This is a genomic window from Paenibacillus lemnae (assembly GCF_012933385.1).
GTDB lineage: Bacteria > Bacillota > Bacilli > Paenibacillales > Paenibacillaceae > Paenibacillus_AQ > Paenibacillus_AQ lemnae.
This window is the reverse complement of record NZ_JABBPN010000003.1, coordinates 288,357-346,027: the sequence shown is the minus strand read 5'-3', so window position 1 is coordinate 346,027 and position 57,671 is coordinate 288,357. Positions and strand designations below refer to the sequence as shown.

Annotated in this window: 49 protein-coding genes and 1 riboswitch (2 of these 50 cut by a window edge); of the genes, 15 read left to right on the top strand and 34 right to left on the bottom strand. The window is 49.2% G+C overall.

Annotated features, from left to right (window positions below; all coding sequences use genetic code 11):
* From HII30_RS05165 to HII30_RS05140, 6 genes are all read right to left on the bottom strand, one after another.
* Window positions 1-445, bottom strand: partial view of a cysteine hydrolase family protein gene (locus HII30_RS05165; protein WP_169503928.1) — the 5' portion only. The gene continues 215 nt to the left of window position 1, outside the view; the window shows 445 of its 660 coding nt (coding positions 1-445); it begins with the start codon at window positions 443-445; its stop codon lies off the left edge, out of view.
* A 19-nt stretch (window positions 446-464) separates the two neighbouring features.
* Complete coding sequence (locus tag HII30_RS05160; RefSeq protein WP_169503927.1) at window positions 465-1,511, bottom strand: ABC transporter substrate-binding protein; 1,047 nt, start codon at window positions 1,509-1,511, stop codon at window positions 465-467.
* A gap of 43 nt (window positions 1,512-1,554) precedes the next feature.
* Window positions 1,555-2,436 (bottom strand): ABC transporter permease, encoded by an 882-nt coding sequence (locus HII30_RS05155; RefSeq protein WP_169503926.1) that lies wholly within the window; start codon window positions 2,434-2,436, stop codon window positions 1,555-1,557.
* Window positions 2,437-2,476: 40 nt separating this feature from the next.
* Window positions 2,477-3,262: an ABC transporter ATP-binding protein gene (locus HII30_RS05150; protein ID WP_169503925.1), complete on the bottom strand. Its 786-nt coding sequence runs from the start codon at window positions 3,260-3,262 to the stop codon at window positions 2,477-2,479.
* Window positions 3,263-3,393: 131 nt separating this feature from the next.
* Window positions 3,394-3,768 carry a Na-translocating system protein MpsC family protein gene (locus HII30_RS05145; protein ID WP_169504103.1) on the bottom strand — a complete coding sequence of 125 codons (375 nt, stop codon included), beginning with the start codon at window positions 3,766-3,768 and terminating at the stop codon, window positions 3,394-3,396.
* A gap of 165 nt (window positions 3,769-3,933) precedes the next feature.
* A complete protein-coding gene (locus HII30_RS05140; RefSeq protein WP_169503924.1) occupies window positions 3,934-4,926 on the bottom strand; it encodes an acetylxylan esterase in 993 nt (330 codons plus the stop codon).
* Between the two features lie 296 nt (window positions 4,927-5,222).
* Between HII30_RS05140 and HII30_RS05135 the strand changes: the two genes are divergently transcribed.
* From HII30_RS05135 to HII30_RS05125, 3 genes are all read left to right on the top strand, one after another.
* A complete protein-coding gene (locus HII30_RS05135) occupies window positions 5,223-5,819 on the top strand; it encodes an RNA polymerase sigma factor (protein ID WP_169503923.1) in 597 nt (198 codons plus the stop codon).
* The gene (locus HII30_RS05130; protein WP_169503922.1) at window positions 5,816-6,724 is read left to right on the top strand and encodes an anti-sigma factor; all 909 of its coding nucleotides are present in this window, start codon (window positions 5,816-5,818) and stop codon (window positions 6,722-6,724) included. The genes HII30_RS05135 and HII30_RS05130 overlap by 4 nt, the downstream gene beginning before the upstream one ends.
* 169 nt (window positions 6,725-6,893) lie before the next feature.
* Complete coding sequence (locus HII30_RS05125; protein ID WP_169503921.1) at window positions 6,894-8,141, top strand: sensor histidine kinase; 1,248 nt, start codon at window positions 6,894-6,896, stop codon at window positions 8,139-8,141.
* Window positions 8,142-8,204: 63 nt separating this feature from the next.
* Here HII30_RS05125 and HII30_RS05120 read toward each other — a convergent pair whose 3' ends face one another.
* On the bottom strand, window positions 8,205-10,166 hold the full coding sequence (locus tag HII30_RS05120; RefSeq protein ID WP_246246113.1) for a tetratricopeptide repeat protein: 1,962 nt from the start codon (window positions 10,164-10,166) through the stop codon (window positions 8,205-8,207).
* A 228-nt stretch (window positions 10,167-10,394) separates the two neighbouring features.
* Here HII30_RS05120 and HII30_RS05115 point away from each other — a divergent pair, with 228 nt between their 5' ends.
* Window positions 10,395-14,249: a DUF7507 domain-containing protein gene (locus HII30_RS05115; RefSeq protein WP_169503919.1), complete on the top strand. Its 3,855-nt coding sequence runs from the start codon at window positions 10,395-10,397 to the stop codon at window positions 14,247-14,249.
* 352 nt (window positions 14,250-14,601) lie between these two features.
* Here HII30_RS05115 and HII30_RS05110 read toward each other — a convergent pair whose 3' ends face one another.
* Genes HII30_RS05110 through HII30_RS05100 form a run of 3 tightly spaced genes read right to left on the bottom strand, consistent with a single transcriptional unit; the run spans window position 14,602 to window position 17,165 of the window.
* Window positions 14,602-15,579, bottom strand: a complete 978-nt coding sequence (locus HII30_RS05110; protein ID WP_169503918.1) for an ABC transporter ATP-binding protein — start codon at window positions 15,577-15,579, stop codon at window positions 14,602-14,604.
* Window positions 15,580-15,591: 12 nt separating this feature from the next.
* Entirely contained in the window at window positions 15,592-16,392 is an 801-nt protein-coding gene (locus HII30_RS05105) for an ABC transporter permease (protein WP_169503917.1), read from the bottom strand.
* Window positions 16,389-17,165: an ABC transporter permease gene (locus tag HII30_RS05100; RefSeq protein ID WP_169503916.1), complete on the bottom strand. Its 777-nt coding sequence runs from the start codon at window positions 17,163-17,165 to the stop codon at window positions 16,389-16,391. Before HII30_RS05100 ends, HII30_RS05105 begins: the two co-directional genes overlap by 4 nt.
* A 222-nt stretch (window positions 17,166-17,387) precedes the next feature.
* Here HII30_RS05100 and HII30_RS05095 point away from each other — a divergent pair, with 222 nt between their 5' ends.
* Window positions 17,388-17,747, top strand: coding sequence for a hypothetical protein (locus tag HII30_RS05095; RefSeq protein ID WP_169503915.1), 360 nt, complete (start codon window positions 17,388-17,390; stop codon window positions 17,745-17,747).
* 91 nt (window positions 17,748-17,838) lie between these two features.
* Window positions 17,839-18,366 carry a YobA family protein gene (locus tag HII30_RS05090; protein WP_169503914.1) on the top strand — a complete coding sequence of 176 codons (528 nt, stop codon included), beginning with the start codon at window positions 17,839-17,841 and terminating at the stop codon, window positions 18,364-18,366.
* Between the two features lie 400 nt (window positions 18,367-18,766).
* Here HII30_RS05090 and HII30_RS05085 read toward each other — a convergent pair whose 3' ends face one another.
* From HII30_RS05085 to HII30_RS05065, 5 genes are all read right to left on the bottom strand, one after another.
* A complete protein-coding gene (locus tag HII30_RS05085; protein ID WP_169503913.1) occupies window positions 18,767-20,338 on the bottom strand; it encodes a glycoside hydrolase family 43 protein in 1,572 nt (523 codons plus the stop codon).
* 33 nt (window positions 20,339-20,371) lie between these two features.
* The gene (locus HII30_RS05080) at window positions 20,372-21,301 is read right to left on the bottom strand and encodes a glycoside hydrolase family protein (protein ID WP_169503912.1); all 930 of its coding nucleotides are present in this window, start codon (window positions 21,299-21,301) and stop codon (window positions 20,372-20,374) included.
* Between the two features lie 379 nt (window positions 21,302-21,680).
* Entirely contained in the window at window positions 21,681-22,019 is a 339-nt protein-coding gene (locus tag HII30_RS05075) for a thioredoxin domain-containing protein (RefSeq protein WP_169503911.1), read from the bottom strand.
* A 91-nt stretch (window positions 22,020-22,110) separates the two neighbouring features.
* Window positions 22,111-23,967 (bottom strand): ABC transporter ATP-binding protein, encoded by a 1,857-nt coding sequence (locus tag HII30_RS05070; protein ID WP_169503910.1) that lies wholly within the window; start codon window positions 23,965-23,967, stop codon window positions 22,111-22,113.
* A complete protein-coding gene (locus HII30_RS05065; protein ID WP_169503909.1) occupies window positions 23,948-25,717 on the bottom strand; it encodes an ABC transporter ATP-binding protein in 1,770 nt (589 codons plus the stop codon). Before HII30_RS05065 ends, HII30_RS05070 begins: the two co-directional genes overlap by 20 nt.
* A gap of 254 nt (window positions 25,718-25,971) precedes the next feature.
* On the opposite strand from HII30_RS05065, the gene HII30_RS05060 reads away from it, so the two are divergent.
* Together HII30_RS05060 and HII30_RS05055 are read left to right on the top strand one after the other, a co-directional pair.
* Entirely contained in the window at window positions 25,972-26,514 is a 543-nt protein-coding gene (locus tag HII30_RS05060; protein WP_169503908.1) for a hypothetical protein, read from the top strand.
* Between the two features lie 156 nt (window positions 26,515-26,670).
* Window positions 26,671-26,853 (top strand): hypothetical protein, encoded by a 183-nt coding sequence (locus tag HII30_RS05055; protein WP_169503907.1) that lies wholly within the window; start codon window positions 26,671-26,673, stop codon window positions 26,851-26,853.
* A gap of 127 nt (window positions 26,854-26,980) precedes the next feature.
* Here HII30_RS05055 and HII30_RS05050 read toward each other — a convergent pair whose 3' ends face one another.
* From HII30_RS05050 to HII30_RS05015, 8 genes are all read right to left on the bottom strand, one after another.
* A complete protein-coding gene (locus tag HII30_RS05050) occupies window positions 26,981-27,442 on the bottom strand; it encodes a DUF4385 family protein (protein WP_169503906.1) in 462 nt (153 codons plus the stop codon).
* Between the two features lie 157 nt (window positions 27,443-27,599).
* The gene (locus tag HII30_RS05045) at window positions 27,600-28,772 is read right to left on the bottom strand and encodes a GGDEF domain-containing protein (RefSeq protein WP_211184439.1); all 1,173 of its coding nucleotides are present in this window, start codon (window positions 28,770-28,772) and stop codon (window positions 27,600-27,602) included.
* A 110-nt stretch (window positions 28,773-28,882) separates the two neighbouring features.
* On the bottom strand, window positions 28,883-30,301 hold the full coding sequence (locus HII30_RS05040) for an alpha-L-fucosidase (RefSeq protein ID WP_169503904.1): 1,419 nt from the start codon (window positions 30,299-30,301) through the stop codon (window positions 28,883-28,885).
* A gap of 152 nt (window positions 30,302-30,453) precedes the next feature.
* Window positions 30,454-31,440, bottom strand: a complete 987-nt coding sequence (locus tag HII30_RS05035; RefSeq protein ID WP_169503903.1) for a DMT family transporter — start codon at window positions 31,438-31,440, stop codon at window positions 30,454-30,456.
* A 138-nt stretch (window positions 31,441-31,578) separates the two neighbouring features.
* A riboswitch (FMN riboswitch) is annotated at window positions 31,579-31,742 on the bottom strand.
* A gap of 237 nt (window positions 31,743-31,979) precedes the next feature.
* A complete protein-coding gene (locus HII30_RS05030; RefSeq protein WP_169503902.1) occupies window positions 31,980-32,306 on the bottom strand; it encodes a thioredoxin family protein in 327 nt (108 codons plus the stop codon).
* 111 nt (window positions 32,307-32,417) lie between these two features.
* Window positions 32,418-32,735 (bottom strand): hypothetical protein, encoded by a 318-nt coding sequence (locus HII30_RS05025; protein WP_169503901.1) that lies wholly within the window; start codon window positions 32,733-32,735, stop codon window positions 32,418-32,420.
* Between the two features lie 41 nt (window positions 32,736-32,776).
* Window positions 32,777-33,694 (bottom strand): AraC family transcriptional regulator, encoded by a 918-nt coding sequence (locus tag HII30_RS05020; RefSeq protein WP_169503900.1) that lies wholly within the window; start codon window positions 33,692-33,694, stop codon window positions 32,777-32,779.
* On the bottom strand, window positions 33,695-34,594 hold the full coding sequence (locus tag HII30_RS05015) for a LysR family transcriptional regulator (RefSeq protein WP_246246112.1): 900 nt from the start codon (window positions 34,592-34,594) through the stop codon (window positions 33,695-33,697).
* Between the two features lie 125 nt (window positions 34,595-34,719).
* On the opposite strand from HII30_RS05015, the gene aroC reads away from it, so the two are divergent.
* Window positions 34,720-35,775, top strand: a complete 1,056-nt coding sequence (aroC, locus tag HII30_RS05010; protein WP_169503899.1) for a chorismate synthase — start codon at window positions 34,720-34,722, stop codon at window positions 35,773-35,775.
* A gap of 67 nt (window positions 35,776-35,842) precedes the next feature.
* On the opposite strand, the gene HII30_RS05005 is transcribed toward aroC, so the two are convergent.
* On the bottom strand, window positions 35,843-36,067 hold the full coding sequence (locus HII30_RS05005) for a sigma factor-like helix-turn-helix DNA-binding protein (RefSeq protein WP_246246111.1): 225 nt from the start codon (window positions 36,065-36,067) through the stop codon (window positions 35,843-35,845).
* Window positions 36,068-36,126: 59 nt separating this feature from the next.
* A complete protein-coding gene (locus HII30_RS05000; RefSeq protein WP_169503708.1) occupies window positions 36,127-36,318 on the bottom strand; it encodes a hypothetical protein in 192 nt (63 codons plus the stop codon).
* Window positions 36,319-36,476: 158 nt separating this feature from the next.
* On the opposite strand from HII30_RS05000, the gene HII30_RS04995 reads away from it, so the two are divergent.
* Window positions 36,477-37,418: an ArsR/SmtB family transcription factor gene (locus HII30_RS04995; RefSeq protein WP_246246110.1), complete on the top strand. Its 942-nt coding sequence runs from the start codon at window positions 36,477-36,479 to the stop codon at window positions 37,416-37,418.
* 92 nt (window positions 37,419-37,510) lie between these two features.
* On the opposite strand, the gene HII30_RS04990 is transcribed toward HII30_RS04995, so the two are convergent.
* Complete coding sequence (locus HII30_RS04990; RefSeq protein WP_169503898.1) at window positions 37,511-39,451, bottom strand: alpha-L-arabinofuranosidase C-terminal domain-containing protein; 1,941 nt, start codon at window positions 39,449-39,451, stop codon at window positions 37,511-37,513.
* Between the two features lie 179 nt (window positions 39,452-39,630).
* Here HII30_RS04990 and HII30_RS04985 point away from each other — a divergent pair, with 179 nt between their 5' ends.
* Complete coding sequence (locus HII30_RS04985) at window positions 39,631-40,410, top strand: helix-turn-helix transcriptional regulator (RefSeq protein ID WP_169503897.1); 780 nt, start codon at window positions 39,631-39,633, stop codon at window positions 40,408-40,410.
* A gap of 355 nt (window positions 40,411-40,765) precedes the next feature.
* On the opposite strand, the gene HII30_RS04980 is transcribed toward HII30_RS04985, so the two are convergent.
* The 3 genes from HII30_RS04980 to HII30_RS04970 all read right to left on the bottom strand — a co-directional run bounded on the left by HII30_RS04980 (window position 40,766) and on the right by HII30_RS04970 (window position 45,306).
* Window positions 40,766-43,198: an MMPL family transporter gene (locus HII30_RS04980; RefSeq protein WP_169503896.1), complete on the bottom strand. Its 2,433-nt coding sequence runs from the start codon at window positions 43,196-43,198 to the stop codon at window positions 40,766-40,768.
* A gap of 34 nt (window positions 43,199-43,232) precedes the next feature.
* A complete protein-coding gene (locus tag HII30_RS04975) occupies window positions 43,233-43,853 on the bottom strand; it encodes a TetR family transcriptional regulator (protein ID WP_169503895.1) in 621 nt (206 codons plus the stop codon).
* 196 nt (window positions 43,854-44,049) lie between these two features.
* Window positions 44,050-45,306: a mechanosensitive ion channel family protein gene (locus tag HII30_RS04970; protein WP_169503894.1), complete on the bottom strand. Its 1,257-nt coding sequence runs from the start codon at window positions 45,304-45,306 to the stop codon at window positions 44,050-44,052.
* A 191-nt stretch (window positions 45,307-45,497) separates the two neighbouring features.
* Between HII30_RS04970 and HII30_RS04965 the strand changes: the two genes are divergently transcribed.
* Window positions 45,498-46,130, top strand: a complete 633-nt coding sequence (locus tag HII30_RS04965; protein ID WP_169503893.1) for a cyclodeaminase/cyclohydrolase family protein — start codon at window positions 45,498-45,500, stop codon at window positions 46,128-46,130.
* Window positions 46,131-46,222: 92 nt separating this feature from the next.
* Here HII30_RS04965 and HII30_RS04960 read toward each other — a convergent pair whose 3' ends face one another.
* Window positions 46,223-46,540: a hypothetical protein gene (locus tag HII30_RS04960; protein WP_169503892.1), complete on the bottom strand. Its 318-nt coding sequence runs from the start codon at window positions 46,538-46,540 to the stop codon at window positions 46,223-46,225.
* Window positions 46,541-46,662: 122 nt separating this feature from the next.
* On the opposite strand from HII30_RS04960, the gene HII30_RS04955 reads away from it, so the two are divergent.
* Complete coding sequence (locus HII30_RS04955; RefSeq protein ID WP_169503891.1) at window positions 46,663-47,361, top strand: class I SAM-dependent methyltransferase; 699 nt, start codon at window positions 46,663-46,665, stop codon at window positions 47,359-47,361.
* Here the strand turns inward: HII30_RS04955 and HII30_RS04950 are convergent.
* The 3 genes from HII30_RS04950 to rlmD all read right to left on the bottom strand — a co-directional run bounded on the left by HII30_RS04950 (window position 47,315) and on the right by rlmD (window position 51,050).
* The gene (locus tag HII30_RS04950) at window positions 47,315-48,640 is read right to left on the bottom strand and encodes a voltage-gated chloride channel family protein (protein ID WP_169503890.1); all 1,326 of its coding nucleotides are present in this window, start codon (window positions 48,638-48,640) and stop codon (window positions 47,315-47,317) included. The two genes, HII30_RS04955 and HII30_RS04950, sit on opposite strands and share 47 nt — an antisense overlap.
* Before the next feature lie 24 nt (window positions 48,641-48,664).
* Window positions 48,665-49,234: an SF0329 family protein gene (locus HII30_RS04945; protein ID WP_169503889.1), complete on the bottom strand. Its 570-nt coding sequence runs from the start codon at window positions 49,232-49,234 to the stop codon at window positions 48,665-48,667.
* Window positions 49,235-49,484: 250 nt separating this feature from the next.
* Window positions 49,485-51,050: a 23S rRNA (uracil(1939)-C(5))-methyltransferase RlmD gene (gene rlmD / locus HII30_RS04940; RefSeq protein ID WP_169503888.1), complete on the bottom strand. Its 1,566-nt coding sequence runs from the start codon at window positions 51,048-51,050 to the stop codon at window positions 49,485-49,487.
* A gap of 424 nt (window positions 51,051-51,474) precedes the next feature.
* Here rlmD and HII30_RS04935 point away from each other — a divergent pair, with 424 nt between their 5' ends.
* Window positions 51,475-54,585, top strand: coding sequence for a stalk domain-containing protein (locus HII30_RS04935; protein ID WP_169503887.1), 3,111 nt, complete (start codon window positions 51,475-51,477; stop codon window positions 54,583-54,585).
* 122 nt (window positions 54,586-54,707) lie between these two features.
* Here HII30_RS04935 and ppsA read toward each other — a convergent pair whose 3' ends face one another.
* Window positions 54,708-57,323 carry a phosphoenolpyruvate synthase gene (gene ppsA, locus HII30_RS04930; RefSeq protein WP_169503886.1) on the bottom strand — a complete coding sequence of 872 codons (2,616 nt, stop codon included), beginning with the start codon at window positions 57,321-57,323 and terminating at the stop codon, window positions 54,708-54,710.
* 277 nt (window positions 57,324-57,600) lie between these two features.
* Here ppsA and HII30_RS04925 point away from each other — a divergent pair, with 277 nt between their 5' ends.
* Window positions 57,601-57,671, top strand: the 5' end (the start) of a protein-coding gene (locus tag HII30_RS04925) for a TIGR01777 family oxidoreductase (protein ID WP_169503885.1). Its footprint extends 841 nt past the window's final position; only the first 71 of its 912 coding nucleotides appear in the window; the start codon lies at window positions 57,601-57,603; its stop codon lies off the right edge, out of view.

The following is a 57,671-nucleotide window of genomic DNA, read 5'->3' as shown; positions in this document are numbered from 1 at the left end:
ATTCCACACATACATTGGTACTGACACCTGTAATAATGAGGGTTTCCGTCTTCAATGTATGGAGGACCGAATCCAGCCTGGTATTTACAAAAGCGCTGTATCTGTGTTTGTTGACGATAATGTCCTCTTTTTCCGGGCTTACCTCATAGAATTGTGCACCCCAGCTGCCTGTGCGGCATACCCCGGCAGAGCGGCCGGCGGAACGAGTCGTCCATGCCTCAGAGTCCGTCGCCCTTTCATGGAATGTCTGGATAAAAATGACCGGCACATCTTCCTCCCTCGCCTGCTTCAGCAGTCTATGAAGGTTTGGCATCATTTCCTTGACTCCGCTAATATCAGCTCCGGTAAGAGGCAGGGCTCCATCCGGATGACAATAATCATTTTGCACATCGACCACAATAACGGCAGTATTACTTTGCTGCATTAACTCATCTAATGACTTCATAGAAACCTCTCCTTTATCTCTATTCGGGTTTGGATTGCTTCACGAACTGCATATCGACCAGTTCGTCATAAGTATAGTCACCTTTGAAAATGCCAGTCTTGATCATGACATCCATATCATTCTTCAGGGCTTCTTCTGAGATCATCCCGTCCGGACTCCACAGGTTATCTTCATATGCCCGGTCCATTGAAGCCTGAAGTGCCTCATCCGACAGAGTTGGAAATTCAGCTTTCAAATTTTTGGTCGCGAGCTCCTTGTCGCTTTGAACAGCCTCAAGAGCTTCGATCATCGCATCTGTGAATTTTTGAACCGTTTCCGGATCTTTCTCTATCGTCGATTTCTTGACACTCACTACCGAATAGGCAAAATCACCGAGATCATGAAATTTGTAAAAAGGTTCATCCCACACCTTTTTTGCCATCCCGTCACTAATCTGTGGTTCGGCTCCGTTCGCAATGTCCGCCGCTCCCTGCTGAACCATGGTCACAACAGTTGAACCGTCTGCCGGTTCCAGCAGCTGCACATCCTTTTCCGGATCCAGCCCCAGCTCGATCAGCAGATAACGTGTCAACAAGTTCGGTGTGCCGCCATGACGGCCGGCATTTAATTTTTTATCCTGCAGAAAAGCTTTCAGATCTTCCGGGGAATGACTGACCGGGGCAGTTCCACTCTTCGCCATGAGATATACATTAGCCCGATTCACCACATTCACAACTGAAATAATGGGATCCGAGTTATTCTTGTTTGCCAGTGCGTTCGATTCGGTTCCTCCAATGACACCCCATGCATCACCACTGACCACAGCTGTAACATGTGCGCCGCCCGCAGCCTGAATTACCTCCACATCCAGACCTCTCTTCTCGAAATACCCTTCACGCTGCGCCACATACAGCGGCAAATAACCCGTTAAGTGCAGCGGTTCTGCAATGACAATCTTCTTCAAGCTCCCTTGTCCGGATGCTGCGACAGCAGCTTCTTTCGAGCTCCCTCCTCCACAAGCGCTCAACAGCGATGTCATCAAAAGAGCAGCCATGATCAGCGACAGTCTCTTCATCTTTTTGTTCATATGAATTCCCCTTTTTTAAATAGAGTGGGCGAGACATTTGGAATTATTGTTTGGCCAGACCTTTGGAGAGCCATTGTTCCAGCACAACCACCCCCCAGTACATGACCATCGAGAGAAGTGACAACACCACGACGCCAACCCAAACGAGATTGATATCCAGGATCGTGCCCGCATACAAAATCATGCGGCCGATTCCTTGGCTTGAAGCTATAAACTCCCCTACAATGGCTCCTGCAAGCGCAAGTGCAATGTTAATCCGCAGACTGCTGATAATCCAGGGCATGGACCAGGGAATGACAACCTTGGCAAACACCTGACGACGTTTCGCGCCCAGGGAATACATTAGCTTCTCCATATCGGGATCCACACTCTTCACCCCGCTGTAGGCGGAAAGTGCCGACACAACAACCGTCATAGAAAACGCCAGGGCAACTTTGGAGAAAAATCCGATGCCAAGCAGAATGACCAGTACCGGCGCAAGCGCCAGCTTCGGCATGGCATTCAAAATAATAAGGTAAGGTTCACTGATGCCGGCATAGGTTTTGGACCACCAGAACGATAAGCCAATCAGCGCTCCAAGCAGTGTTCCGAAAATAAATCCGAGAACGGTAGAACCCGATGTATAAGCAATATCGTTAAGCAATGATCCCTCTGTCAGCTGAATCCAGGTAGTTTGCAGGATCGCGCCCGGACTGCTCCAATAATAAGGATCCAGCAGACCTATTCGGGTAAACACCTCCCATACCAGAAAGATTAGTAGCGCCGCCGCCGTTCGGCCCCAAAGTACATGCTGGGTTCTGCGTTTCTCGATCCCCTCTTCATCTAAAATGAACGGAACGACTTCAGGACGTTTGGCAGTTCCCGGTGAAGCTTCAGATGAGGGAACGGCATGTACCACAAATGCTTCTTTACGTGCAGTTTCCATAGATTCCACTCCTTTTCACGTATGGTGATGCACTTTCCGGTCACGAGGAAATCGGTTCTTCCTCATGCCCGGCCGATAACAGATCCATAAGATGATGCTTCAATTCCATAAACGCCGGGGAGGTCATATCTTCCGTTTTGCGCGGGCGATCCATCGTCACAGTAATTTTTGATTTAATCCGGCCCGGCCTGGAAGAGAATACATAAATATCGTCTGACAGATAAATCGCTTCATCAATATCATGTGTGACAAACAGGACGGTCTTCCCAAAATCCTGCCAAATCTGCAGCAGCCAGTTCTGCATGGTCAGCCGGGTCTGGGCATCCAGCGCTCCAAATGGCTCATCCAGGAGAATAATATCCCGGTCATACAGCAGCGTTCGAAGCAGAGCGGCCCGCTGTCTCATCCCTCCGGAAAGCTCTTTGGGATAGTGCTTGTCAAATCCCTTCAGTCCATATTTCTCCATAAGGGGCAGAGCGCGTCGCACCGCCTCTTGATACGGAACCCCTCTCACCTCCATACCTAAAATAATGTTGTCCAAAATCGTACGCCAGGGGAGAAGCATGTCTTTTTGCAGCATATAGCCGACATACCCTGTCTTTCCGATGATGTTCTCGCCGTCTGCCAGCACCTTACCTGTAGATGGCGGCATTAATCCGGCGATGATATTGAACAGTGTTGACTTGCCGCAGCCACTGGGACCGATAATACTGACAAACCGTCCAGCTTCAATGGAAAGATTGGTTTCACGCATGGCAGCGATCTCTTCCCCGTTTCTGCGGAACCACTTGCTGACCCCTGAAATTTCGATTTTATGCTGAGTCATGCTTCTTCCTCCTTTTTTTCTGAAAATTCATGAATGTTTCAGAATAGATAATAAAAAATCGCCAGTCCAGTCACAGGATTGCACATACACATGTGCATCCCGAGTACCAAACTGACGATCGGCCCGCTCTCTCAATGGAGTTCCGGCTTGTCGTTCAGATAACATTCCACGTCCTTATCGAGGAATACGATGGTACCGGAATACTCGGTCTCTGCATCGTAATCTTTAAGAATCGTGATGATATTCAATTGAAGCTGTTCTTCAAAAGCCTGCTTGATCTCCTGCTTCAGCACCTGAAACAATAGATGATCCAGCTGCCGGGTGGACTGCGGATAATTCTCGTCCAGCAGCTTCAGAACAGGAACCCGGGTATTTCTTGAGACGATGATAATTTTGCTGCCGACGAAATCGACCTTTTGCTGTCTTACGCCCACGTTAAATATCTTTTTATTTATCGCGTTGTAAACCCTCAAAATGTCTTGCTTGAATTCGCCTGACGTGGTCATCAAGTAAAACACCCTTCATGTCAAATATAATTACATAAATCGAAGTTTTAAACCATTTTATAATGATTCAGCTGCTTCTTGTGTTTTATTATAGGCAAAACAAGCCTAAAGTCAATAAGTTAATGTTAATTAATCTAACAAAATAAATTTATGCGTAACATTAGTTTACGTCGATTTACCATCTGCTGAAGAAGACGCTTCAAACAAACGACTTAGAAACGAAACAGCTTCGCGCTTTTGATACTCATTGATTTCATGGCCGGAAAATGGATAATCCCTGATTTCTTTAGAAGCCTGAATTCGGTTATATGCTGCATAAACCGTCTCCGGCATACAAATATTATCTTTCCATCCTACCGAAACCAATACAGGAGCCTTGATTCGCGGAGCAAGGTTCAGCATGTCAAAGTGGGCCAGATGAGACAGAATCAAGTCCAGCTGCTCCGGATGGCGCTTAATATATGCTGCAATTTCGTTCAGTGAGCTGGCCGAGTGAAGAACTCCGTAATCCATTCGGCACATGTTGGGGATATCCGCCACAATTGCAGCCACAAACGGACTGAGTGCTCCACATAACAAAGCAAGTCCTCCGCCTTGACTTCCGCCGACGACGGCAATCCTTTTTGTGTCAACGCCCGGCAGCTGACTTGCGGTCTCTACCGCTCTCACAGCATCCATTGCGGCAGCCATATAATAGGATTGTTGTAAATTTGTAATCCCTTGAGAAACCCAGCCTTTTACAGCACCAGAATCCAGCGGCAGCAGACTGCCCGTTTCTCCCAGCTGACCGCGCACATCCACAGCCAATACGTTATAGCCAAGCATCAGCCAATGTGCATATCGCTCAGGATATCCGCGATCCCCCGTGTACCCCGGAAAAGTCACAACACAGGGTGCTGTATATTCTGTGGAAGGTTCTATCCATCCCGGTCTGATGTGCCAAGCGTGGATCGGCGTCTCGTCAAAACCCTTATAAGTAATCCTGGACACCTTCATGCCAGGGTAAGGTGTCTCTTCTTCAGATGACTGTATCTCCAGCGGCCGATCTTCAAACCCCCGTAATACCTCATCCCAGAACTTGTTCAGCTTACTCTCATCCATCGTTGGAACAGGACTGCAGTTTTCCAATTCAATTTTTTTCAGCTTAATTGTATCCATAGCGATATCGTAACCCCTTTATCCTTTTGTAGATCGCATCCGCGCATCACGTCTCACAATGTATTTCGACATCTTTCAATAGATACCTTCGCTTCAAAGACGAACATAACTTCAGACCTATAAATGAATATTATTATTGATAACGATGCGGCAAACCCTCTTCATTAGGTTAATAATCCATAGTAGTACTTTGTCCCTAGACCATCTTTCTAAATTTTTTCAATAAAATGTAATCCCTTGGAACTTATCCTGCGAAGGTTATAATATAAGGAGGTTTCAAGGAAAGGAGCCCCCGGATGAATGAATTGATAGCAGAACGCCAGTTGATGCTGCGAATTATAGAAAAAGATGCTGCTGCACTGGAACAGTTGTATGATCAGTATGAGCGGGTTATTTACGCATTTGCTTTCCGGATTGTACAAGATACCATGACAGCAGAAGAGGTCGTGCAAGAGCTTTTCCTTAGAATCTGGAATCATGCTGAGCGCTATGATGGTCAGCAGGGAAAGTTAATGACATGGATGTTTGCCATTACAAGAAATATTGCCATCGATATGTTAAGACGCAAGTCCTCACGCCATGCTGCATCACCAGTTACCAATGAAGTCATTCATCTGATTCCAGATGAGCACATCAGCACGGAACAGGAAGTAGAGAACCGATGGCTGGGCGAAAAAGTTTCCGAAGCATTAGCAGAGTTGAGTGAAGAACAACAAATTGTCGTCAGCAGTATTTACTACCAAGGGATGACACAGCATGAAGTTTCCGATGCTTTCAAAATCCCATTGGGTACGGTAAAAAGCCGAGTCAGGCTTGCCATGAAACAGCTGCAGAAACGTCTGGGTCAGCTGGATTTGTTAAGGGATACTGCAAGAAAGGAAGAAACCATATGAAGGACAAGCATACAACGATGTCAGAACTCGTTGAACTGTATGTACTTGGGGGATTGTCCGTATCCGAAATAGAAGACTTCGAGGAACATTTGACTCAGTGTCCGGAATGTCTGGAGCAGGTGGAGCAGATGAGACAAGTTATGGATTTTCTTCCGATGGCCTCAGAACCAATTACACCGCCTGTTGGTATGAAAAATCGGATCCTGGGGAACGTTTTGAATCCGGAGAAAACCGAAGCTGAAGCCGTACATCATAGCATTGACGATCAGATAGATCAGACAGATCAGACAGATTACCCAGCCAACTCCGGCACACCAAGGTCACGAACACGACATTATGGTCGATGGCGAGCTGTCAGTGCAGGCCTGGCTGCAGCCGTTATTGCGATTGGAGTATATACTGCTGGACTGCGTGGAGAAATTAAGGAGCTGAAAGAACAGACAGCGATAGCTGAAGAAACCGAGCAGCAGCTGCAAGCATCCAAGGCTGAAACAGCCCGGCTCCAAGATCAGCTTGCGTCCGCTTTAAAGCCTTCTCAAGGCCTTAAGCTGGGAGAAGCCGTAAAGCTGGGAGAAGCCGTAAAGCTGGACCCGGTGTCACAAGATATTGTAGCCCAAGGCCTGGCAACGATTGTCATCGACAGTCAGGGAACGCATCTTGTCGTTCAGGCCGAGAAGCTGCCCGAGCTCCAGGACAACGAAGCCTTTCAAGTATGGCTGATCAAAGGTGAAGAAAAGAAGAATGCCGGCACGTTTTTGGCCCGCGACGGAATCGGTGCTTTGTATTATACTTTCGAGCCAGGCAATTATGACACGGTCGCCATTACGGTGGAGCCAGACGCTTACGGGGAGCAGCCCCGCGGCAAATTAATATTGGCTGCTCCGATGGAGGGCAGTTCTATATAAGACAAGGAGCCTTCTTTAAAGCAGATACTATGCTTTGAAGAAGGTTCTTTTATTTGAGACAATTAAATTTTCATATACGCCTAAGATTACCAAGGAAATTACCAACCGGCGTCGAATGTATTCAACAAACTTACATACCATGCATTCTTGTATTAGAGGGTGATGCATTTTGTCAGAGTTCAAGGATATCCTGCTGCAGCTGTTATTTGCCTTAATGCCTTTTGTCATGTATAACGTGTATTACCGCAACTTGGAGGTCAACTACTCCCGGCAGTTCATTATGATTACCTGTTCGATTTCACTGGGCATGTCGATGACCTTTCCATCCAGTATGGTGGAGGGGCTCTTCTTTGATGTGCGCTATGTAATTATGTACTTTGGCCTTATGTTCGGCGGTCTGCTCACCGGCTTAATCCTCCTTATAGAATTTTCCATATACCGGCTGTATCTGGGAGGCACGGGTGCTGCAGATGCCCTTTTAACCATGGCAATAACCTTTCCTTTATCCATTCTGCTCTGTTCCCTATACCATAAAGTGAAACAAAAACAGCTTGTTACCGTCATGGCAGGGATCAGCTTTTCCGCTCTTCCACTAACCTTTCTCTACATCCACGAACCCGACTATGTATTCAGATATTTGTCTTTCAATATCCTCGCCATACCTGTCCAAAACTTTATTGGCATCTGGCTTCTAGTCACATTGTTCACCAAATCCGTAACCGATAAAGAGCTGTATCTGAAGTTTATTCAGAACGATAAAGTTGAAGCGATCAACCAGGTGGCCGCATCACTCGCTCATGAGGTGCGCAATCCTTTAACTACTGTCCTGGGCTTTCTCAAGCTGATCCGTGCCAATGCACAGTCTCGTGAGAAAATCGAACGATTTATCGATATCAGTATCGAAGAGATACACCGCACCGAACAGATTTTGTCTGACTATCTATCCATGAACAAACCGCTCGGTGTAGGCCGGCAGCAAATTGACCTCATCTCCCACTTGAAAACCGTCGTAGAAGTCATGACTCCTTATGCGACGATGCACAATGTATCCCTCCAGGCCGATTTTCCTGCAGCTGTTGTCATGGTTTCGGGCAACTCTACCGAAATGAAGCAGCTCATCATGAATTTCCTTAAAAATGCGATCGAAGCATGCATTGAGGTTTCCAATGCTCAAGTTAGCATTTCCCTCAAAATCCTTCCAGGACAAGTACAGTTTGAAGTCCGCGATAACGGTGTCGGTATGAACACAGAACAGCTCAGCCGTCTCGGATCGATCTATTATTCCACGAAAAGCACGGGTACGGGACTGGGGTTAACCTTCTCCTACCAGGCGATCCGTTCCATGCAAGGCACTGTAAAGGCGCAGAGCGAACCCGGGTCAGGGACGGTTTTCACAATCTCATTGCCTTTAGCTTGAATATCTTGAACAGAATAAAGAAAGGGCAGGATGCCAGGTTCTTCAACCTGTCATCCTGCTCCTTTAGGACAGATACATATTTTGACCATACATGCTGCTCAGCCGCTCTGCAGCCTCATCCAAAATGTCCTCAGTAAAACCATCCAGAGATTGAATCCCCTTAATTTTATCCCCTACTGGCATCTCCTTCTCATAGAACAAGCTCCAGTTCACGATATGCTGAACCGTCTGCTCGTGCTCAAGCTGCCCAAAGTAAATATGAGCTTTATACAGATAGCTTTCCGCATGCTCAGGTATGATGTCCAACACCTGATTGAATGCCTCAAGCGCTTGGTCTTCTTCATTATTTTTAAAGTGGATCTGACCCAGCCGATAATATGCGCCCGCATGCGCAGGATACACATGCAGGTATTCCAATACGTCATGCTTTGCTCTGCTGTAATCCTTCATCGCATAATAGACACTGCTTCGCAGACTGTATAATTCTGCAGCTGCCGGATCCAGTTCCAGCCCGTGGGTACAGTCGGATGCTGCCTGTTCCAGCTGGCCTGTCTCCAGGAAGCATCCGGCTCTGAATTCATACAGCTTCACATGTCCGGGGGTAGCCCGGATCGCCCTGCTGTAGGATTGAATAGCCAGATCCCACATGCCCATTTCTTTATAAATATGCCCGCTGGCAGATAAGTAAGCCGGATGCTGCTCATATTCCGGATCCAGCTCGATCGTCTTCTGAAGCTCCAGTAAAGCTTCCTCATTCCGGCCCTGCAGGTAAAACACATAGCTCCGCTTGTTGTGAAACTCCGGTGCATCCTCCAGCTTCAGCGCCTCGTCCAAAGCCTCTACTGCAGAAGACAGTTCCCGCCGTTCTATCCCGATATCTGCACGCTGAATGTAATTGGCTGGATCATCATTTTCCAGCTTTAAAAGCCGGTCATTCATGACCATCGCCTCTTCATACCTCCCTAATCGGTACAGGCTGTCCGCCATCCAATAACAAACAATCGGTGTCTCAGGCTGCCGGTGGTAAAGCTTGGAGAGCAGTGCCAGCACCTGCTCCTCCTCTCCTCCTTCCCGAAGCAGCCGCACAAGCTCAGCATACGCCCGCAGTTCATCCGGGTCCTGATGCAAAGCCAGCTCCAAATCTTCTCTGGCTTCGTCACTTTTGCCCCAATCGGCCTGCAGCTGTGCCCGCTTCAGATATAAATCTACGGCACCCGGGTATTTTTCCAGCCCCTGGGTAAGGGCAGCTATACCGTCTTCATGCCGTCCCAGCTGCAGATACAGATCCGCCAGCAGCAGACGGAAGGAGTAGGTCTCTTTCATCTGCCGCTGAAAGGTCATAAAGGCGCCGCGGCTATAATTCGTTGCCTGATCGAAGAGAGTATAGCCCTGATCCGGCTCTGCTTCATACTTGTCGGCCAGAGCTGTCCCTTGAAGCAAAACCTCCTCCGCTTCGGAAGCTTCCCCGGTCAGATTAAGACAACGTGCAAGCATAAAATAATACATCGGTATGCTGCGATCGGCATCCTGCAGACTTTTTCTAAACCATTCGATGGCGGCGGCAGGGTTACCGCTTTCGTAATACGTCATGCCCAGTTCATAATACGTAGATATTACGGTTTCCGGGGCTTCGCGCTTGATGCATTCCTTGAGATCTGCAGCCGCCTTTTCGTAATCCCCCAAATCTTTATAGGTGACTCCCCGGGTATACCAGTTCATATAATAGTCCCGATTCAGCCCGATCGCTTCATTCAAATCTGCAATCGCTTCTTCATCCCGGTTCAGTTCACGCAGAATATGCGCACGCCGCTCGTAAGCTCTGGCCGCGCCCCTCTGATCTATGACTTCCCCCAGAAACAACAGCGCTTCCTCCGATCGGCCGGTATGATGCAGAAGCTCGATATATCCCATCTGATCGTCCAGAGCTTGTATTGCACTCCGGCCTTTCTCCATATACTGCAGCGCCTTTTCCAGGTCCTGCTTCTTGCGGTACTGCTTGCCCATCCAAAGCCATATCCTGTCCATCCATATCATATAGAGATTCACCCTTCGAAGAAAAATACGTCCAGTTTATAAAAGCTTATGAAGTGTATCTCCTATATTGAACAAAAGAAAAGGAATTGTCCAGCACGAAAGGCGCACGAGAAAACTTGAAGCGAAAGCATAGACAAGCTGCAAATTATGTCATGTATTAGCATTTTATCGGAGCAGAATGAATATATATGTGGCAATGCAAAGAACAGGAGTGATGGAATGACGTTTGTGAACCGTTTTTTCGCCAATGAAACGGGGGCCCTCTCCTTCACCGGAAACACACTGGGATTAAGCCGGTCAGAGCGGGTTGGCATCCCGGGTACGGTAGATAGTATCGGGGCGTTTATTACAACCAACACGGCCAGCCAATTCGGCAGTTATCCCCCCGGCACCACGGATGACTTCATCTTGAATTCATCGTCTGCGGTGCTCGATATACCTGCTGGAAGCACGATCCTGTACGCAGAGCTGGTCTGGGGCGGTATGTACATCAACAACCGGGTCAATCTCAGTCAATTTATCAATCGGCCCGTTACTTTCACCACACCAGCTGGTACTTATCAGGTGAGTCCGGATCCCGAGACGTCTTTTGAGGTGCTGCTATCTGTAAGTCCTAATTTTCCGAATGGTTTTGCTTTTACCAGGTCTGCGGATGTGACGGGTCTGGTGACCCTGGGCGGTCCCGGCACCTACACCACTGGCGGGGTTGTCGGCACGCTTGTCATACCCGACCCGACCTCCAATCATGCAGGCTGGACGCTGGCTGTCGCCTATCTTAATCCTTCGCTGCCGCTGCGCAACCTTTCTATCCGTGTAGGCGCTGCGGTTATTCAGGCGACTTCAGGACCCGAAGATACGGTAATTACCGGGTTCGCTACACCCCTGTCGGGAACGATTAGCGGGCGTATTCTTCTGAGTGCCCAAGAGGGTGATGCTAACAAAACAGGTGATCAGGCCCTGTTTGGACCTGATTTAAGCACGCTAGCCGTTTTATCCGGGCCCAACAACTTTGCAAGAAACTTCTTCGCCTCCCAAATCAACGGTAACAACGGCCTGCTGGATACGTCGGGTACATTCGGCAACCGCAACCAGATTAACGGTACTCCCGGCAGTAATATTGTCGGCGGCAGGCAGGGCTATGACATCACCAATGTTGATGGAACGGCAGGCCTCCGGAGAAACCAGACTTCAGCTATACTTCGATTGACTACATCCGGTGACGGCTATTTAGTGAATGCGAACGGGATCCAGGTCAATATTGATCCGCCTCTGGTGAATGTGAGAAAGAGCGCTGAACCCGGCGAAGCGCTTGTAGGAGACATTGTCACCTACACCATTGTTGTCACTAATGTAGGTCAGGTACTGGCTCAAAACAACGTAATTTTTGATGAAGCTATTCAGGGCACTGCATTTGTGGATGGCAGCGTTGTGGTCAACGGCGTGTCGCTGCCGCAGGATAATCCGATCCTTGGGGTATCTGTCGGCGATATTCCTCCCGGAGATACAGTAACGCTGACATATCAGGCCAGCGTTGTGTCGCTGCCGGAACCGCCGGAGCTTCGTAATCAAGCAAGAGATGCTTTTTTCTTCCGCCCTACACCGGATAGTCCGCTGCTGAGTGTCTGGGTCCCTTCCAACCTGGTCCGGGTGCCTGTATTTGAACCTGCCGCGGAGCTCGTCAAGAGCGCAAACCAAAGCCAGGTGCTGGTCGGCGATACGATCGAATACACACTCCGGATTACCAATACAGGCAATATTGCCATTGACGTTACTGTCAGCGATCCCATTCCGGTAGGAACTTCATTCGTACCCGGAAGTGTAGTTGTCAATGGAACACCACAGCCCGGTGACAACCCGGCGAGCGGCATTAATGTAGGAAGACTCGAGCCCGGTCAAAGCGCAGAGGTTACTTTTCAGGTGAATGTCACTTCATCCCCTCCTGGCAATGTCATCACGGACCAAGGTCTGGCCTCCTTCACATTTACTACACCTGGCGGAAGAACAGGCAGCGGGAATGTAGACTCCAATATTGTGGATATTCCGGTCTCTTCTCCGGTGGTGACTGTTACGAAAAGCGGGACTCCAGCGTCAGCTGTTGTCGGAGAGACGATCACTTATACCGTTGTCATCCAGAATAATAATGCAGCACCGATCAATCAGGTGGTATTAACTGACCCGCTGCCTGCGGGTGCCGAGTTCGTACCCGGCAGCGTGACGGTCGATGGTGTGCCGCAGCCTGCTGCAGATCCGGCGGCCGGAATTCCTGTCGGTACGATCCCAGGGAACGGCAGTGCAACGGTTACCTTCCAGGCTGCGGTGAACAGTCTGCCGGAACCGCCGGAACTTGTGAATCAGTCGAGGGTTGATTTTGTTATTGGGGCGGCTGCTGGATCGAGCAGTTCCGATGCAGTAATTATCCCGGTTTTCGAAGCAGCACTTCAAAACGTAAAAACAGCAAATCCACAGAGTGTTGTGGTTGGAGATACTATCACCTATAGTGCGTTCTTGGAGAACACCGGAAATGTACCGCTAAATGTTACGGTTACCGATCCGTTATCTCCTTTCGTTACGTTTACTCCGGGCAGTGTCACGGTTAACGGCACATCGGTCCCTGGCGCGGACCCGGTAACCGGCATTCCGGTCGGCGTTATTCCGCCGGGAGAAGCAGCAGAAGTGTCCTTTGATGTTGTACTGACAACCCCACCGCCGGACCAGATCATAACCAATGCCATCACCGCCGATTTCACCTTCCAGCTTCCGGACGGTCGAACCTTTACAGGCAGTGTAGTTTCCAATACCGTTATTGTACAGGATCCGGTTACCGATATTCAGATCATTAAGACCCCGGACAGAACGACAGCCACCGTAGGTGACGTCGTAACCGATACGATTGAGGTCCGCAATACCGGTTCCGCCGTTTTGACGAACGTCGTCGTTCGGGACGAACGAACGCCGGGCGGTGCTATCGTGCCGGGCAGCGTCACGGTAAACGGGGCGCCTGTACCAGGAGCCGATCCAACCCAAGGTATAAATATCGGAACATTAGCCGTGGGTGAAACCGCAGTGATTACTTTCCAGGAACAGGTTCTGTTCGTACCGGAAACCACAACCATCAACGACCAATCCTTTGTCACCTACACTTCCGGCACGGTTAATTTGTCCGGCGTCTCTAACCCCGCCAGTGTGCAGATTCTGTCTCCTATACTCACAGCAACCAAAGAAGCGGAGCAGGATGTTGTCACCATTGGTGATCCGGTTCATTTCGTTATTACGATTACCAATTCGGGAAGTGAAACGACAGATGTCATTGTCATAGATCCTATTCCTGAAGGAACCGTCTTTGAAGAAAACAGCGTCGAACTGGATGGGCAGCCCCTGCCTGGTGAAAATCCGGCCAATGGCGTCTTTATTGGAACGGTCAGTCCGGGACAGACGGTCACCTTCGTCTTTCATGTGAGGGTCGTTTCCGTTCCGCCAGGCGGCCGTGTGGTCAACCGAGCCACCATTCGTTACGCATTCACACTGCCAGACGGCCGTGTCATTGAACAATCCCTGGAGACGAACCCGGTCTTCGTTCCGGTCATACCGCCTGTACCGCCTGTACCGCCTGTGCCTCCGGTACCGTCAGGGCCTTCGCCGCAGCCGCCGCAGCCGCCAATTGTTCCGCCAGCACCAACGGTCAGAAAAACCGCGAACCGGACGCAGCTGGATATCGGAGAACGAGTACTGTTTAGCGTGTCAGTCATCAATGATACGGGAGTTCCACTCGAAAACCTACTATTGACAGATGCCACGCCGGCAGGTCTGGAATATGTTCACGGCAGTGTCCGGATTCGCGGTGCACAGCAGCCGCTGGCAAATCCGGCAGCAGGTATTATCCTTGGCAATCTGGCTCCCGGGGAATCTGTGCAGGTCAGCTTTGAAGCTGTCGCCCGCTTTATTCCACCGCAGGCACTCAGCGAGAACCGTGCCGCTCTAGCATTCATCTTCGTCCTTCCAGGCGGAGGCAGAGATCCCGGCAGTGCCCTGTCCAATCCTGTATTCATTATCATCAAAGAGCAAGAGGAAGAATAATTAAGGGCTGCTTCATAAGGAAGTTTCTTTTCCTTATGAAGCAGCCCTTTAGTATCCAGCGACTGCCACCCCGATTTCTTGGCGATTACATATTTCAGCGGGCAGGATAGCCTGCTGTTCTTAAATAAGCCTGTTTTTCAAGCTTATCTCTTCAAAAATAGCAACAAATGTTCCGATAAGACTGATTTTCAGGCTTATTTTGGTAGTTCAAGCCTGCTTTTTATCTATAATACCATTATCAGCTAGTTTAAGATTGTTTTTCAGGCTTAAACGCCACAGCAGTCGAAAAATGAGCTCAATAAGATTGGAATTCAGGCTTATTTTTTCCTCCCCTAGGAGAGTCATTTTTACATTAATATACTTTATGGATGATCTCCTCAAAATCAGGATCCTTCATCTCAATATCATCCAGCTCTCCCCACTCCCCCAGCTTCTTCATAACCTCGAGGGTATTGATCTCACGCCGGTTCGCTGTAACTTTAATCGTGCTTCCTTCGGCTGAAATGATGCTTATCGGCAGCTGTGCCAAGTCCGAGGCCGCCGGCACCTGAAAAGTGCCGCGGTAAGTCACGGTAATGAGCGTCGGCAGCCCGATCGTTTCCCGCAGCGAAGGAATGCTTCCATCGTAGGTTACCGCACCATGATTGATCACCATCACACGGCTGCACAGCTGTTCAATATCATCCATATCGTGCGTGGTGAGAAGGATCGTCTTGCCGAACTCCTGATTTAGCCGGGCCAAAAACTCCCGTATGCTGCGCTTGGCATTCACATCAAGACCTATTGTCGGTTCATCCAAGAAAAGGATTTCCGGATCATGCAGCATCGCTGCCGCCAGGTCTGAGCGCATGCGCTGACCCAGTGACAGCTTCCGGACCGGCGTGTCCCAGAACGCCTGCAGGTCCAGCAGCTCGGACAACTGACCCAGCCTCCGCCGCTTGTCGATATCATCCACGCTGTACATTTTGGCCAAAATATCATATGAGTCTTTCACCGGCAGGTCCCACCACAGCTGGCTTCGCTGGCCGAATACCACACCCAGTCCCTTGACAACCTTGCGGCGATCTACATGGGGATTGAGTCCGCCAATGCTTACCTCACCAGAAGTGGGATGCAGAATACCCGATAGCATCTTGATCGTGGTCGATTTACCCGCACCATTCGGTCCGATATAGCCCACGAATTCACCCCTGTCGATCTCAAAGCTGATGCCCCGGACCGCCTCTTTCGTGATGTACTCCCTCGAGAAAAGCGTCCGCAGTCCCGAAAAGCGGCCCTCACGAACGACCGGGGTCTTGAACTCCTTACGTATATTTTTCATATGAATCATCATTGTCTCCTCCTAGCTTCCCGCACTCTGGTATTTGGTGATGCCGTACTTCCAGAATCTCAAGCTCAAGGCCAGACTGATTCCCGCAGCAGCTGCAGCCGCCGCAAACACCCAGGGCCCGAGTTCTCCGCGAAGAATGTACAGAGAAGGCACATAATTGACAAAACCGACAGGTAAAAGGGTCAGCAGCAGTGTCGACATCCATTTCGGGTACAGGGTCAGCGGATAACGGACAGCCGTCCCGGCCGCGTCTTCCGTGATGTTCTGCAGCTCGCTGATGCGCGTTGTCCAGAAACCAAGGGTTGCAGTAGCCAGCCCGATCGAGAACAATATGATTGAACCTGTCACAATGATGTACAGGCTTTGGGGAATGGCCTCCCACCCTGTCTGCCCAGCAGCCATCATGCCGCCAAGGGACCAAATGAGGAGAAATCCCCCTTGCAGAACCTCTCCGAGCATGATCCGGAAGTTTTGCGGCATGAGCGCAAGCAGCACAGGCATGGGTCTTGTCAACAGCTGGTCAAGATCACCGGTTACGAGGTATTTTTCGAGATGATGCACTTCATCGGCCAAAGTACGGTACAACGTCTTGGAGAGGATCATGACAGCAAACAAGTAGCCGATCTCATACATCGACCAACCTTGAATCGCACCGAACTTGTGCAGTACGATGGCTACCATTAGAAATTCAGAGATCTGGATCAGTGCAGCCAGAAAAGAAGCCAGAATAAAATTAAACTTGTACTGCATGCGGCTTCGGATACTGGTACGAATCAAGAGACCGTACAGGGAAATCCAGGCTTTATGGTTCATCCGCCCTGCACCTCCACTTTACGGCGCAATACTCCTGTCACCAGCAGACAAACTGCGGTCAGCAGCACACACCAAAAGAGCGTGCCCCATAGCGCAGACACACTGCCTAAACCGAGGTAGAATCGTGTCGGAACATACAGCAAATATGGATAGGGTGACAGCCAGGCGATGTTCTGCAGCCACTCAGGCAGCCATTCCACCGGGATGAAAAATCCGGCAAGCAGATTGATCATGGCATGATTGCCCCAATAGAGCCAGGAAGATTCTGTCGTCCAAAGGGCAGATGCGCCGATCAGATAATTGATGCAGATGGACATGTAAGCCGCACCTGCCAGTGATAATCCGGCATAGACAAGAAATGAAAGCTGAGACGGGAAGGTTAAGGAGAACGCGAAGTAGTAAACAACATAGATCGGGATGGATTTGTACAGAAACTGGTAGGCAATCTGCCCCCACTCCCTGGCCATAAGATGGGTGAACAGGTGGACGGGGCGCATCAGATCGAGCGAGATATGCCCTGTCCTGACGGATTGTGGAATGCCCAGACCATTCGTAACGAAGCTTGAAACCCATAGTGCGGCTTGCGTAAAGGCGATGTAACTGACCATCCCTTGGGTCCCATATTCCCCTAGCGTGTAGTCGGCTCCCAGCCCAATCCAGATACAGGCGTACAAAAAGCCAAAAACAGCGCTGGCGATATTATGTATCATGTGCGCGCCGCGGTACTGCAAATTGCGTGAATAGGCTTTGGAAGCCAGGGTGAAATAAAGCATGTGACACCTCCGATAAGTTGATTGAGACGGCGGACCCGTCACTTCAGACAAGGCGAAAAAGAGAGAAGGACAACAGAATACCAGATCCACCCAGAGGTGGCAAGAAGTTTTTTTGAGGGGTGTCTGCACGTACCCCAAGATCTTACTGTTTAGAGGAAACTTTCACGTTAAATAAGACGTTGTAGTAGAGAGACTGAGCATCTAACAAGTGAGGTGAATAAAATGAAAAAAATATCACTGGTGATTTTCCTGGTAATATTAATCGGTTGTTCCACTAAAGAGGATAATTTAACGCCTTTTCTATCAGATTCAGAAGGAACTTTTATGGTCCATTTATTCAACGATCATCGAACAAATTTAGAAAATGAGTTGTTGGAATATATGAATTCGAGCGATAAATTGTTGAGGGTTATGAAAGGCATTCAGTTATATGATGTTGGTACAGAAGATAACCAATTAAGAGCTGAGCAGCTTGAAGTCAATAATTTCCCTACAATGATTATAACGAATAATAAAAAAATTATTGTAAGAACACAGGATATTCAGGAAGTTAAGGACTTTTTCGATAAAGTAATACAATAAACACGCCTGGGAGCATTGATATAGATTTTTCTGTTTAAAGGGAACTTTTGAGCTGGCAAAGACGTCTATGTAGACGAAAGGAGCTGACCGTATGACCAAAATCATTACTCCGCTCATCCTGCTGCTGTCACTTCTCTACTCAAACAGCCAGGTGGGAACCTCCTATACACCTTTATGGGGAGAGCCTGGAATAGAGGGATACGTGGTGCAAAAAGAAGACGGCCGCTTTCTCGTCGTCAGCAGCGAGGCTCAGAACTTCAGCGCTCGTGGAGGCACTGAGGAATTTTATGACGCCATCTGGTTTCGGGGCATGAGTGAGCAGGTCTCGCTGGGAGAAAAAGTGCAGGTGTGGTACAGTCATGTGCTGGAGTCGTATCCCGGGCAGTCCAGTGCCGAGAAGCTAAACATGCTGCCCCGGATTTCTCCTTCAGGGGCTGTGATGAGTGAAGCAGAAGCCGTCCGCCAGGCACTGGCATCTGACAAATTGAAAGAGCACAGAGTTCCTGTGGTGAAAAGTGTCGACTATGATGAAGGCCATCAAGTGTGGCGTGTCCTCTTTCTAGTTGGAGAGATTTCAGGGAAACAAGAGCTAACCATTGAGGTTAAAGACCGTAAATAATCAAATTTCGGTTTCCACATGCAGACAGGTAAGATATTGTGCCCATGCGCCGCTCGTTCGTCGGATTGTATGTGGTTTTCCACATACAATGTGCACATGACCCGCTCGTTCGTCGGATTGTATGTGGTTTTCCACATACAATGTGCACATGACCCGCTCGCTCGTCGGATTGTATGTGGTTTTCCACATACATTGTGCCCATGCGCCGCTCGCTTGTCGGATTGTATGTGGTTTTCCACATACATTGTGCCCATGACCCGCTCGCTCGTCCGATTGTATGTGGTTTTCCACAAAACGGGGCCGCCTCATAAAGATCTATGATCTTATGAGGCAGCCCCATCTCTCCTGTCCGTTTCAATACCAAACATGTTCACGCGGTATTCCCTTGCGTTGGATATATTTATTCCGCCGGGCCTGCCTGGTCACCAGACTCGTGGAAAAAGCTCTCCACATCGATATAGCCCTGCTCCCTTTCGTGGTTATAGCCATAGATCCCGATCCGGTCGCCCCGATAGTTCCCCCATCCTAGTTGATAGACACCACCAAAACTTATGTAATGGTCTCCGTCTACGCTGTATTCAAACTGGCTCTCACCGTCTAAATTCCAAACTGATCTTAACCAGATTGAGGTGGAATCGATGGCAGGTCCCCATTCCATTATGCCTGAGTTGTTATACTTCAGAACACGGGTCCCCTCCTGCTGCTGGATACCAATCGTACAAAAAGTTTGTGCAAAATGGCAGAGGCCTGCTTCCTGATCATCCACCATGCCGCTGAGATCGATTTTGACCGTGGCCTTGTTGTGCACCGTGCGATACGCTCGCTGGGCAATGGTGTTGCATACCTTGAAGAAATCGCCCCGCTCGGAAGGCACACATGCATATAACCGCAAATAACCATGCCGCTCCGTTAACGACCACTTGCCGGCCTTTGGCTGATGATTCCATTCCCAATGCGGCTTGAGAACAGCACTCTCAAAATCGTCATTCATAGTTAGAGCAGATGAGGTATAGCCATGGATTGGCTTGCGGCCGCCCCATACCATCTCTCCGATGCCATCACCGTCGGTATCCTCACCGATGATCGGCCATCCATCCACCCATGTCACAGGCAGCAAGTGAAGTGTTCTACCTTCGTGATAACCGCCTGTTCCTTGATGGCTGATGAAATACCACTCTCCCGCAGGCGTCTGAACAAGTCCACCCTGATTGGGCTCCCGATCGACTTCCATGCCATGGGTATGGATTAGCTCTTTTTCCTCATATGGGCCGTATATATGCTTAGAACGTAACATCATGACGACACGAACTTCCCCAACCTCTTTTTCGCGGATCTCACTATGAAATAAATAATAGCTTCCGTTGATTTTATATAGCTTGCTCGCTTCACTGCCTTTGTATTGATGGATCACCTTCGCACTGTCATGCAGCAGGGTTTTCCCATCCTCACTCAGTTGAAAGAGATGAATTTTATAGTTATCGGCAAAATGTGTGGCAACCAGATATCCTTGACCGTCATCATCCCAAAACGGGCAGCAATCATCCCAGCCTTCCACTTCCCAAACGCAGTGAAGCGGCTCCCATGGTCCCGCTGGATCTGCAGCCGTACTCATAAACAGCCCTTCATCGGGCGTAAAAAAATAAACCCAGTACTTATTCTGATGAAATCGGATCGCTCCTGCCCAAACTCCTTTTCCATAGCGATTCATTACATCATGACGGTAATCCGGTCCGATCCTTGTCAAATCGTTTACGACGTGTCCAATTGTGCTCCAATTAACCAAGTCTTTCGAATGCAGCACCGCCATCCCCGGGGAACAGTGCAGCGTAGATGAAATACCATAATAGTCGTCGCCGACTTTTATCACATCCGGGTCGCTATAATCCCCAGGCAGCACTGGATTCACATAAGTACCGTCCCCTTGATCTCCCCAGTATCCTTTCTTCGAAAGCACAGCATATTCTTCCTTCATCTTAGATGCTCCTCCCAAGCTTATGTTATTTACCTATCCTGTAGATTCCGGGTGCAGTATCAGCTCAACGTCTTCGTCTCTGTTACAAACCAGATTACCGTCCACCACATCGAGCCGTGCAGCTTGTATCGAAGATCGCCGCATGCCATATGTCTGATCCGGATCATAAGTTCCAATACGTTCAGGATGGGTAAAATAAAAAATGTATGCGTTATCATCTTGCACAACAACATCAGCATGCAGACCGATCGTACCGTCATCCTCCCGAGTACCCGGTTTATCGAGAATGAGCCCATTTCGTTCCCACTGCTCCAGATCTGTCGAGCGGAACACACCTTGACCCCTCCACTCATCAACAATCATCCAGTAGTATCCTTTAAATTCAAATACATTTGGGCCTTCATGAGAGCGATGCGTCAGAACGGGACCAACTACCTCCCAATCATGCAAGTTCAAGCTGTCTGCCGCATAGGTTGCCGAACCATTATCCTCGTCTTTGTACCACATACGAAACCGGCCGTCAGGCATCCGGTACACGCATGCGTCGATCACACGGTCCGAACTAAGCTTGACTTCCGAATGATAGGTCCAGGATAACAGATCAGGGCTCGAGTAATGGAGAATGTTTCTTTTATGAGACTCCCATTGATCAGGTACCCCTTGAATATAGCTGACGTACATATGATAAGTCCCCTCATGCCAGATTACCTCAGGTGCCCAGAACGTATTATGGCCCCATTCGATTTCCAGGCCGTTGAGCGTACCACGATATAACCAATTCAGACCGTTCTTCGACGACGCAACGCCGAGGTCCGTACCGTGAACCCATGCTACACCCATTCCAGTCTCTGTCGCTCTGCGATTCGTATAAATCATCCACCATTCTTCGGCTTGCCTGTTCCAGATTACAACCGGATCGGCAGCGCCGTCATAGATGGGATCACGAAATAATGGCGCTTTCATTTTATTCCTCCTTGATCAGAAGTTTTTATAATAAACGCTTGCCAGCCCCATCGTATCAAATAACTATTTGAATAGCTATATAGATTTGAGGCTCGAATACAAGACTGTTCAGATCAGTAATATTGTGTAAAATAGAGTAAACCACCCTTAATAAAAGAAAAAAGAATGGAGTGAATAATATGTGGCTGCCCCTGATCCTGTTTGTTTCAGCCGGATGCTTTGGCTTTGCTCTGCTGTATAAAGTTCTTACTTTTATCCCAAAAATGAACAAACCTGCAGCCGGCCTTTGCTCTTTCATACTGACGGCCCTATTCCTGTTTCAATGGATGGGTAATGTAACACTCAACCTTCTCAGCCCAATGCCGTAAGGAAGGAATCCCTAAGATTCCATTCCGAGCACTTCTTCATACCGGATCAGCACCTGCTCCAGTTCGTCCATTCGCACAAACCTGGCGGCCCGGTACACTTCCTTTCCTTCAAAAAAGACCAATACTACCGGGGATGTCAACGCTATATATACAGACGCCGCCTCCGGAACCTTCTCGAGATAGGCATACCCTCCTGATACGCTCTCATTCTTATCCAGCATTACGGCCACCTTGGCCTGAACCGCTTCACATACGCCGCAGTGCTGTGTTTTCAGCATGAGCACATACAGCGGATGATGACTCACCGCAGCTGTCATCTCATCAAGCTGAAACATTTCCTTCATCATCATAAGTCACCTCCCTTTCAGATCCTGTCTGCTATTGTAATACTGAGAAATTACAAACACCGGAAGGCTCTTATGAGCGCTTCCGGTGTTAACCTTACATAGCTGCACGTTTCAGCTGGCTGTGATAGAGTTCACTGTAAAATCCGCCCTGTTCCAGCAGCTCGTCATGCGATCCATTTTCCAGCAGACGGCCGTCCTTCAATACGAGTATGCGGTCTGCCTGACGAATGGTATTCAAACGGTGGGCGATGACAAAGCTGGTACGGCCCTGCATCAATCGCTGCAGCCCCTCCTGGATTTTGATCTCTGTCACCGTATCAATACTGCTTGTGGCCTCATCCAGAACCAGCATGGACGGATCCGCCAGTATTGCCCGGGCAATTGCAAGCAGCTGCTTCTGACCCTGACTGATCCCGCTTCCTCCATGCTTCAGCACCTTATCATACCCGTCATTAAGACGCATGATGAATGAATGTGCATTCGCCAGCCTGGCTGCCTCTTCCACTTCCTCATCGGTCGCATCGAGGCGTCCAAACCGGATATTTTCCCGGATCGTACCATCGAACAGAAAGGAATCCTGGAGTACAAAAGCCATATGTGATCGCAGGCTCTCCCGCTGTATTGACGAGAGATCCCGTCCGTCCAGTAAAATCTGCCCGCCGGAAGGGTCATAGAATCGGGACAGCAGCTGAATCAGTGTCGTTTTACCAGCTCCTGTCGGTCCGACCAGGGCAATCATCTCGCCAGGTTTTGCCTCAAACGTAATCCCTTCCAGCGTATTGCGTCCTTCATCGTAACCGAAAGATACATTTTGAAAAGATACTGCCCCCTGCACCTGGTCCAGCTTGACCGCTGCGCCTTCATCCCGTGACTCCACTTCTTCATCCAGCACTTCAAACACGCGCTCCGCCCCTGCCATGGCGGACAGCAGCGTGTTCCACTGGTTCGCCAAGTCGTTCAGCGGACGGGTGAATTGTCTGGCATAGCTTTCAAATATGATGACAACCCCAATCGAAATATATCCCTTAATAGCCATGATGCCGCCAATACCGGCCACAATCGCAAAACTCAGGTTGTTCAGCCCATTCATCAATTTCGGAATAAAGCCGGAAATCGTCTGGGCCCAAAAACCGGACATGCGGATTCGGCTGTTACGTTCCTCAAACTCGCGAATGACTCTTTTTTCCTGGGAAAAAGCTTTAATAATCCGCTGGCCTGAGAGTGTCTCTTCAATATATCCATTCAACTCTCCCAGGTTGCGCTGCCGCTCTTTAAACAGCGGACCGGTTCGTCTTGTAATCCAGCGCAGCCCCAAAGCCATGAGCGGTACCACGGTAAACGTAAGCACGGTCAGCAGCGGACTGAGCCACAACATCACAGACAAGGTACCCACCAGGGTCAGTACACTGGAGAAAATCTGAATCGCCGAGCTGTTCAATGTGGAGCTGACGTTCTCAATGTCATTTGTAAGACGGCTCATGATTTCACCCTGCTGTCTTTTGCCGTAAAAAGGGATCGGAAGTTTGTGCAGATGTGTAAACAAATCCATCCTCATCCGGTATACCGTCTCCTGGGCGATGCCGATCATCCATATATTATGGAGCCAGGTCGTGATCGCCTGCAGCACAAAGACCAAGGCAAGACCGGCCAGAAAATAAATCCATGTTGGCCCTCCTTCGCCGCCTGTCAACCGTGCGGTTTCCAGGAAGTCATCCACGGCCACGCCTAATAGAAACGGTCCCAGAAGTCCCAGCGCAGAGCTGAGCAGAACCATGAGCAGCACAATGGCGAGCTTTCCTTTGCGCTGCGCGAGATAAGACCAGATTCGCCTCAGCGTTCCCTGCAAGTTCTTGGTTTTGGTATTACTCTTCCGGCTGAAAATCCCTTTCCCTTTGCCGAGCTCAAATTTGGGTCTGGGATGACGGAACGGTTCAATGAATGTTTTGAACATGCTGTGCCTCCTCCCCATACTGCGACTCATAAATACGCCGATACAGCGAAGATTGTCTCATCAGATGCTCATGTCCGCCTTGGGCGATCAATCTTCCGTCATCCAGAAGCAGGATCAAATCTGCTGAAGTCGTGGTGCTGATCTTTTGTGTGATCAAAAAGGTCGTGCAGGATATATCGGTAAGTGCATCCAGCAGCGCGCCTTCTGTCCGGACGTCCAGTGCACTTGTGCTGTCATCCAGAATCAGGATAGACGGCTTGCGCACCAGCGCTCTGGCAATCGACAAACGCTGCTTCTGCCCGCCCGACAAATTGACGCCCCGCTGGCCGAGCATGGTATCATATCCATCCGGCAAAGACTCGATGGTATCGTGAATCTGCGCTTTTCTAGCTGCCTCCATCACGTCCTCAAGACTGGCATCCTCACGTCCCCAGGCGATGTTGTCCTTCACGGTTCCGGAGAACAACAGGACTTCCTGCGGCACATAGCCAATGTTCCGGCGAAGAGATTCCGGGTCAAATTGTCCGGCATCCTGTCCATCAATGCGAACCGTACCGGAAGCTTCCTGATACAGCTGAGGAATCAGCTGCACCAGAGAAGATTTACCCGCACCCGTTGCACCCATAATAGCAATTCGTTCACCGGATGAGGCCCGGAACGTGATATCCTCAAGAACTGCGATATTGCTTCCGGGATAACTGAAGCTGACATGATCAAACTCTACATCTCCCTGAATGGCCGCTTCACTGCGTGCAGCAGCCTTGTCTGTCATTGCAGTGAATGAAGAGTCTGACGACTGAACAGCGTCATCCTGTGTATCCATCACTTCCTGTACACGCTGAGCTGAAGCACGTGCCCGGGAGAGGACCATGACCAGACCTGACAGCGCAGACATGGCTCCGATACACCGCATGGTATAGTTCAGCACAGCGACCACTTCACCAATTGAAGCGCTTCCTGCAGCAATATCGTAACGTCCAAACCACAGTACAGCTATGATGGCGGCATTCATCACAATCAATATGTAAGGCATGGTCCGTTCCGTCATCCGCAGTGTCGATACGGTACCTTTCATCAACTGCTCCGAGGATAATGCAAACCTCCGAATCTCATGACCCATCCGCACAAACACACGGATCAAGCGGATTCCCGTCAGGTTCTCCTGAATGACGCCATTGACAGAATCCAGACGCCGCTGTACCTTGCTGAATGAACTGGCCGCCTTTTTCATGACCCAAGCAATGAAGATAAATAGAGCCGGCACCGTCAAAGCCAGCCACAAACCGAGACGAACATTCACAAACAGAGCCATCATGATGCTTCCGGTAACCACCAGCGGCACCCGGGTCATAAAACGCAGGCCCATAAAGATGGTATCCTGAATCTGCGTGACGTCTCCTGTTAATCGCGTGATTAACGAGGATGTCGCAAAACGGTTAAACACCGAATACGAGAATGACTGAACCTTGTCATACAGCTCTTCGCGCATGTCATAACCTAGGCCCTGACTGGTATGTGCAGCAAAAAAGGAACTTGCTATGCCGGCTGCAAACGCAATAACTGCGGTCACAATCAATACGCCCAGCCACATCCACACCAATCCTAGATCCGACTTTTGGATGCCCTCATCAATAATTTTCGAGATGATCAGCGGCTGCACCAGCTCGACGGAAAGCTCAATCAGCATCAGCAGCAGCGCCGCTGACGCGGCAACCCGGTATTTCTTTAAAAAAGTAAAGACTATGCCCATGTACATTCCTCCGACTGAGGCCTTCAGATGCAGCATTTCTCTCTATGTGAAGGCCTCGTTAGTATCTAGGTTGGTTCGTCCCACTGATATATATATGTCCATTATAACGTATTTTGTCACCCGATTAGACATAAAAAGCTGGTTGGCATTTCACGATTCCGCTTTGGGTGCTTGTCAGGTTCTACAAGAATGATGCAATCCCGCGCTTTGCGGTTAATGTAAGCTGAATATAAATAACACTAACGAGGTGCCTTATGACAAAAATCAAAACCCTGTTCAACGCTTTACTCCTATCATCGATGATCGCATTGACCGCCTGCGGGGATGGGAAAAATGATACAGCTGCACCCGACCCGGCACCAGTAGAAGATAACGTGAACACAGGGGAGACGGACACCCCGGCTAATGAAGACAACATGGAGTCTAATGAATCTGGCAGCGAAGAAGCTGACATGCCAGCAACCGGAGGATCGATTCCAAAACCGGAAGGAAAGGATCAGGAAGCTGGAACCCTGTTATTGCAGCAAGCCCAGATGTACTTTGATACACCTGAAGAGCAGTACGCGACCTTCGACCAGGGCACCAAAGATACGATGACCTCTGTCATGGAGATCACGGTTGAACTGCTCTCTGATGAACAGAAGGTGTTCTTTAATGAACTCATCCAGCTGATCAAGGAAGAGAAGCGCGAAGAAGCCAAGGATATTTATGACCAGCTTACCGTAACCTATGACTATGAGCCGGTTGATCTTGAAAAGAAGGCCCAGGAGTACAAAGATTCCTTAGAAAACAAATAAACAGCTGCTTGCATGGTACTAAACCATTCACCAGTCAGGCCCCCGCAGAACTGCGGGGGCTTTTTTGTTACATTGAACCGTAACTTCTACACGCTCTCTGACGTTTAAAGAATACAGGCATTTTTGCTGAGACCATGAAAAAAAAGGAGACTCTCTATGAACATGCATTCCATATTGAAACATAAATATGAGCTTCGTATTCCGCTGCTGCTATTCACACTCGGATTTGCCATTTCTGCTTCTCGATCGCTGGGTCTTATGTTTCAGGATCAGGGTGTGCAGGCATTCAGCTATCCTCTGGTCGTGCTCCTATCAGTTCTTGCATTTCACAAAACATGACTTTTTCAAATCAAGGCCCGCCCTGCTGTCTGCCTCCTGATTGCCATTAGCGGTTTCGGTATGGAACTACTGGTTGAACCTTATGATTATATGTGACTGGGATCAGATCATTAAATTTTGCTGACGCCTATTCCTCGCTTTCGTACTTACTCCGGTGCTCATCCTTCATCCGGACATAATCCGGGTCCGTTTTGGCTTCATACCATTGTTTTTTAAAAATGGCTGCCGACTCAGCCTTTACCTCGTCATTCTGATATGGCAGCACCGACCCGTCTTCTTTGGAATATTTACGTCCGCCTTTGTGGTTTGTGTACCGCCGTGCCCGGGTATAGCCCATCTGCAGAAATTTACGAGCCATATCCATGCCGACAAAGTCATCCTGCTCCTTATAATCCAGAAACAGCTCATAAATCTTTGCTGAAGATTCCTTCGCGATCTCCGGAGTCTTAAAGCGCCAGTGCGGCAAAATTTCACTCTTGTAGGGTTCCACAAGCAGTACTCCCTGTTCTCCGCGGCCCACGGTATACAGCTCGGGATGCTCCCGAAGGTTCAGCTCTTTATAATTCAGCGAGTAGTCGAATGCTTTCACGGTGATCACTCCTTGCAGCGATGGGTAATATCTAACTTCAGTCTATTTATCTTGTTTTACCCTAAACATCGCCTCGCATCCCATAAAAAAGGCCGAAGACAAAAGCTCTTGGCGAGCCTGTCTTCGACCTTTGCGCGTATAAATGAATGTGACTGCCTTATCCTGCAGCAGAACTCGTCGGCCATGAAGAATCCGGAACACTGCGGGTAGCACGATTGCGCCCCTGCTGTTTGGCCTGATAAAGCGCATTGTCGCTAAGCTTATACAGCTTGTCTACGGACAGCATATGATCCGGTTCAACCGTAACCACGCCAATGCTGAGTGTAAACCGGATGGACGACTCCACACAAGCCTCCTCAGCAGCACGGCGAATAGCTTCTGCTGAGAAATCGGATGCTTCTGCGTCAGAACCGGACAACAGAACAGCAAATTCATCACCGCCATAACGTCCCAGAAGATCTCCTTCCCGCAGACACCGCTGTACAATTGCGGCATATTCCTGCAGCACCAGATCCCCCCGGTCATGACCATAAGTATCATTAATGTCCTTGAAATCATCAATATCCATGAGCATGAACGAAACGGGGACGCGCTTTCTCCGGCAAAGCGCCAGTGTACGCTTGGCCTCCAGAATAAAAGTTCTCCGGTTTCGAACTCCGGTCAGATCATCATAGCTCGCCAGCCGGAGCAGCTCCCGGTCAGATCGTTCCTTCGAAAGCAGCACAAAACCGACATTCCCCATGAACATTAACAAGAACAACAACATGAAAGACAAGGATTGAAAAACGCCCGGCTCATATAAGGAAGCCGAATCCGATGTCGTCCAGGCGACAATACCCCGGATCCATGTTCCTGCCGAAATTAGGACATTCATGTACCCGGTCATCTTCATAAGCAAAGAACCCGGTTTAACCCCCAGCATCTTCACAGCCGGAAGGACAAAGAACAACGCCATGCCGAGCGAAGCGGCCACAATACGGTATCGTTCACTGCCTGTCATAAATGCAACCATACAAAAAACAAAAGCACATACCAGGGTCAGTCCCATATAAAAGCGTGCGGTCTTCCGGCCAAATGCCCCCGTGATCTGAAGGAAGGCTGATGCTTCCAGTGCTGCTCCAAGAAACAATAACGTGTTCGCTGCATACACCGTCAATCCGTCTGGAAGATCATTCCGAAACATGGCCAGCAGCCATCCTGCCGCTTGAAGAATTTTTGCCGCATAAAAACTGTTAACCGCACGATCCCTGTTGTGACCGTTACGATAGGCGCATAACAGCAGTACCGTAAACAGCTGACCCACAACGAGGCATATAAAAACTGTGTTCATATCCAAACGAAAGATCATTCTTACACCTATCCATCCTATGAAAATAATCTGTTTCGACTAAATTCGCCATAAGAGGATCATATTCCTTTTCATTTAACAACACATTTCTTTTATTTTTTGTATATTTCAAATGCCGAAAGTGTCGGACACCATCTGGATTGAGTTACGGTTAGCCGTATTTTCCGGGCAGAAACGGTGTTAAAATGGCAGATTCGCTTCCGCCCGATGACTGTACCGCTCCACAGCGGCGTCCATGCTCCGCCATCTGCTTGAACCTCCACCTCAAAGCCCTCTATACGCTGGCTGTAACGATATTCTTTTAACACGATATGATCAAACAGGGTATCGCATTTAAGATCCACCTCCAGAACCGCCTGCTCTGTCCCTTCCTGAGGGCACCAGTACGTATCCGGATTTCCGTCCACAACCGCCTTGGCTTCATGACCTTCCACAGCTTCAGATGCCTTGACTTCTGCATGCGCTGCCAGATTATTCGAAAAAATCCCGCGGATCGTATCTCCTAATTCCCGAAGCCGGGTACGGTCATTCTCATGAATCAGCCCCCGCCGATCGGGTGGCAGATTCAGCAGGAATGTAGCATTACCGCCGACCGAGCCGTAATAAATGTGAAGCAGTTCCTCCAGTGAGCGGACCTGATCATCCTCTGCTGCATGATAAAACCACCCTGGCCGGATGGATGTATTGACTTCAGCCGGATACCAGACCAGCTCTGGTTCACTGCCTATAATTTCACGGCTGCCAAGATCCTCATCCTGCGAATCATACCGGCGCGCAAATTCACGATCATCTGCCTGCTGGGATTTTTCCTGAATGGCTTCATTCGACCGCAGGGAAGCTGGTACAACGCTCCATTCGGATTTTCGGCAGTGTCCTGCTTCGTTTCCGCACCAGCGAATGTCAGGTCCGCATACAGAGATGACAGCGCCGGGCTGCAGCTTTCGGATCAGGGCATAATAGGCATCCCAGTCATATTCCTGCCGTTTCCCGTTCGGGCCTTCGCCGCAAGCCCCATCAAACCAGACACAAAAGATGTCACCATATTGGGTCAATAGCTCTGTCAGCTGGCTGATGAAATAATCATTGTATTTCGGGGAATCACCATAAGAAGGCTCATGTCTGTCCCACGGTGACAAATAGATGCCAAACTTTAATCCGTGCCTGCGGCAGGCATCTGATACTTCTCTGACCACATCTCCCTGTCCGTTCTTCCAGGGGCTGCTTTTTACAGAGTAATCTGTATATTGACTAGGCCAGAGACAGAATCCGTCATGGTGCTTGCACGTCAGGATTAACCCTTTCATGCCTGCATCGAGGCAGGATTGTACCCACTGGTCTGCATTCAGCTCTGACGGGTCGAACAGTACCGGATCACTCGTCCCGTCCCCCCACTCTTCGTCTGTAAACGTGTTCATAGAAAAATGGATAAATGCATAAAACTCCATGTTCTGTACAGTTAGCTGTCTTTCTGAAGGTCTTATTTCTGCGGCATTACGAATCGTTGTTGTCATTAAATCACCTCTGCTGGAATGGCTATCCATTCTTTTTGTGGTTCATTATAGTATAGGACCGTGCTTGTGTATATCCCAAAAGCAATGAAAAAGGAGCAGACCGCTCTCCCCCGTATGGAGGATGCGCTGCTCCTGAGTTGTCTTGTTATGATTTATACCTGGGTTTCTTCCGCACGAGTTACGGGCTGAGACTGCCTGGAAATCAGGTAGAGTGAAAGCCAGATTAACAAAAATCCTGCGGTCTGGGCATACGTTATCATCTCACGAAAAACGATCCAGTTAATGAGGACACCAACCATCGGAAAGCTGAGTTCGGCCAGGGTCGCAACAGACGCTTTGGTCGTCGTCAAGCCTTTGTAGTAGATGAGCAGACTGAGCAGTCCAGGCAGCAGCGCCTGACCTGCAAGGTTCAGGATCACCAAGGCCATATCCGAGGTTCCTGCCGCCGGCAGATTCCAGGCTGCACCTTCGGTCCATGTAATAACACTGAGCAAAGGAAGCGCCAATACAAACCGCAGTGACGTCACCGTCTCATATTTCATCCGGCCAACCATCAAACGTCCCATGACGGTGGAACCGCCCCACAGTGCCGCAGCCCCGAGCGACAGCAGACTTCCAAGCTGCACCACTTCACTCCAGTGTCCGATCGGCAGCGCCAGCCCGAAGGTCAGCAGGTACGTGCCGGCCATGGCGACGAGAAACAGCATGGCAAAATGCCGCGGCAGTTTTTCTTTTAAAATCAGACTGGCCAAAATGATGGCAAACAGCGGCTGCAGCTTTTGCAGCAGCAGTACAACATTCAGGTTACCGCTCGACAATCCCATGGTGAACAAAATCGTCGCGATGCCTGAACCGCCCCAGGATATAAACAGCAGCGCCCCGACATGCCTCCAGCCAATTCCTTTGAACTCCACTCGGTTCTTCCAAATCACCGGTGCAGCTATGAGTGCGATAATCAGGTGCTCCAGCAGAACAATCTGCGAGGAGGTCATATTGTTGAGCAGGATAATTCGGAACAGCGGATCTACTCCCCATAATGCAGCTCCCAGCACGACCAGCCAGAAACCGCCTCTCGCCCGGCTCCCCGCTTTGTCCCGAATGTTCTGTTTCAAGTTGATGCTTGCACTGATATTTGCCATATTCTTTCTCTCCCGTTCTGAATACGGAGTCTTACCTTAAGAAAGCCCCCGGCGTCTCATCCATACGGATCGACACTCGGGGGCTGACCAAACAAGCCTGCTGCCTGTTAATTGAAAAACAGACATCACAAACCTGTGATTGATCTTCTCCCATCCGGACTATACCGTCGGCCCTGGAATTGCACCAGGTCAGTCGCCTCACGTAAATAACCGCAAGAGCGAGTCGCGGGCTGAAGCATGCAGAATATGATTCGCACACCATCACCGCCGGTCAGGAATTTCACCTTACCCCGAAGATCCATATTCATTTATTTTGTATTCAGCAAAAAACTTAATGTAAGTATATCATGAAAATTTCAATAAATTCAGAAAATTTACAGAAATTTAATGAGGCTTCGTCAGTGATTATACATCAAAATTTAATAAGTTACTATACTTTTGTAATTAATTTTTATATAAGACATATTCGACTTATTCACAGCATTAAAAAAGCCCCGGGATTAATCACCCCGGGACTTCTCTTTTCATGCTATGCCGCTTTAATTTTTGGACTCCAGCGTCTCCAGATACTCTGAAATCTGTGTCGGAGTTTTGGCAAATTTGCTGTGAAGGTGAGCCAGCTTCTCCCCGTTTTTGTAAACGAGCAAGCTTGGAATTCCGCGCACTTCATTAGCGGCAGTTACATTCTCCAGCTGTTCTACGTCCAGAGCATAAAACTCCTTATCCGGGTGTTTGGCCATAATATCCGGCATAAATTTCTCCAGCGTCCTGCAGTCCGGACACCAGGTTGCATCATATTTAATGACGGTCAATCCGTCGCGGTTGATCAGATCCTCGTACTGCTGCTTTGTTTCAATGCGCTCCATCTTATGTATCCTCCTGCTTCATCTTATAGTTCACAATCCAGCTGACTGTGGTCCTGCTATTGTAGCCTTTGGGCGGGGTGAAATGCAATGGAAGGAGGGGCTTTCTTGCTATCACCATATTTCAAACAGCATAAATCCGATCGTGTTAATCGCCAGATTGGCACACATATGCACCATCCAGGACGCATAGATATTGCCGTTCTTTTCATTCAGCCAGTTGAACAGCAGTCCTTTTTTCTCAAAACGAAATAACGGCCTGAAGGAAACCTCTTTGCTGATTCGGGCGTACAGCACCGGAAGTGTCAAAAAGAGCATGACCTTGATGATTGATTTGTATAAGTAGTCCGGAGTAATCACAGCATCCACAACTGCCATCAGAATACAGGCTGCCGTGACCAGCAGGACGATCGACTTGGTGTTCTGCTTCATTTTGGACACCTCCTTCAACATAGTTCTTCTTCAAGCTTACATTATCTGCTTACAATTGGTATATATAAGTCCACCTTGGCCTTGCCCTCCGGGTCTTGTGCCGGATTGTTCATACAAAACTCCAAACAAGGCCGGTCGTCCGCATCATACCCGCTGATCGGCAGCCATTGCCCGAACAAGTTATGATAAGCCATCGTCAACTTATCTACCGTGTCATAGAAATGATATCGGGCGTAAGTACCTCCGGCCAGACTCTGAAACTGGATATTCTCTGGCTGCCCTTCCGTGTGAAACCCATCTGGCACAGTCACACAGGCATCATAGCGGCATTCGCTTTCCTCTACTGCCGCCGGGTCATCCAGTGAAATCCCGATGAACTGCTGCTTCGGCGGGAACAGCCCTTGTATCGCCGACCACCGATTGAGCGCCTCCCAAGCACGGTACGTCTCCAAATAACTTCCGACATGTCTGACATAAGCCACCTTGTGTTCCGGCAGTTCTGTAATTGTAATGTTCATATCCCATACCCTCCTGAAAAAAGATTGATGAAGCCTGGATTCATCATAATCTGCAGAGAGAGCCGTTTCGTTCAGATTCTTGCTGAAGGATAACGTAAAATTGCGGTCTGCCTCAGCCTGTTTCCGGAACTCACCGGGGGTTATCCCATACTTTTTCTTGAAAGCAGTATGAAATGCCGTAATCGATTCGAAACCGCAGTCCTGAGCAATATCCAGAATCGTGCGCTCGGTATCGGCCAAAAATCCCCCGGCTCGGTCCAGCCGTACCTGATTCACATAAGCCATGGGCGTTTCGCCCACAATGGATGCAAAAATCCTGCTGAAATGATATTTCGAAAAATGTGCATGTGCTGCAAGCTCATCCAGCGTTATTTTGTGAGTGTACCGTTCTGCAATGTATTGTAATATCGACTGTATTCGTTCATTGTATAGCTTCATCATTCAAATCGTCTCCCTGTCCTTATCAAAACCCTCTATTCCCAAATGCTTCAAGAATGCTTTTGCCGCAAGGGACCGCGCTCCACTCTTACGAACGGCAATACCGATCTGCCGGTCCGGCAGCGGTACTTCGGTATTCAGGATCAGCAGAGTTCCCTGTTCGATACGCCTTTCCGCGAAGCTTCTGGGCATAAAGGTAGCCCCGTATCCCCGTTCAGCAAATTCAGCCAGCATATCCAGGCTGTTCAATTCCATATCTGCTTGAGCCTCAACTCCCTGAGACAGAAACCATTTCTCTATAAAGGAGCGTGTAGAGCTTCCGGATGAGAGCATTAACAGCGGCAGTTCAGCCAGTTTTTCGGCTGACAACGGCTGGTCCGTCCACTGGTGAAAATGGTTCCCGACTACGGCGCAGTAAGGCAGTGTCTTGTATTTCCAGATTACAATCTCTTCATCATTGACCGGAAGATGGACAAATCCAAGATCCAAGGTTCCCTCCTTTAATCTTTTCACCACAGCTCCGGTGTTTTCCTGTCCCAGCTGAATCCGAATGCCGGGATAGCCCAGATGAAAGCCGTCAAGCAGAGGGATGAGCAGGTCCTTGATGATGGCCCCGTTCGCTCCGATTCGAAGCTGTCCTTCCTTGAACTGCTTCAATCGGAGCACTTCCTTCTCTGCGAGCTCAAGCTCTGCAAACCCTTTTTGTACTCGCTGGTATAAAACCTCGCCCTCCGGTGTCAGACGCACTCCCTTGGATAGCCGTTCAAAGAGCATAACCCCGAGCGTCTCCTCGAGCTGCTTGATCGCATAACTTACCGAAGGCTGTGTCATGTGCAGCCTCTCCGCAGCTTTGGTAAGATTGAGCAGTTCTGCCGCATACAGAAACACACGATACCATTCCATGTTCGCTATCATCATTTTTGTCATCAATCCTCTCTATGACAAACCTTGATTATCACAATTTCATTTATTTCAATTATACTGATATAATGAATGCAAAGAAACTTAAAGCATCGGGAGGCATTCATATGGCAGGAAGTACATTTGGAGAAAGGTTTAAAATGACCACATTCGGGGAATCCCACGGGGAATCCGTCGGCGTAATTATCGAAGGGGTGACACCAGGAGTGGAACTCGACGAGGCATATATTCAGGTGCAGATGGACCGCAGAAGACCTGGACAGTCTTCAGTAACCACACCCCGTAAGGAATATGACAAGATCCGTATTGTATCCGGAATTTTCAATGGAATGACGACAGGGACTGCGCTCTGCATCATGCTGAATAACACGGATATGCGTCCTTCCAACTATGATGATATCAAAAATATGTACCGGCCTGGTCATGCGGACTGGTCGTATGATAAAAAGTACGGCATCCGAGATTACCGAGGCAGCGGCAGAGCCTCCGGGCGCGAAACTGCAGGCCGCGTAGCCGCAGGTGCTGTAGCCCGGAAGCTGCTGGAATTGAAGGGCGTGAGCGTGCTCGCTTACACAACAGAGGTTGGAGGCATCAAATGCGAAACCTTTGACGCGGCTGCAATTGAAGCCAATCCGGTTCGGGCCTGTGACCCTGTTGCAGCAGAGCAGATGGTTCGCAAAATCGAAGATCTTGCCGCAGAAGGCGATAGCTGCGGAGGCATCGTGGAATGCCGGATCAGCGGCGTTCCTGCCGGTTTGGGCGAGCCGGTATTCGACAAACTGGATGCCGAGCTGGCCAAGGCGATGCTCTCTGTCGGCGCGATTAAAGGTATTGAATTCGGCACAGGATTTCAAGCGGCTTCCATGCGCGGCAGCGAGCACAATGACGAGATGGATGCGTCAGGCTTCAAAACCAATCATGCAGGCGGCATTATCGGCGGCATCAGTACAGGCCAGGAGATTGTGTTCCGTGTAGCTGTCAAGCCGACCTCTTCGATTTCGCTGCCGCAGCAAACGGTAGATATTCATGGCAATGACCGTGAGATCAAGACGATTGGCCGGCATGATCCATGTATCTGCCCGCGAGTAGTTCCAGTGATCGAAGCCATGGCCTGCATGGTCATTGAGGATCATCTCAAACGCCAAGCGGCATTACTGGCCTAACAAAGTATATCCGGGAGCTGTTCGCACGATCGATCCTTCGATCCTGCGGACAGCTCCTTTTTATTACTCACCTTCCAGCTATTCTTCTTAGTCTCCTCCCGTCCGCCAAAGTCCCCATGTTCTCCCCCAGCATCAGCTTTACCTTCTTGCGGGCACGGCACATCCGGTTTCGAACATTGCTGACCTGGATTTGAAGGACCTTGGCGATCTCCTGGGTGCTGAATCCTTCATAATAGTAAAGATACATCGGCTGGCTCAAAGTTTCCTGCAGGGATAATATAGCCGACAACAAAATGTCCTGACCTCCTTCTGAGGGGCAGACATTTCTATTTTCCAGACAAGCTGTCATCATTACACTCCCCCGACTTTGCTCTTTCTCTTTCGGGGCCATATTTCCCATAAAGCTCGCCATAAGCCTGTAACTTCTGCTGACCACCTCGTGTCATGCCTCTTCCGACTGTATTTCCAAGCCTCTGACGCTTTCTTCTCCAATTCGGTCTGCTGTTCCGTAATCAAATATTCCACACTAAACCAATCATTCATTTTTGTATCCCTCCAGTCTTTATCGCTTTATCATGTTCCGATCTCGATTACAGTTCATAATTTTTAGAACTTTATTATTAAGTTCAATATTACATGAACTTATTTAAAGTTCAACACTTTTTTATCTAGAATGTGATAAAATGATTTTTGAACTAAAGTTGAAGGAGAGAATCGATGTTATGACCCGGATTGTAATCGATTATTCACCCGTACACGAGCTTGTGACAAGCTTGTTTGCCTATAGCGACAAAAAAAATCAGCTTCATGATTTAGGAAACAAATGGAGGAAGCAGGTGGAGAAGCATCTGCCGGATTCCTTTGACGACCGGTTGGATGAGCTTGATTTATGCGATACGATCTCCTACCTTCATCTGTTAATACTGGATAGTCCGGCGAAGCATGATATCACCGCTTTTCTGGAGTGGCTGGGCGGACTAGGAGAAGGCCAAATCTATGAGATGCTGTCCCCTTATCTGGAAGATGGGATCGGTATGGGATTAAAAGCATTCCGGGACCGCAGCTTGGATATCTTGAACACTTGGCAGCAGGCCTGCCTCATTTCCGAAGAAATCCTGAACACGCTGAAGATCTCCGCCACACGAATCGAGGAACTGAGTCAGACGTTTTCTTATACCGATTTGATTGATGAAGCGACCAATGGTGTGGTTCTTGACTTGGAGGAGGATTTGGAGTTTATCCTGCTGATTCCTGCTTATCACATCAAGCCGCTCAACCGGATCGATATGATGAGCGACAAGCTGCTTGTGATCAGCTATGCCGCAGATGAGCAGCCGCCCGATAAGGATACGCCAACCACCCAAATGCTGCGCATGATCAAAAGCCTGGCGGACGAGAAGCGGCTGATCCTGCTTCATATTTTGGCGGACGGACCCGTTACCTTCACCGAACTGCAGCAGAAAACCAAACTCTCCAAAAGCAACCTGCACTATCACTTGTCTCTGTTAAAAACTGCCGGACTTCTCCGGATGCACCTGAAGAAACAAGGAGAGCGGGAAAAATTCAGCGCAAGACCGGAGTCCTTTGCTGCGCTGAGGGACATGCTGGAATCCTATGTGTTCGGTTTGAATAAAGATCAATAACACGGGTAAGAAAATAATAAGATCTGGACGTATCATCAGGCACAAAAAAACAGCTTTACCATCATCTTCTTGATGGTAAAGCTGTTTTAATTTTAGTTTTGCGAAACGTTCAATTTAAGCACATGGAAAGATTTCGGCCCAACGATGTAATCCATCTCCGGGCTGACTTCCAGGCTGAGCACCTCAGGTGCCACGTTAAATGGCTTGTCGATGGAATTGATATCCCGGTCCTCGCCCTGCATCACCTGCACCTCACCTTTGCCGTTCAGCGGATAGGCAGATTCCAGGCGCACCGATACTTTTCGGTCCAGTGTATTGACCAGCTTCACATAAAGCACGCCGGCTTCCTTGTCATACGATACGGTGTAAGGAATTTCTTCCTCATCATGACTCACTTGTACGAGATCTGTTCCCATCTGAGTGCTGTACAGCTTCTGCACATAATAGCTTGGACTGCCGTAAGCCTTCTCACCATCAAACCAGATCATATCCGGCGACCACTGGGCATAACCCAATCTCGCAAACAGCGGTGCGTACGAAGCGAGAATTACGACATCCGCATTGCGCTCGATCCCTGTCAGGAAGGCAGCTTCAGCCAAGGCAGCTTCCCAATCATTCAGATGCGGCTTATTCATCCCGTTGGTATGATGTGCCGCATACTCGCCGGCAAATACTTTAACATCCCGCGGATACTCGTCATAAAAATGCACGTTGTCGATCAGCCACTGAGGTTTTACGTAATAATGCTCGTCTACCGCGTATACAAAGTTCTCGTTCTCCTTCGCCGCAGTGCGGTAGAAATCCCAGGCTTTCGTATATTTCTCGGAAGTGACATCCGGTCCGGCAGAGCCCAGCAGCTTAATGTCTGGATACTGCTGATGAACAGCCTGCTGAAACAGCTCATACCTTTTGAAGAAATCGACCTTGTCGGTCTGCCACTGTTCATTACCAATCCCCAGCAGTTCGAGATTGAAAGGCTCGGGGTGTCCCATGTCACTGCGGATGCGTCCCCACTTGGAATCAGCTGGTCCATTGGCGAATTCAATCAAATCGAGCGTGTCCTGAATGTACTGCTGAAAATGAGGATCATCCATTCCGACCTGTTCGTGCGAGTGGAACTGACAGGCCAGGCCTACATTCTCGACCGGCAGTGCTTTGGCGCCAAGATATTCGCTTAACAGGAAGTATTCATAATATCCAATACCCAGCGTCTGGTTGTAATGACTGTACGGGCTGGCAAAATCCTTGGAGTTCCCGTGCACCGCCCAGCGGTTCCCGTTTATTGGACGCTCCTCAGATTTGCCGACGCTATTTTTCCATTGATAACGGTTGTCCAGCGTATAGCCTTCTACGATACAGCCGCCAGGGAAGCGAAGAAATCCCGGTTTCATCTCTTTCAGCAGCTCTGTCAGATCTCGGCGGAACAGCCCCAGTACTGCGTCGGATGGAATCATGGATATAAAATCAAAGCACACAGTTCCCGGCTGGCTCAATTGAATGATGAAATCCCCGCCGGACACATCCTGATCGCTGACCAGGTCTGCTTCATACTTCACCCATTCTCCTGTGACCGATGCTGCAGCGGTTGCCCTTGCATGAACAGCCCCCTCTTTGGCGATACATACATCAATGCTTCCTGCGTAGTCTTCTGTGCGAGCGTAGAATGAAACTCGGCAGGATACCTCCGATTTCATATAGATCCCATCATAGGCTTTGTTCGTAAATGCCAATTGGCTGCCAGAAGCGGTAAACTTCAGATAATGCACATTCACGGGATTCTGCGGGTTCTCTGTTTCAATCTGCATCTCAGCACCGCTGTCATTCGAAGGGTAAGCACTCCATCCATACAGCCCGTCAAAGCGTTCCACTACATCATGCGACTCTCCCGTAATCTCCAGAAATTCGAATGAACGATTCTCGATCATTTCTGCATGAAGGCCGCCGTCCAGCCCGTAATTGATGTCCTCGAAAAAAAGTCCAATCATGCCGGGGTTAATGCCAGCGCCCAGCTTATCTGTAATTTGAAGTTTCATATAAGGTCACCTTCCGCCTTTACATTCATTGTTATTATATCTTTTTAGCATAATGAAGGCGCTGCCAGAGTTCAATTACACATCGTCCTTATCTACTAACCTATTGTGCAAACGAAAGGATTGCACCCTTTCTGTCAAAGCTCTACAATGAGGACATCAACCTCTATGGAGAGATGACCATGCATATCGTAAATATCGGATACAATCACAGTCATCATGCAGATTTTCATATCCATCGTCCTCAAGGATCCGGAGACTATCTGCTGCTGCTGCTTAAAAGCTCGGCCGTCTTCACCCTGCACGGTGATGATTATACTGCCGAAAAAGATTCTTTTATTCTGTTCAATGAGCACACTCCCCAGTTCTACCGGGCAGAAGGCGGCCCGTTTTCTAACGACTGGTTTCACTTCGAGCTGCAGCCGCAGGATCTGCCATGGTTTCATCGTCTCAGCATCCCGATGGATCAGGTTGTACCTCTCGGAGATCTGAACGAACTGTCGATGTTTATTAACCATATGTGCTACGAGAGGTATGCTGCAGGTTCCCGCCAGCCCGAAACGGTGGAGCTGTACATGAAGCTTTTTTTCATCAAACTGAGCCAGCGGCTTCACCAGCATTCCAATGAGACGCCAAGCTCCCATTACAACAAACTGTCCATCGTCCGCACCAAAATCTTCAACCAGCCCTCTCACCCCTGGACGATCGATGATTTGTGCGGAGAGCTGACGATGAGCCGGTCTAATTTTCAGCATCTGTATAAGGAACTGTTCGGTGTGAGCCCGATGAGTGATGTCATATTAAGCCGGATCGAGCATGCTAAATACCTGCTGTCTACGACAGATATAACAGTCAAGAAGATTGCCGAGATGTGCGGGTACAATAACGAGATCCATTTTATGAGACAGTTTAAAAAGCATCTGCAGCAGACCCCCTCTGCCTTTCGCGAGAACTGCAGATAGGGCCTGCGGGCAGGCAGCAGCAGCTGCCACGCTCTTGAGGTGATTGCTTTCTTTCGGTAAGCTGCCTTCGCATCCCGCCTAACATTTTTGATAAGACTGTTTTTCAAGCTTAAGCTGCACTCAGCAAGCAAAATGATTGAAATAAGCTTGGAATTCAAGCTTATCTCCAGCGCGCCTTCACTGACACACACCAACTGTCTCCCGAATATGTGCAATCATTGGCTACTGCAAGCTTGCAGTGAACTTTTTCCGCCGTGTTCGCCGAGTGACTCGCCCGTATGCCGGACCCACGCAAATAGAAGCTGCTCCGCAAGATCTGATGATCTTTTGGAACAGCTTCTTTTAGAGTGTATATTTACTTATTCGCCTTACGGACCTGACCCTCACTGCTCTTCAGCTGGGCAATTAGCTTATCACCTTCGACATCCAGGTTTGGCAGCAGGCGGTCCATCCATTTTGGCAGCCACCAGGCTTTGTTCCCGAATACTGACATTAGTGCAGGCACCAGCATCATACGTACGATGAAAGCATCCACCAGAATACCGATCGCAAGCGCGAAACCAATCTGCTTAATCATCACATCATGGGAGAAGATAAACCCGGCAAAGACGGATACCATGATGACCGCAGCCGCGAGAACGACACGACTTGCCTGCTGATATCCAAGAACCACGCTATCTGATCCTCGGTGACCGTGAACATAAGCCTCACGCATGGAGCTCACCAGGAATACCTGATAGTCCATTGCCAGGCCATACAAAATGCCAGTAACCATAATCGGCATGAAACTGAGCAGCGGACCGCCAGTGTCAAAAGCGAACAGCGAATGAAGCCAGCCCCATTGAAAGACTGCTGTCGTAATACCGAATGTAGCCAGCACGCTCAGTACGAACCCAATCGTTGCTTTGATAGGTACGATGATGGAGCGGAAAACAAGTAGAAGAATGATAATCGATAGAATGACGATTATGCCAATATAGAGCGGGAACACTTCAGCCAGCTTCTCTGACATATCAATGTTAATTGCGGTGATACCAGTAACGCCAAGCGATAGATTAAAGTTTTTCGCCAGGTCAGCATCCGGATTCCGAAGAGCTTTCACCAAATCTTTTGTCGCTTCGTCATTCGGACCGGATTTAGGAATCAGGCTGATAATGGCCATCGATCCATCTGCGTTCATGCCCATAGGGCTAACCAGAGCCACATCCTCATAATTCTGGAGCTCCATCAGCGCTCCGCCCAACATTTCCGGCGCAACAGGTTTTCCATCATCACGGCTTTCCGCCACAATGATCAAGGGATTGTTAAAGCCCTCACCAAACGCCCCAGCTACTGCATCATAGCTCTGACGGGCGGTCGTATCCAGGTTGGCCGTATCACTGGATGGAATCCCCATCTTCATCTCTGCCACGGGAATGGCAGCTGCCCCAAGCAGCACAACAGAACCGATAATGACAAGAATGCGGTGTTTCACAACCCCTTTAACCCAGCGGTAAGCAAAACCTTCGCGGGTGGAGGTTGCTGCATGCTCATTATACTTGGCACGGGCCTTCGCGGAGACAATTCGCTCACCGACCAGACCAAGCAGTGCCGGCAGCAATGTCAGAGCAATCAAGACATTAACAAACACGCTCGCGGCAGCCACCAGGGCCATCGTTGACAAAAATTCAATTCCGATGACAAGCATGCCGCACAGTGCGACAATGACTGTCATTCCTGCGAAGAATACAGCACTGCCGGCCGTTCCGACTGCCCGGCTTGCCGCTTCCTCAGCATTTAATTTACCATCAAGAATCATACGGCGTTGACGATTAACGATGAACAAGGAGTAATCAATACCGACCGCCAGGCCGACCATAAGCGCGAGCGCCGGGGTAATGTCGGTCATTACGATAAATTTGGAGATTCCGAAAGCTCCGCCCACACTGATGGCTACGCCAAGGATCGCGGTCAAAAGCGGCAGTCCGGCAGCAATAAGGGAGCCCAGTGTCATAAAGAGTACAACGGCTGCAATGACAATACCGATGGCTTCCGTCGGGCTGGTCAGGCTCAAGGCTTCCAGTGTATCGCCAGGCAGTGCGGTGATACCGGAGCTTCCTTCTTCTACTGCCTCCACCGAGTTGACGATAGAATCCAGCACCGATTTAGGAACGGAAGTCTGCGCCACCGTGAATTGAAACTGGAACAAGGCCACACTCCCATCCGACGCCACCAGCACGCCGGGCACAGAAACACCGTCCACGATGAGCGGCCCATAGGGCGGTGCCGCAGCCTGACCCGCTGCAGATGGGTCTGCTTGACCTGCCGCGGATGGGTCCGCTTGGCCTGCTGCAGATGGGTCCGCTTGACCCGCAGCGGCAGGGTCTGTTTGGCCCGTCTCACCTGACGCACTAGGTGCCGCGGATGGATCAGCTCCGCCATCGGCTGTCATTCCAGCGGCCGCAGCTTGTGCAGCCAATTCAGCAGGATTAATGACATACTCTTCGTTATATACATCATTGACTGCTTTACTAATCAGAGCTAACCGCTCTGGTGTATCCAGACGTTCACCCTCCGAGGCCGTGAACACCACGCTTCCTTGTCCGCCTGAGGCTGCTGGAAGTTCTTCCGCCAATTGATCCAATACTTTCTGCGCTTCGGTTCCTTCAATCTTCATATCCGAGCTGGAATGCATGCCGTTAATCCCGATCATGGCAATAACAATGGCTAAGACTGCGACCCAGCTGACAATATAATGCCAAGGTTTGTTGAAGGCTGATTTAGCCACTTTGTAAAGAAAGGTTGACATATTAAACGTTTCTCTCCTTTGTATCCAACTTTGATTACAGCGGCTGGAAGCCGGTGCGCAAATATCCGAACATGGTTTCTACATACTGCTCAATGGTAATTGCTCCGGGACGGTCAATCGCCGATTCACCAGGCATCAGCACCTTGACGTTTCCGGTCAGTAAAGGAATGACAGCTCCATATACCGCCCCCGCCAGCATGTGAACATAAGCATCCGAATAACGTCCATTCACGGCCCCGCTTACAGCCACCTGGGCAGACAGCTGCAGCTGATGAAAAGCGCTGAGAATATAAGGCTCTATCGTAGGATAACGCCTCGATAATGCCACCAAATCCCGCATTTTCCGGATATGTTCTGTCACAAGCTGAAGCTTCATCAAACGCTGAAAAATATCGAGCGGAGTGATATTCTGATCCATCTCGGACAGTACGGTTTCAGCTTCACTGGCACTTTTGACCGATACGGCAGCTGCTGCTACGGCTTCTTCCTTGCAGGAAAAATGATTCGCAAACGTACGCCTGGAGTAGCCCGCTTTATGTACGATATCGTCCACGATAAAACCGTCCAATCCCCGATCCACCGCCAGTTCGTATGCAGCGTCTGCAAGAGCATCTGCGGTTGCTTTTCTCTTAATATCACGCAAGCTTGCATTCATGTTCCTTCACCCGCCTTACGAACAGAATAATTATATTATTGCCCATAATGCAATATTGCACAATGGGCAATTTATGAACGAAATAGTACGATACAATGAAGCGGAATATACTAAAAAACCTTTCTCACCCTCAGATCTGGCCTTGAGGAGAGAAAGGTTTTTGACACTGCACTATTTTACAACTGCTGGTTCTGAGTTATGAGTACCCTCGCTCCAGCGGCTCGGATTTTAACATACTCTGCATATCATGGCCTGACGGATTCTGGAATACCCGGAGCCCGAATTCCGGCGCAATCGCAATAATATGATCAAAGACATCGCCCTGAACGGACTCGTAGACAGCCCAATCTATGTCATTGGTAAATGCGTAAATTTCCAGAGGTAATCCATTTTCAGCGGGCTGCAGCTGTCTGACCATACAGGTCATATCCTTATGAATTTTAGGGTGACGCTGGAGATAACATTGAATATATACCCTGAATGTCCCGATATTCGTCAGCGCTCTGCCATTAACTCTATTGGAACCATCTATTCCGTGTTCGATATTATACTGCTGAATTTCCTTTTCTTTTTGGGCAATATAATCCTGCAGACAGTGAATGCCTTTAAACTTTTCGACCATCTCCGGACTGCAGATAGAGACACTGTTCATATCCACATAAATGGATCGTTTGATCCGCCGGCCGCCGGAATTCTGCATCCCTCTCCAGTTCTTGAACGAATCTGAAATCAGCGCATAGGTTGGAATCGTTGTAATCGTCTTATCGAAGTTCTGGACTTTTACGGTATTCAGGGAAATATCCAGAATATCTCCGTCTGCACCGTAATTCGGCATTTCAATCCAGTCTCCCACACGGACCATATCGTTCGAAGTCAGCTGAACGCCTGCAACCAGTCCCAGGATGGAGTCCTTGAAGACGAGCATAATGACAGCGGACAGTGCACCAATCCCGCTGAGCAGAATTACAGGGCTTTCTCCCATCATATTAGCGATGAGAAGAATCGCACCAATGATATAAATGAAGATTTTGACCACCTGAATGTAGCCCCGGATCGGTCTAGCTTTGGAGATCTCATAGGTGTTATAAATATCATTTACCGCATTCAGGAACGCACTCAATACCAGGAGCACAACAACAATCATATACAGGGCGACACCCTTCTCGATCAGATGCTGATACCCCGGAAACAGATAAGAACAATAATATATGATGAGGGCAGGAACCACATGTGAGAGCTTGTGGAAGACCTTGCGTTCCAATAAATAATTGTCCCATTGATAGCGGTTGTTGGTGATGTAGTAGGTCAGCACATTCAGAACAATTCTTTTGGTGATATAATTTGCCAAGATGCACAGCAGGGCGATGACCACGATCATGATCCCAGTGGCCAGATAGTTGACCATCGCACCTTCAATTCCCAGATTGACAAGCCAATTTTTGATTAAATCCATTTTTTCCTCCTTTGCGTTTGTAAGAGCACGTCTTATCCCGGTTCAGGATGACAGCAGAATGAACAGCGACTTCAATTTTAACATATATGACAAGACGTCTGAAAATGAAGTCCGTGATCGGTTATATATAACTATAGGAATGCAGCAGCATTTAAAAAAATCCATAATCGACGCTAAGGAGGCCGCAGACAATGAAATCAATGTCATGGAACCATTCGATACAGGATTTTCTGGAGCAGACCGGAAGCTTGCAGCCAACTCCGGGCGGCGGCAGTGTCGCATCTTTGGTCACGGCGCTTGGTGCCGCTATGACCTCCATGGTCGGGAATTTTTCTCAAGGAGAATCATTTGAACATGCTGAGGAGCAGATGATGGCTGCCGTGGATCAAATGAAAGATTTATACCAGCAGTGCGAAGAGCTTATGCAGGATGATATCTCTTCCTTTGGTGCCTTGGTAGAAGCTATGAAGCTCCCCAAAGAGACCGAGAAAGAACAGCACAGCCGTCGTGATGCTATCCATGAAGCCGCTGTCCAGGCCATTGAAGTTCCGCTGCGCCTGATGCAAGCCTGTCGGGACGGATCCCGCTGCGCTTACCGTATTGCTAAAGCCTCCAATCACAATGTCGCTTCCGATCTCGGCATCGGAGCCATTCTGTTCGAAGCTGCTGCTCAAGCCGGGTTATTGACCGTACAGATCAACCTTCCGTCTCTGCACGACTCCGGGATGAAGGACCGATACCAGACGCAGGCTTCTTCGCTCCTGCTTCAAGTGCAGGAGAACAAAGAACACATTCTAAGTGTGGTGCACGGCAGCATAAATTAAATGACAAAGAGCAGCTTCGCAATGGAAGCTGCTCTTTGTCATATTCCGGTCAAGGCTTTTCAAAGCTATACATCAGCTTCAGCAGTCCTCTTCTAGCTTGCCCTGACCAGTTCCCTGTGACCACCATAGCTCATGACTGCAAAAACCGCGTTAATCACTGCGAACAGATAATATGAAGTATTCATAACCAGCGCCACAGCCAGCGATACAAATCCCAGAAACACCAGAAATCCGCAGGTCACCTTGGGGACCTTGAACACGAACATCCACGCGATCAGCTGAAATAATAAAAGACACCCGCCTATGTAGTGAATCATCACTCCGTCAAACCCTTTTGGCTCAACGGTAAAATACTGATAGCCCATGAGAAGAATCCATACGGCCAGCAGCAGTCCTGTTGCCCCTCTCACACCAACATTCCTTTCTTGTTTTTATGACAGCTCATGATGAGAAGCTATATCTATCATAAACATGGATTCCATATTTTCCAATAAAGAAAAAGAGCTTGGCAGTGAGTCTGTGCTGAAGACTTATGCACAGCCGTCCTGCTCAACCAGCAGTAGAATCTTATCTAAAGATCAATTTCAAGGTTATTGTCCACTCCTCATACAAAACTGAGGATTATTACTGGGGAGTTGAGCCGAATGCAGCGTGCTTCCAGGTACTGCAGTTTATGCCGCCGGTCAGACGGCTGAAACTGCTGGATCTCGGCTGCGGTGAAGGGAAGGATGCTGTCTTTTTTGCCCGAAATGGATACGAGGTTACCGCACTGGATGTTTCGGATGCCGGTCTTCGCAAGACGCAGCAGCTAGCTGACAAGGCCGGGGTCCAAATTCATATCGTGAAAGCAGATATTCTGGACTACCGGCTGGATACATATTACGATGTCGTCTTCTCCAGCGGCGTGCTGCATTATATCAAGCCAGAGCACCGCAGCGACATCTTCGATAATTACAAAAGGTTTACCCGTCCTAACGGTATTCATGTTTTGAATGTATTTGTGGATAAACCTTTTATCGCGCCGCCGCCTGAAAAAGAGCCATACGCATTCCCATGGCATTCCGGTGAACTGCTTACGCATTACCGGGACTGGCGGATTCAGGACAGTGCGGAAATTATTTTTGACTGCTGCTCTTCAGGTATTCCGCACCGGCATGCCATGACTACCCTGGTTGCACAAAAGGTTAGTCCTTCTTCTCTTGCTGCCGCCGCAGATTCTTTACAGAAGTGAGCGTAGTTCCCTCTGGAATAGTTAACAGGCGGCTTTTGGAGACACCGATCCGCTGAGATGTATAAATACCGGTATGACCGGAGAAGAGGAAGCTGACCATACATGCGATAAACATATAAACGGCTCCTTCCGAACCAAACAATTCGACACCCATAATAAAGCAAGCGATTGGCGTGTTTGTCGCTCCGCAAAAAACAGCGATAAAACCAAGCGCAGCCAGAAAAGGTGCATACAGCCCTAATATGTCCGCAAGGCTGTTGCCCATTGTAGCTCCGATTGCGAATAAGGGAGTAACCTCACCGCCCTGAAATCCGGCCCCTAACGTGACCGACGTAAATATAAGCTTCCACAGAAACGCAAATGGGGCAGCGTCGCTCTGAAATGATTCCTCGATCAACGGAAGACCTAGTCCAAGATAGTCCCGGCTTCCCGTAAGGCTGACCAGGAGGATCACCAGCAAGCCTCCTACAGCGCTTTTAAATACTGCGTTCTTGAACAAGTAGGCATATACCCGCTTCAGTGCATGAGTAAGCTCGCTAAACAAGAGGCTGACCAGTCCGAATAAAATGGAGGCAAGAACGACCTTGAGCACGATCGGAATTTCTATGGCGGGAACGAAACCGATCTGATAATGGATATGATGAGCCCCCCACAAGCGCGTCGCAACCAGGTCGCCGATAAAACTGGCCGTGAAGCAGGGTAAAAGCGCTCGGTGGCTGATCAGGCCGATGGCGATGACCTCCAAACCGAAGATCGTACCGGCAAGCGGTGTCCCGAATATGGAGCCAAATCCGCCGCTGATACCGCACATTAGCAGGATTTTACGATCGACCGCGTCGATTCGTATGATTTTCCCGAACCATTCGGCTAAACTGCCGCCCATCTGAACCGCGGTCCCTTCGCGCCCGGCTGAACCGCCAAACAAGTGGGTCACCAATGTACCAAACAACACCAATGGGGCCATGCGCAGCGGAATCGTCTCTTTCCCCTCACCAATTTGCTCAAGGATCAGATTGTTTCCTTTGGCGCTGTTCAGACCATATTTCATATACATATAGCTTACCAGTGCACCGCCGACCGGCAGCAGAAACAGTAGCCATCCATTCTCCATCCGGACATTGGTAACGTAATCCAGGCTTTTCAGAAAAAAAGCCGAGGCTGTACCAGCCAGCACGCCTACTGCCCCGCCCAGCACAATCCATTTCAAAAACGTGCTCCATAAAGCGAGATGGCTTCTTCTCTCTGCTAACAAGATCCACTTCTTATATAGGTTCTGCATACGTATTTCCTCTCTATGTAGTGATCAACACGTACCCAACCGCAGTTTATAAAAATACTGCACAGCGGGATGCTTGGACTTTATCGAGTCCGTCATGTTCAAGATCCGCTTTTTCCCAACCCGACGGTCCGCCAAGGCTAGAATATTCAACAAGATATCATGGCTCTCCAAGCTTTCTTCTATAGAAGTAGATAAGAACTTGTTCGCTGTAACGATAAAATTAGATTTGCTTAATGTGGTCTGGGCGGACAAAAGCTCCTTAGCAAGTTTAGTCATCTTTCGATTTCTTGCAATGACGTGTAAACGATCCTCCGGAACGTTCCCCTGGGCACTTGTTCTGACCGCTTCTATTTCCTCACCGGTGATCGGAATCTGGATATCTGCATCATTCTTAACGTCCAGCTCTGACTCATACCATCTGATAACGCTGGCTTTGTCACCCATATAGAGTACATTCTTTTTATCGACTGAGATATAACAAAGTCCGGGTTTGTCGGGTGAATACCGGTAACCGGCAGCACGATACTCGACTCTCCCCTGTAACGCCGGACTGAGAAAGCTCTCCAGCTGCTGTTTTAATTTGCTCCAGGACATAGTTCCTCCTAAGTTGATACGTGAGTTATTTTTGGTATATGGATTGATGTGATACTTCCATAACACTATTGTCCATGAGGCCGCGTAAAAGATCAATCATAGCAGGCAGCTTAGAGGCATTCGAGCTCAATGTATGTGGAAAACCACATACATTCCAGAGCACAAGCCACTTTCGAGTTCATTGTGTGTGGATAACCGCATTCAGGCAAAAGAGTCCGAGAACCTCATAGCGATTCTCGGACTCTTCCACTTATCGTTCCAGCAGCGCCACGCACTCTACATGGCTCGTCTGCGGGAACATATCCACCGGCTGCACCCATTTCAGGCTGTAACCGCCGTCCAGCAGGACCTTGCAGTCCTTCGCGAGCGTGGACGGGTTGCAGGACACGTAGACGAAACGCTTCGGCTTGGTGCGCAGCACGGTGTCCAGGAAGCGGGCATCCAGGCCAGTCCGCGGCGGGTCTGCGACGATGACGTCAGGTGACAGGCCGTCCTTGACCCAGCGCGGCAGCAGCTCCTCGGCCTCCCCCACATGGAACGAGATGTTATCCCGTTCGTTGCGGACGGCATTCTGCTTCGCATCCTCGATCGCTTCGGGGATGATCTCGATGCCCCGCACTTCCTTTGCATATGGCGCAAGCCAGAGTCCGATCGTGCCTGTGCCGCAGTATGCGTCAATCACGCTCTCTTTGCCGGTCAGCCCGGCTGCGCCGCGCACAGCTTCGTACAGCTTCACCGTCTGCTGCGGATTCAGCTGGAAGAATGCCCGCGGTGACAGGGAGAACTGCAGGTCGCTCAGTGACTCCTGCAGCGTATCTGCTCCCCATAGCTTAATGGTCCGGTCACCGAATATTAGCGATGTTTTCTTCGGATTAATGTTAAGCGCAATCCCGCTGATTTCCGGCAGTGCGAGGCGCAGCATCTGCACCACATCCTCCTGCCTTGACAGCTTGTTTCCCGCAGTGACGAGCGTTACCTGCATCTCGCCAGACTGGAAGCCGTGACGGACAACGACCGTCCGCACCCCGTCCTTGCTTCCATTCTCCTTGTACAGCGGAATGTTCAGCTCCTCCAGCACGGCTTTAACCTTCTCTACCGCTTCATTCACTTTCGGATGCTGGATCGGACAGCCGCTGATATCCACGATGTCATGGCTTTCGGCCTGATACAGGCCGGCGATCACCTTACTGCCCCTGCGCTTCAGCTGAAGCTGGGCTTTATTCCGGTAATCCCATGGATGCTCCATGCCGAGCATCGGCTTGATCTTAACAGCCTCGAGACCCGCATAGCGGCTGAACGCCTCACGGACCATGTCCGTCTTCGCCTGCAGCTGTCCTTCATACGAGATATGCTGAATCTGGCACCCGCCGCAAATGCCGAACACGGGACAAGGCGGCTCGATCCGCTGCGGGGAGCGCTTTTCCACTTCCAGCAGCTGGGCTTTCATAAACTTCGGCTGCTGCTCCTGTACCTTGGCCTTGACGACTTCTCCCGTAAGCGCACCGTCCACAAATACTGCCTTGCGGCGGTAGTAGCCCACACCTTCGCCATTGATACCCAGCCGTTTTATTGTGACCACGATCACATCACCGGGCGCAAGCTCCTCTGCATTGTCACGGGAGGACGGGCGCAGCCGGGAGGGTGCGGGAGCTTGTCCGCCTTTCCCCTTACCACCGCCTCTCCCCCCGCCAAAGCTGCTGGGTCGGCCGTGCTGACCTGCCGGTTTCCCTAAAGGGGCAGCCTTTCGAGTGCTTTTCCCTGACGCCCCAGCCGGAGCTTTTCCATTCTGTGCTCCTGGATTCTGTCCAACTTGCATTACCGGCTTTTGCTCCTTTTGCGACCTACTACCAGCTTCCGAATGCTCTGTCTTACGCAGCTGAAGGTCCCTCTCACGCATGAGGTCGCTTTTTCCCGACTCCCGAAGAGGTGTTTTTGCACGGTCTGAACGGCCTTTATGTTGGTTGGTTCTCTGATTATTCTTCTTATTTGAAGAGCGCGGTGTATCCATTATATGCTGCAGCTCCATCCTGTTTGGTTTTCGTGTCCACTATACCATGTCCATCAAGCCAATTCCATGACATAACCCGTGAAAAGCCGCTCTAGCACAGGAATAAAAAGCCCCACATAAAAAATATTTTTCTAATATCGTCTTATCTTCTGAAACTTTACTCCTGTCCGATCTGTCATATAATAGAGGTAATCTTAACCAATTGATTCAGCATTTTAAGGAGGTCAAGTGTGTGAAAAAGTTTTGGGCTGTCATTCTGACAGTCGTCTGTATTCTGCCGCTGTTATTTCAGGGGCAGGCTCAGGCAGCAGCTCCCATCAGTGTTGTCATTGACGGAGTCCGGTTGTCTTCGCCACAGCCGCCCATCATGATCCAGAACCGGGTTATGCTGCCGATGAGGGTTATTTTTCAGAAGCTCGGCGCAAAAGTAACCTGGAACCAAAAGACCCAAACCGTAACAGCCGTAAGAGACAACTCCACCATCGTACTCAAGATTAATGCCAAAACAGCAACTATTAACGGCAAATTTACAGCCCTGGATGTTCCGGCCAAAAACCTGAAAGGAACAACCATGGTACCGGTCCGTTTTGTGAGTGAAGCACTCGGTGAAAAGATCGGATGGAACTCCAGAACACAAACCGTTACCGTCACGACATCGGACAGCTCCGCACCAGATAACAGTCTCGGGCCTGTCACTTACATCACGTTAAAAGATATCGGAGACAGCGGAGATGGCCGGGATCTGCAGGTCAGCTTCTCCAAAGCTGACAATGAGCATCAGGCATCCCAGTACCGGGTATTTGTCGTAAAATCCTCAAAAGCATCTGCTTTTAATGAGGCTTCCGCGTTCAATGTGCCGCCTTCCAGCTATGCTGCCGTATTTCCGAATGGCAGCGATCCATCGCTGAATTTGACGGCAACCTCCCGTGACACGGACGGCGAGATGATTCGTGAGAACCAGGCTTATGTCGCCTATGTTCTGGCTGTAAGCAAGTTCAGCGGCTCTTCCCAGCTGTCCAAAGCGTCCGCACCCCTGACACTGCTGAACCAGCGTGCCGTAGATGCTGTAAGTAATGTACGGGCGACGGATGTGAGCAATTTCGGGGACGGACGCGACCTCTCGGTATCGTTCACCCGTGCGGCATCGGAAAACAATATTTCTACCTACCGTGTGTTTGTCGTAAAGACACAGAATGCTTCCGGATTTAATTTGAACACAGCCAAGTCCTTGCCAAGTACATCCTATACCAATGTATCAAGAACCAGTTCCGGCTCCACCACACTCTCCTTGAATCTCGGCTCTTCGGCCAGAGACACGTCGGGTGAACTGATTCGCAGCGGTGTACCGTATACCGTATATGTGATGTCCGTCAGCAGCAATGAGAACACCATGCCGAGCAAGCTCTCATCTCCTTCTTCATCGCTGACGCTGAACAGCAGCTCTTCCGCTGTACCAGTCATTACACAGGTTACTGACATCAGCGACTATGGGGATGGAAGAGATTTGCGAGTCAGCTTCAACAAAGTGACTGACGAATCAAGCATCAGTTCTTACCGTATTTACGTTGTGAAATCAACCAATTCAGGATCTTTTGACCTGAACAGAGCGAACAACATATCCAGCAGCAATTATACAACTGTCGGCAAAACCGGAAATAATCAGACTCATGCTCTGAACTCAGGATCGCGTGACGTCGACGGAGCAGCCATCCGTAACGGAATTTATTATCGTGTGTATGTCATGGCTGTAAGCAGCAGCGGTTCAGCGGCGAACCACGTTCTCTCAGCTGCCTCCAATGAAATTATGCTGCTCAGCGGTAATAGAGTGGACCCGGTTTCGAACGTAGCCGCCAGCGATATCAGCGACTTCAATGACGGACGGGATCTCCGGATATCCTTCAACCGGGCCAACAATGAAAGCAATATCAGTCATTACCGGATATTTGCCGTGAAATACAACAGGTCCTCCAGCTTTGACGTGAACAGCGCCAATAACTTGTCGAGCTACTATTATACGCAGGTCAACAAAACCGGCTATAATATCAGCCAGACGCTCTCTGCGGTAACCAGAGATACCGATGGTGATTATATCCGCAGCGGCAGCAGCTACCGGATCTTCGTGCTCTCTGTAAGCAGTAGTAATGCTGACAGCAATACACTCTCATCGTCTTCACCATATGTCACCCTGACAGGAAATCAGCTTGTCACTGCAGTCACGAACATTGCGGTCAATGACATCAGCGATTACAATGACGGACGAGATCTGCGCGTCACCTTCAACCGTGCTGCCAATGAAACGGTCATCGATTCCTATCGCGTTCTCGTCGTCAAGAATAGTGATGCCGGACGTTTTGACCTATCCTGGGCGAACAATGTAGGCAGCAGCAATTATACTTACGTCAGCAAAACAGGCAGCAATTTGACTGCTAACCTTTCATCGGCGGCCAGAGATGTGAACGGTGACCAGATTCAAAATGGAATTGCATACCGGGTATTCGTCCTGTCTGTTGGCAGCGGCAGCTATGCAGGCACCTATGCATTGTCCTCCTATTCGCCTTCGATCACGCTGACGGGCAATACAGCAGTTCCTGCTGTTACTAATGTTACAGCCGCCGATGATGGTAACAACAATGACGGGCGGGATTTAATCATATCGTTCAAGAAAGCCGATAATGAATCCCGCATCAGTGGATATCGTGTATATGTCGTTAAGGTTGCCAATGCAGAGACGTTTACACTGGCCTCAGCCAATGCAGTGAGCCCGCAGAATTATACGTCTCTTGACAAAACCGGACGAGATTTCAATCAGAGCTTGACGTCGGATTCCAGAGATGTAAATGGTGACCGTATTCGCAACATGACCCCCTATCAAGTGTTTGTACTATCCGTCAGCAGTGACGGGGTTGCGGCCAATAACAGCCTGTCGGGTCCACCGTATCCTTCCATTACTCTGGAGGGTACGAAAGTGGCCGCACCAATCAATGTAAGCGCAAATGTCTATTCCGAGAACGGGGTCGCTCAGTATGTTGCTGTTTCCTTCTCCGTCTCCTCATCCGTCAACGTCGGGAAGTACCGCGTCATGGTTGTTCCGCAGGAACAAAGCTTCGGTGAATCGGGAGCCGCAGCCGTTGCGGAAGGCAATTATACAGAAGTTGATCCTCAAGAGGGAACGATTAGTGTTAACCTGCCTCTGAACGTTAACAATGTGCTGGGTGCGCCGCTGCAAGATTCAAACCGCAGCTATAAAGTAGTGATTCTGGCAGTAGGCAATGCCAACGAGACCAGCTCTACCGCTATCTCAGCAGAGGCACCCTTGACCGGATGGCCTATGCAGGGTATTTAACTGAAAAGCCTGTCATATAAAATCCTGACCCGCCGTAGTATCGGCAGGGTCAGGCTTTTTCGTGTATTATTTATTTTCGCTGCCTGCTAAGGCTGTCGAGACGGATCTCGACAGCCTTCTTTTCACAGAAATTCTACATAGCCTCCAGTTCCATGTACGCGAATTCGCTGCCCATCTTTTATCAACTTGGTGGCATTTTCGACGCCGACAACGGCCGGCAGGCCGTATTCTCGGGCGATCACCGCTCCATGGGTCATCAGTCCGCCAATCTCGGTAACGAGACCTTTTATGGACACAAACAGCGGCGTCCAGCTCGGATCCGTAAAGGTGGTGACTAATATATCGCCTTCCTCTAAATTTGCGTCTTCTATACTCAGGATAACCCGTGCTCTCCCCTCTGTAACGCCTGAAGACACTGCCAGGCCTGCCATCGCCCCATCGGGAATGTTTTCCATGCTGTACTTCCCTGTAATGATTTCACCTTCAGAGGTGATCACACGCGGAGGTGTCAGCTTTTCAAATGATTTGTACTCTTCTTTTCGCTTGCTGATGATTTCATCATCCACTTTATGCGTAACTAGGACTTCGCGAAGCTCTTCCAAAGTGAGATAATAGATATCTTCCTTCTCAGAAATAACATGGGCTTGCAAAAGCCGGTCTGCTTCCTTGAGCAAAGCCTGCTTGTAAACAAAATATCGGCTGACCATACCGTATTTGGGATATTCACGATAACCAATGAAATTTCGCAATACGCCAATCATTTCCTTGGTCTCTTTGACCTTCTCCTCACCATCCGGCAGCTGCCTCAATCGCTCCAACAGCTCTTGTTCCTTCTTCATGGCTTGCTGTCGTCCTAGCTCAAACCTCCGCCGGCTTTCATGGGGCTCGAACATTTTGATGCTGCTGAGCAGTATAGGTACAAGCGCAGTTGGTTTTTCGCTGAAGCGCGGTTTCGTCATATCGATTTCTCCGCTGCAGCGCATGCCGTATTTGTCAAGATACGATTGGATGGCATCCCGGACTTCCTGCCCGCCGTCAAACTCCACTATTGTTTCGAGAAAAGTGTCGTCCTTTACACCCCGTAAATATTCCGTGATTTTGGTATAAGGACGGATCACATCTGCCACATCCATCAGCGCCATACCCATTTCCGAAGTAATATTGCCCGGTACAGATTGAGAAAGGACGTCTGCTGCATTTGTTTCCCCCAGCCAGTCGCTCATGTTATCTTTGAGCCACAGCGAAGCATTGATCGCGGCCGTAAATACAGCTGTACTTGTCGGATCGAACAAGATTCTTTTGAGCTCCTCCACATCTTCCACTATAAAATCAATGACATCCGCTCCCGATTTCCCTTGAATGCTGCCTTTCAAGGCTTCTATGGAGCTTTCCGTTTTTCTAATCAGATCAGAAACAATGGATGGGTCGTATTGTATCTGTGCTGGAGGCGGTCCAGCGGAAGGCTTTCTGTTTCCGGTCTGACCAGCGTTCTGCTCTTTTTTATCGTCAGGTAAACAAGTTATAAAATCCCGCTCGATGATAGTCATGACGGCATCTTTGGTAAGCGGATCGAGCTGTCTCATATTTTGAAGCATCACTACTCTTCCCTCAGGTGAAGCCAACATGGGTGTCGCATCAAAAAACAATCTTCCACCCGCTTCAAACCATTGACCAGTCGATAAGCGTTTCATTAAAGACATTCCGAGCGGCTTTAAAGGGTCTGTCATCATTTGCTGATGGCCGACAGATAAATAGACGTGATTGTCTTTATCCTTTGCTTCAGGTACAGGGTATAGGGTTGTAATGGGCCGGCTTTGCACAACATAAAAGGAACCGTCCGCCAAACACCATTCGATATCCTGCGGACAGCCAAAATGTGCTTCGATCTTTCTGCCCAGCTGCTCCAGCTGGAGCATGTGCTCATCACTCAGCACCTGCATGTTCTGCCGCTCGGGATCAACCGCCTCTTCCTTCGTTCCTCCCTCATTCAAGGGAAGAACAGCCCGTTTCTTGGCGGGCACCTTTTTGGCTATAATCTTGCCTTCACGCACTTTATAATTATCCGCATTCACCAGGCCGGAGACCAATGCTTCGCCAAGCCCGAAACCCGCATCAATGGATAGGTTCTTTCTATTACAAGTGACGGGATCCGCAGTAAACAAAATTCCCGCCGCCTGGGGAAAGACCATTTTCTGAACAACAACAGACAGATCAACTTTACGGTGGTCAAACCCGTTTTGGTTGCGGTACGTAACGGCCCTTTCTGTGAACAACGACGCCCAGCACTTGCTGATATGTTTCAAAATAGCTTCTTTTCCGATGATGTTTAGATACGTGTCCTGCTGGCCAGCAAAAGAAGCCGCCGGTAAATCCTCTGCCGTTGCACTGGAACGTACAGCATAAGCATCCTGTTCCCCAAGCCGGGAGAGAGCAGCGTCGATTTCTTCATGCAAGTCTTGAGGAATGGGTATACCTTCGATAATTCGGCGAATCTCATGGCTGAACTGAGCGATGCTGGTCCGGTCTTCTACCTTGAGATGACATAATTGATCAAGCAAATGGTAAAGCGATGAGGTTTCTCCCATGAGTTTTCGAAAGGCTGCTGTAGAAATACAAAAGCCCTCTGGTACAGTAATCCCCTCCATATTAAACAGCTCTCCCAGGTTCGCACCTTTACCTCCAGCCACCATACGTTTCGTTTTGTCGATGTCTTGAAAACCAAGCACAAAAGTACCCATTGCTTCATCCCCCATTCGCAAAAATGGTCATTGACAATTCAACGTAAGAATTGTAAAATTAAATTAGGAAGATAATTCATACATATTTTCATAAAATTGTCAATGACGCTACAGATTATATCATGGCGTTTTTTTAGGTTCAACTACTATTTCAGAATGATGGCTCTTGCATGTATGAGGGTCATCTTTTTTTGTGTATATATAAAGCATACTGTCATTTGATTGTGTCTCAGCGGATCAGCTATGATAGTATAAAACACATTGCGGGGTGAGGCACATGAAAGTCGCGATTTGTGGAGGGACAGGATTTATCGGCCAGGCATTGTGTGAGAAATGGATAGAAGAAGG

What these genes read in the sequence shown, in the direction of transcription:
- HII30_RS04975 (WP_169503895.1), bottom strand. Translation starts at nt 43,853, where the DNA reads ATGAATGCAAGCTTGCGTGATATTAAGAGAAAAGCAACCGCAGATGCT.
- HII30_RS05095 (WP_169503915.1), top strand. Translation starts at nt 17,388, where the DNA reads ATGAAAAAAATATCACTGGTGATTTTCCTGGTAATATTAATCGGTTGT.
- HII30_RS04945 (WP_169503889.1), bottom strand. Translation starts at nt 49,234, where the DNA reads ATGTCCTGGAGCAAATTAAAACAGCAGCTGGAGAGCTTTCTCAGTCCG.
- HII30_RS05135 (WP_169503923.1), top strand. Translation starts at nt 5,223, where the DNA reads ATGAATGAATTGATAGCAGAACGCCAGTTGATGCTGCGAATTATAGAA.
- HII30_RS05070 (WP_169503910.1), bottom strand. Translation starts at nt 23,967, where the DNA reads ATGTTCAAAACATTCATTGAACCGTTCCGTCATCCCAGACCCAAATTT.
- HII30_RS05110 (WP_169503918.1), bottom strand. Translation starts at nt 15,579, where the DNA reads ATGATTCATATGAAAAATATACGTAAGGAGTTCAAGACCCCGGTCGTT.
- HII30_RS05015 (WP_246246112.1), bottom strand. Translation starts at nt 34,594, where the DNA reads ATGGAATGGTATCGTGTGTTTCTGTATGCGGCAGAACTGCTCAATCTT.
- aroC (WP_169503899.1), top strand. Translation starts at nt 34,720, where the DNA reads ATGGCAGGAAGTACATTTGGAGAAAGGTTTAAAATGACCACATTCGGG.
- HII30_RS05000 (WP_169503708.1), bottom strand. Translation starts at nt 36,318, where the DNA reads ATGAATGATTGGTTTAGTGTGGAATATTTGATTACGGAACAGCAGACC.
- HII30_RS05090 (WP_169503914.1), top strand. Translation starts at nt 17,839, where the DNA reads ATGACCAAAATCATTACTCCGCTCATCCTGCTGCTGTCACTTCTCTAC.
- HII30_RS05140 (WP_169503924.1), bottom strand. Translation starts at nt 4,926, where the DNA reads ATGGATACAATTAAGCTGAAAAAAATTGAATTGGAAAACTGCAGTCCT.
- HII30_RS05130 (WP_169503922.1), top strand. Translation starts at nt 5,816, where the DNA reads ATGAAGGACAAGCATACAACGATGTCAGAACTCGTTGAACTGTATGTA.
- HII30_RS04980 (WP_169503896.1), bottom strand. Translation starts at nt 43,198, where the DNA reads ATGTCAACCTTTCTTTACAAAGTGGCTAAATCAGCCTTCAACAAACCT.
- HII30_RS05060 (WP_169503908.1), top strand. Translation starts at nt 25,972, where the DNA reads ATGACAAAAATCAAAACCCTGTTCAACGCTTTACTCCTATCATCGATG.
- HII30_RS05035 (WP_169503903.1), bottom strand. Translation starts at nt 31,440, where the DNA reads ATGGCAAATATCAGTGCAAGCATCAACTTGAAACAGAACATTCGGGAC.
- HII30_RS05080 (WP_169503912.1), bottom strand. Translation starts at nt 21,301, where the DNA reads ATGAAAGCGCCATTATTTCGTGATCCCATCTATGACGGCGCTGCCGAT.
- HII30_RS05150 (WP_169503925.1), bottom strand. Translation starts at nt 3,262, where the DNA reads ATGACTCAGCATAAAATCGAAATTTCAGGGGTCAGCAAGTGGTTCCGC.
- HII30_RS04950 (WP_169503890.1), bottom strand. Translation starts at nt 48,640, where the DNA reads ATGCAGAACCTATATAAGAAGTGGATCTTGTTAGCAGAGAGAAGAAGC.
- HII30_RS05075 (WP_169503911.1), bottom strand. Translation starts at nt 22,019, where the DNA reads ATGATGATGAAGGAAATGTTTCAGCTTGATGAGATGACAGCTGCGGTG.
- HII30_RS05020 (WP_169503900.1), bottom strand. Translation starts at nt 33,694, where the DNA reads ATGATGAAGCTATACAATGAACGAATACAGTCGATATTACAATACATT.
- HII30_RS05025 (WP_169503901.1), bottom strand. Translation starts at nt 32,735, where the DNA reads ATGAAGCAGAACACCAAGTCGATCGTCCTGCTGGTCACGGCAGCCTGT.
- HII30_RS05120 (WP_246246113.1), bottom strand. Translation starts at nt 10,166, where the DNA reads ATGGACAGGATATGGCTTTGGATGGGCAAGCAGTACCGCAAGAAGCAG.
- HII30_RS04965 (WP_169503893.1), top strand. Translation starts at nt 45,498, where the DNA reads ATGAAATCAATGTCATGGAACCATTCGATACAGGATTTTCTGGAGCAG.
- HII30_RS05155 (WP_169503926.1), bottom strand. Translation starts at nt 2,436, where the DNA reads ATGGAAACTGCACGTAAAGAAGCATTTGTGGTACATGCCGTTCCCTCA.
- ppsA (WP_169503886.1), bottom strand. Translation starts at nt 57,323, where the DNA reads ATGGGTACTTTTGTGCTTGGTTTTCAAGACATCGACAAAACGAAACGT.
- HII30_RS05055 (WP_169503907.1), top strand. Translation starts at nt 26,671, where the DNA reads ATGAACATGCATTCCATATTGAAACATAAATATGAGCTTCGTATTCCG.
- HII30_RS04970 (WP_169503894.1), bottom strand. Translation starts at nt 45,306, where the DNA reads ATGGATTTAATCAAAAATTGGCTTGTCAATCTGGGAATTGAAGGTGCG.
- HII30_RS04990 (WP_169503898.1), bottom strand. Translation starts at nt 39,451, where the DNA reads ATGAAACTTCAAATTACAGATAAGCTGGGCGCTGGCATTAACCCCGGC.
- HII30_RS04955 (WP_169503891.1), top strand. Translation starts at nt 46,663, where the DNA reads ATGCACAGCCGTCCTGCTCAACCAGCAGTAGAATCTTATCTAAAGATC.
- HII30_RS05105 (WP_169503917.1), bottom strand. Translation starts at nt 16,392, where the DNA reads ATGAACCATAAAGCCTGGATTTCCCTGTACGGTCTCTTGATTCGTACC.
- HII30_RS04985 (WP_169503897.1), top strand. Translation starts at nt 39,631, where the DNA reads ATGCATATCGTAAATATCGGATACAATCACAGTCATCATGCAGATTTT.
- HII30_RS05040 (WP_169503904.1), bottom strand. Translation starts at nt 30,301, where the DNA reads ATGACAACAACGATTCGTAATGCCGCAGAAATAAGACCTTCAGAAAGA.
- HII30_RS05085 (WP_169503913.1), bottom strand. Translation starts at nt 20,338, where the DNA reads ATGAAGGAAGAATATGCTGTGCTTTCGAAGAAAGGATACTGGGGAGAT.
- HII30_RS05030 (WP_169503902.1), bottom strand. Translation starts at nt 32,306, where the DNA reads ATGGAGCGCATTGAAACAAAGCAGCAGTACGAGGATCTGATCAACCGC.
- HII30_RS05145 (WP_169504103.1), bottom strand. Translation starts at nt 3,768, where the DNA reads ATGACCACGTCAGGCGAATTCAAGCAAGACATTTTGAGGGTTTACAAC.
- rlmD (WP_169503888.1), bottom strand. Translation starts at nt 51,050, where the DNA reads ATGCAAGTTGGACAGAATCCAGGAGCACAGAATGGAAAAGCTCCGGCT.
- HII30_RS05065 (WP_169503909.1), bottom strand. Translation starts at nt 25,717, where the DNA reads ATGGGCATAGTCTTTACTTTTTTAAAGAAATACCGGGTTGCCGCGTCA.
- HII30_RS05045 (WP_211184439.1), bottom strand. Translation starts at nt 28,772, where the DNA reads ATGAACACAGTTTTTATATGCCTCGTTGTGGGTCAGCTGTTTACGGTA.
- HII30_RS05100 (WP_169503916.1), bottom strand. Translation starts at nt 17,165, where the DNA reads ATGCTTTATTTCACCCTGGCTTCCAAAGCCTATTCACGCAATTTGCAG.
- HII30_RS05160 (WP_169503927.1), bottom strand. Translation starts at nt 1,511, where the DNA reads ATGAACAAAAAGATGAAGAGACTGTCGCTGATCATGGCTGCTCTTTTG.
- HII30_RS05115 (WP_169503919.1), top strand. Translation starts at nt 10,395, where the DNA reads ATGACGTTTGTGAACCGTTTTTTCGCCAATGAAACGGGGGCCCTCTCC.